Below are 57,671 nucleotides of genomic sequence, written 5' to 3'. Positions count from 1 at the left end.
GTACCTCGAAGACCAACACCGGCACGGTGGACATCAAGAGCGTCCTAGACTGGATCAAGTCGAAAGGCTACTTTGGCGACATAAAGGTTGGTAGCGTCCAATACGGTGTCGAGATTACTTCGTCACCAGGGGGAATGAACTTCAATTTCAACAACTGGACAGTGACCTCGAAGTGAAGATCCTCGGGCATCTTCGGCAGGATCAACCTCGTCCTCCAGATCGCCCGCGCCCTGAAACCAGCGCCTGATGCGGAGCTTCGTCAGATGGCGGCTAACCAGGAAGTCTGCCGAAATGCTGACAAGCGCTATATTGTTGATCAGGAGTCCGATCGCGGTTGGTGAGTAGTCGAAATATTCGGTCGCTCCCCAAATCTCGAGTCCTTTCCATTTGGGGTCTGGCGCATATCTGGCGGCGAAGAAAATTCGATCCTTGTGCGCCATTCGCTCATTGATGCAGCGATGGAAACGACACTGGTCTCTCTCGGGAGCCGCGCCGTCGGTGCGCCGGCATCCGAAAACAACATGACGTAGCGAGGAACGGGTGGAAACAAGATCGACGCCCCCGCAATTGGATGGCCGCTTCACAGTTCAAGCCCGCGGTCCCCAAGCACCTGGCGCATCAGTGCGCCCTTAATCTCGCGGGCGATCTCCTCGCGGATCTGGGCTCCGAGCTGCACCTCGGCCTCGCTGTCTCCGGTTAGGTGATGATCTGCGAGCCGTTGCTCAAGGCGGCTCGGAAACTCCTCGTCCATCGCCTCCCTGAGCCGGACCTGCATCTGTGCATGGGCTTCGGGGGCGATCCGGCTCACCACCGTCTCCCAGGGTTGCCAGTGAGTTGCCAGATAGTCGGCGAACCCCGCCTCCTCTTGATTCCGCACCTGCGTCTCGGCTGCGGTGAGATCGTGCTCAGTGACGTAGGAGACCTCGTAGAACCGCATGTCCGGCGCGATGAGCTGCAGGTCCAGCCGATCACGTAGCTTGACCTGATAGGCGAGATAGACCTCAATCTCGTCGACGAACCGGAGCGAGTTGACCTTCTGACGGGCGATCGGATCGAGCGCGTTCAGGCGGAACAGGACCCTCGCCTGCTGGATGAGTTCACCGAGCCGATCGTCATAGGCGCCATCCTCGACATCAGCCTTCAGACGTGCGGTCTGCATACCGTTCCAGGTCAGGGTGATGCGATCCTGGCAGGTCTCGCTCGCCCCGAAAGCCAGCCGAAAAAACTGCTGGCGCAATGGCGGCCTGATCGCTGCCTGCCGCAGATCCTCGGCCACCGCCTGTCGGAACTCGGGATTGTCATAATTCACAGTCTTCTGCAGCTTGTCGAGGAAGAGCGCGTATGCCGGGGCACCCGCCTCGTCGGCGAAGTTCTGCCAGGCGGCGATCGCCTCCGGCTCGCCCTTCAACCAGTCCGCTACCGCCTCGGCTAGTGGCCGTTCCTGATCCACCGCTGTTCCCCCGCCCATCGAGAAGAAGACCCGCGGGCCAGCATAGTTCGGGGCATTTAGAGCTCCCGCCAAATTCGTCCGCACCTGCTCGGGCAGCGGATTGTCATCCACATAAACCATGCACCCAGAATCTAGCCGGGTTAGCAGGGTCTCCGGCAAGCCGATCAACCGGTTGTCGCGTGCCTCGAGCACCTGGAGCTCGGCCGGGAGGGTCTCGGGCAAGCTCGTCAGCCTGTTGCCGCTGACGTGAAGTCTCTGGAGCTCGGGCGGGAGTGTCTCGGGCAGACTATTCAGGTGGTTATCGCGGGCGAAGAGCAACTGGAGCTCGGCGGGGAGAGCGTCGGGCAGGCTGGTCAGCCGGTTGCCATCGGCTTCGAGCTCTTGGAGGTCGGGCGGGAGGGTATCAGGCAGGCTGGTCAGCCGGTTGCCGCCGACGGCAAGCAACTGAAGTCCGCTCGGGAGGGCGTCGGGCAGGCTGGTCAGCAGGTTGCCGCGGACATCGAGGTCCTGGAGCCCGACCGGCAGGGTGTCGGGCAGGCTGGTCAGCCGGTTGCTGCTCACGGCGAGTGTCGAAAGACCCTCCGGGAGGGTGTCGGGCAGCCCGGTCAGCCGGTTGCTGCCGATGACGAGTGACTGGAGTCCCGTCGGGAGGGCGTCGGGCAGGCGAGTCAATTGGTTGCTGCTGGCGCCGAGCGTCCGAAGTCCAGACGGGAGAGTGTCAGGCAAGTGCACCAGCTCGTTGTCGCTCACGTTGAGCGATTGGAGCCCGGGCGGAAGGGTGTCGGGCAATGTCGTCAGGCCTAAGTATTGCAGCTCCAGCCCTGCATAGACGTCGCCAGCTTCGCCCCAGGCTCTTATTCGTCTTACCGCCTCTTGCCGATCCTCGCCTTCCGCCTGCCGCTCATCGCAGGCCCATTTGTCCAAGATCTGGTCGAGCCGCGATTCCCTGAGGACGGAGCCTTCGAAGTCCGCCGCACCGCCTGCAGGGCCAGAGGCCCGTGTGTCATGCTCCGCTTCGGTCCACTGCGCTGCGGTCGGGGTGAGCCGGCGGCCTCCTGTTGAGGTATTGCCGTGACCTGGCAGGGGCCGTCGGCCGAGGATTGCTGCCCCGAGATTTTGCTGCCAAGGATTTGCGGGGGTCGTTGCCCACTCCGGCGCCGCGTCACTGGCCTCCGCCCACGAATGCTCCTCCTGACCGACACTATGCGTCGGCCAATCGGCAGCCGCATCCATGCCGTGCCAATAATCCGGCAGACAAAAACTGCCGGCTGGCAACTGGCCACCGCGATCCGCGGCCGCAAAGAGCACATGGTGGTGATGGCCCCCTTGTTCAGAGCGGCCTGGCGGATCTGAGGCCAACTGCGAAGTGACGCGATCCTCGTGCGGCATTCCCAAAGGATCCGCATCTCTGTTCGACACAATGTCCGCGTCGCCGAGCCTATTTGAACTGGAGGGCTGGCGCCCGTGCGGATGCAACTCATTCAGGTGCTGCGGAAACCCCGCTTCGTCCGCCTGCTGCTCTTCCAGCCCATGATAGTACGCCCGATCGACATCTGGGGCCTCGAATGGGTTGAGGTTGTTGAACGGATCCATCCCATCTCCTTTGACAGATATACGCCGAAGCTGGATAAACACGTCCTCGCTACGAGGCTTAGCTTTCGAGAAGCTGACGAGGAATCAGAATGAGCGTAACTGTCCTGCGGGACGCTTAGCGCTTGATTGCCCGCGCTGGAGTTCGACATGCCGATGCCGGACCATGTCGGCACTTCGAGAAGTAGATTGGCGCACCAGAGGATGTCGGCGTCCGCCTGTTTCCTTGGACCAGGTGGGTTCGGGACTGCCAACGGAGACCGAGTTGAATGTCCTCAATCACATCGTGGAGACGGTGCTGGCTTGACGTTCGCGTCTCGAACTCGTCGGTCAGATGCCGGGCTTCCGGCCCAGGTGCTGCGAGACATGTTGAGCTTTCCACCGGAGCGCGGGAAAGGCCTCGATGCGTTTTCTCACATCGCCGTTCGCAGGAAGCCTATCGACTTCGATGCTTGCGCGGTCCTAGAGCGCGTCGAGGAAGGCCAGCTCTCCGTCATCGTGCTTGAAGAGCGGCGCCAGTTTTTCTTGACATTCCGCTAGGATTCGGTCGCACCATTTCTTCGGGCCGCCCTCCGCGTCAAACATGCCGTCCTTGACTACGGACAGCAGCTTGTTGTTCAGGTCGTTGAGATCGTATTTGTAGTCCTTCAGCGACACCGTGCGCCAATCCAGATCCCCGGAGGCGGCGCCGATCACAAGCGCTCCGACCTTAACTTGCGCCCAATCGATGTTTTCGTTCTGCAGCAGCCTCCAGGCGTCGTACAGATCGCGCGATGCCCGCCGGGCCACTAGGGCGACGATCTTGCCGGCGGCGATTTCGTGGAGGTCGACCACGCCGACGTTCTTCGCTTCGTAGTCGCCGAGCTTTGCGGAATTCATTCTGTCCTAGCCGAAGAACGGCGTCCGGAAGAGATAGTTCACGTCCACTTCCAGCGTGCCCGGGCGCTGATAGGCCGAGACGTACCTAAAGCGCCATTTGCCGCCGGCGTGTTCACCGGAAGGATCGCGGCCGATTTCGTACCCCTTGCTCTGCAGGAGCGCGGGAAGGCGCGTGTTGATGATCTTGGAATCCCGCAGCATGGCTTCCCTGTCCGCGGCGCCGACGTAGTTCAGATCGATGTCGACGGAAAGCCGTCGAGTGCGAGATAGAACAAGTTGAGCGCGGTGCCGCCTTTGAGTGCGAGCAGCTTCCCGGGCTCGCGGTCATTCGCGATCTGGTGGAGCACGTCGATCAACCGGATGACGCGCTCGACCGAGGCCGGTTGGAACGAAACGTCGGTGGCAATCTTTTCGAGGCGTTCGACTGAGATCACGGCATCATCTCCGGTGACATCCCTTCGAAGGACGGGTTGAGGAAATCCGGAGGCAGGACGACGTTCCAGCCTTCCATCGCATGGCCTCGGGCGTCGCTTCCTAACGCAGGTCTTGGTGCCGGCGGGGCGGCACGCTTCAGTTCGTCTAGTACCTGCGTGTCGACGAAGAGATCGTCTTTCCGGCTCTCAAGCCAGGCACCGCACACGCCGACGAGCGTCTGGTTGTCGCGACCGAGCGCGAACTTCGCGAATTTGCCCACGTCGAACGCTTTGACGCTGTGGAGCGCGTTTGCCAGTTCCTCGACGCCGCCGGTCAGGTCCGGGCGGTCGATGCAGTCGACGAGCGTTCGCTCGACGCCGGTCGCGATAACGTCGAGACCGCGGCGGTCCATCGTGATCGTGCCGGACATTTCCTCGGAGCGACGGCGCAGCGAGGCGGGTTGCGCGACGAACCTGACGGGACCGACAAGCGTTTTCATCTCGCCCGGGCGACCTTCGCTGAGGAGTTGGGTCTGAGAGCTTTCCGAATAGGCGAGCCCGTGCAGTTCGAGTGCGGTGTGATATGCGACCACACCATCGGCACGTATGCGCGATGCGACCAGAATCCGGTCGGGATGGAAGTTCGCCGGATCCAGGTGCGGCGGGACGGAGGCATACACACCCGGCGCGACATGGCGTATTCGTCCGGAGGCGGCGTGATACCTAAGCAAAGAGTCTGACGACGAGAGCGGCTGGCCGGGAGACACGGTTTCGCGGAACTCGGTCCGGGTGAAGACCGGGTTTGAGGATAGAAACCTTTCAACTTTCCCTTTCTGTCCAACCATCTCGATGCGCCCGTTGTAATATTATATATGCAATGGAACCAAGCTCAATTGTTTAATTTGGGGTATATTATACCCCAAAGCCTACAACGAACGAGACAACCGAGTTACGGCCGAACCGACCGGCAGCTTTCTCTCCGTTGAGCTTGGAAGCGGGCAACTGGCGCCCATCATACGCCGCGGGCATTACCCTGTGCCGCTGCTGCCGCTCAACGGTCGGCGGCACGGATGCCCCGGTACCCTCTCCGCCCAATCCGGCATGCAGATGCTGCTGCTCGGCGGCACCGGCGGCATGCCTTATCCCGACATCGGCATGATCGGCGCCGATCCGGTCACTCCGGGCCCATCACAACCAATGATACTGCGCGAGAGGAAGCCATTTCTGCCAAGGTCAACTGCCGCGGGCGCCTCGCACCTGGTCGGAGTGACAGTCAAAGTCTGCTTCATGCTGTACGTCGATCGAATCCACCTTTTCTGCGGCGTCGCCGCGGCCTTTGACGGCGACTGCGAGGGGGAAGCGGTTTTACGCCATCCGTGACCGCTTGCGCAGCGACTTCGCTGCGCGAAGGATCGATCGTTGATCGAGGCGGCTGTCTTTGATCGGCGACGGCCGTTTCGAGCACAGAGAGGAATTGTCGCCCGTCCTCCGTGATTTCCCAGCCGAGAGCATCGCGAACGACAAACTTCGCCGAAAAGATATTCAGATCCGGCGCATGTGCGGCCAACCGCTTCATGCGATCGGTCCAGTCATGGCCGCTGTTCATCAGGATCTCCACGGCGCGTCGGACTTCGGCAACGGAAGCCCGCCCGCCAGGCTGGCCGGCCAGCACTTTCAGGACGGTCAGCTGGAAGGACACCTGCCGTGTCTCCGATGGGCTGTGTGTGTGCAGTTCCCCTGCAATGGATCAAGGTCAGGGGCGCATCGTCAACAACATGGCGTCGTTAACCTCAACTAAATTGGCTAATCCCGCGCGCCGGCTCCTGGGATTTGCCCCCGCGCTCAAGCTAATGTACTACCGGTCCTCAAGGGACCACACGTCAGGACGGACCTGCAGCCACAGCGCCGCGCGCTCGTATGGTTCATAACGGACGAACTCAGCTGTGCGGGCTTCATTCGCTACAGCATCGCTCTGCGATCGGGAGCACCGGCCTGTGCATCGTGCCTTGGGGCGAGGCACGCGCAGCTTGCGCCTCTTGGCCTGTTAGGCACGAGCGTACGGTTCGAACCCTCTCGCGACGCCCCACTGCACCAGACTGGCAAAAATCTGAAACTGCTGTGACATTGGCGATCGACGGATTGAATCAAGCTTTCATGCAGTTTTGCGGCATAGCCTGAGTTGGAATACACAAACGCCCGGCGCACCGGTGACAAGGCATCGCCAGACACAGGTGCGAGAACACGCCTAGCAGGCAGAAGCTTTTCGGAGGCGAACTGGATCAGCCAACCCGAAGATCCTCGGCGGACATCTTGCCCGAACGCCCGGCCTTGAGCTGGTAACTTACCCGGGCTCCCTCTTCGAGGCTGGTGTAACCGGCCTTTTCGACGGCACTGATGTGCACGAAGACATCGGGACCTCCGTCCTCCGGCCTAATAAAGCCATAACCTTTGGTCGAATTGAACCACTTCACAATGCCCATTGCCACGGCGGCATCTCCATAAGTGAACCGTTGTGATCTAGCGAAGAGTCTCGCAGCCATCAAGGTAGGCAAAAGACGCTCGTTCGCAGCGCAGGTCACGTCCGCGACCTTTTTGTCGCACAGCTCACGCGACCGACGTTTTGCGCGGCAGCCGGCAGCAATATCCTGACGCCGAAGCCACTTCGCTTCAGGGCTTCGGGATCCGAATGACCTCTGAGCCTGCGGCTCATTCATCGCGCGTGGCCGCATTGCAGGAGAGTTGCAGAGCGGAGACCATGGCACGCTCATCCGCAGCCGAGCTGGAGCGAATGGTCCGGTCCCCCTTGCAGAACCAGGCGACCGTAAACTCCTTCGCACAGCCCGGAGCAGGATCACCAATCCGCGCCATGCCTGCACTGAAAGTACATTCGTCCTTGCCGTTACAGGCTGCTGCAAGCGCACCCGTGGCGTTGCCGCGCGCCGAGATCCAGCGGCAGTTGCCACCATACGTGGCAGAAACGACCGAAATACCTGATTGTGTGACGGCATCCCCGGCCGCATCCCGCAGCGCATACGTTGCAGCCGCACCGACGAGAGCGGCAAGGCCAGCACTTCCAAATCGTACCAGGCGCTTGCGCTGTTCCGGCGAGGCCATCTGATAGCAGCTGCGAATTCGCCTTCGGGCCGGCACCTCGACGCCGAAATGCAGCACGATCGCGACGCAGGTGGCCAGAGTGAAAGCAAGAGCGAGCGCTCCGAGATGGCCAAGCAGTTGGCTTGAGGTTTGCCAACGGACCACTGGAAAACGCTGGTAGATGATGATGTGTATAAGATAAAGCGCAAAGCTGGCCTCTCCGAGGAAGACAAGCCACCTTGCCGACAACAGCCGTCCTGCACTGCTGACGGGCTGGGCCGCCGCGACAAGGATGAGCGCAACCGGTGCCGCCAGAGCGATATTGTTGCGTGCAATATCGAACAGGCTCATGGTCGCCCCAAATGGCGCCTTGTGGGCGGTAAACCAGAACACCCAGCCTATCGCACCGACACCAACAATTGAGGCGATATCGAGCAGAGCTCGAGGCGGTCTGAAATCCTGGGCCGACCACACGTCATGGAGCTTCGCCAAGCAACAGCCGAGGACGAATTCCCATACCCTGCAAACCGGCGAAAAGTAGACGATCCAGAGGATGAGCGTGTTCTTCCAGTTCGGCAGAGCCGCATCCGTCCCATAGGCATGAAGCGCAAACAGATTGATGCGGTCCTGAAGCATGAGCACCGCAAGGTCGATGCCAAGCTCGATTGTGACTGCCCCCATCGCGCATAGGATCGCCGTAGGAGCAGTTCTGATCCGCGCAAGTAACGGGCAAACGAGCGGAAAAACGAGATAGAAGAACCATTCGGTGCTGACTGACCAGGAGACGACGCCGATCTCTTCGTACTGCCAGACGGGGGCAACACCGGCTACATTTGCGAAGAACCAGGTTTGAATCATCCCGAGTTGAAACGGGACAATGTGCCACGAAAATCCCTCGGCCGGAGCCTCAGTTCCGAGAAGCCAGGGCCAGACCATCGGTCCGGTCAAGAGTTCAACGAGAAAGAGAACAACAAACAGAGGATAGATTCGCGCTATGCGCGCCACGAAAAATTCCGGGATCGCCTTGCGCGGACTGCCGGCAATCAAGCTGCCATAGTTATATTGAATGACAAAGCCACTCAGCGTGAAGAACACGGACATTCCGAACAGGCCCAGCGTCCCGATGCTAATATCGAGTGCGAGACTGGTACCGTCCAGGAACTGGCTTCCACCGTGAGACAATGCCACTGCTGCTGCCGCGACAAACCGGATGCCGGTCAGCGCGGGTATCGGCTTAGCCATCGATATCGCTCGTCATTTGCGCGGTGGGTACAAAACCTGGCGATCGATGGCACAAGGGCAGTCTGCTGGGAGAGAACGCAATAGAAGCAAGAGGGCCGATCGCATCGCGCGAGCGTGCCATGCGATCAGCGAGACTCCTTTGGTAGCTCAAACCCTCATCAGAGCGACCGCAGCACCTTATTGGCAAGCCCGCCAACGCTGAAACTCTGCCTTCTGGTAGGGGGGCCTGGATTCGAAGCTCATACTCCGCGCTCGATCGGCTCTGGCGCAAGGCGTCCCTTGACCAGCCGCCGCCATACTCGCTGAACCCATGCACTCTCCCGGAGCGTTTTCCGAAAACGACAGGCCATTGCCAGCCCATTTGCCCGCTGCGCGAGGCGGACGGTGGGGCGCCGAAGATGCCCGATGCAAGTCCAGCTCAGAGCAGAGCAGAGCAGAGCAGAGCAAGGAACCGCATTGGCGACGCACTACCAAGCCCAGCCTCCAGTCACGGGCGAATCCAAGCGCCAGATCGGGTTCTTTGGCAGCGCCAGTCTGAGCCGCGCCTTCAATTTCTTTGACAGCGATCGTCAAGGAATCTCGCTGCGGATTCGTGCAGCAACCCATTATTCTTTTTCTGCACGACTGGCCGAGCTTGGCCCCGCGTGCCAGAGAAGGAAAGGAAACGTGATGACAAAGAAGATCGCTGAGATCAAGACCACGATCCGCACCACCACTCCGTACACGGGTACGCTCTAGAGGTTGGTTGGACGGGTGCTGCGAATGCATCCACCTGATGAGAGCATAGCGGCATCGGAGGGTGGTCCTTTCGACCACCCTCCTTTGTGACAGGTCTCGGAAGAGTAAGATGGTCGATTTGATCCAGCAGCGCATCGCTCCCGCCATATCGTCATCCGTCATGGTCAGTCCGATCACGATCTTGAAGACGGAAGCCGGCATGGCGCCAGTGCCGACAATCAACTCGGCACTGGCGAACTCTCGTTCCGACCTATCAGTCGCGGACGGCGACTGGCGGACCGGCGGCTATCTTGCAGGCCTGCAAGAGCTCATCGACGCCGAGCTGAGGTGGGCTGCTGAAATCAGGCCACAACTGGTCGAGGCGGCACAACAATCCTTGAAGCGGTTATTCCCTCTCCTGGTCAGCGATGCCTTTAGCGTGCCGAAGGATCTGACCAATACTTCGAGCAAGGAAGAGCGTACACGCTTCTATCATCATGAATATCAAAATAAGCTATTGGTTGGATTAGCCGAATTCCTGATCACGTGCGCCCGAGAGCGCAACGAGCGTCACATCATCGTTATCGATCGCGCGGCTGCCCTGTCCGCCCCGGCGAAGAACCTGATCAAGCTGCTCGTCAGGCTGGACGATGATGCGCCTCTGTTTCGCTTTGTCTTGATCGATTACGAACAACGCCTTTATTTTCAGGACGCCAGCGAAGTCCATTTCGGCAGATATAGCTTGCAGGAACTCGGGCCGATCCTGGATCGGGATCTCGCTGCGGAGAAACAGCGGCAGATCCATGAGGCAAGTGGCGGAAATCCGCTGATTGCGGAGGCCTTAAGCAAATGTGCGGCAGCCGGATTGCCGATCATCGGCTATCTCGATCCGGTCGCAATTGTGGACCTTTATCTCGCCAGCCTCAACACCGCCGAACGCCACAGTCTTCTCAAATCGTACATTGAATCCGATTGCACGACGCCTGATCTCATCGCGCAACGAAACTATGCAATCTTCGAGCAGGCGACCGCAGATCAACTGCACGAGCAGTTGCACCGCGCTTGCCTGGACCGCTATCTGGCGGGCGAGGCGCCGCTCGTCATGCTTCATGCGCTGTCGATACGGGACAAATACAAGCGTCTGGAACTGCTTGCAGAACCAAGTCAGATCCTCCAAAGCATCGGCCTGTATGATCTCTGGTTTGGCTACTTCGGGGAAATTTTCGCCGATCCTGCGCTTCGCACCTACGGCCCGGGAGATGCTCCGGTGAACGCCGCCTTCATCAACGCGGCTTTTGTGCTGTATTCGCTCGGCTGCGGGCGGGTGTCGGTTCCCTATCTGGATGAATTCTACAAGACATTCCCGAAGAGCCGTTACACGCCGACGGTTCTCTATGCCCAATCAATGACGTATGGACGCTATCAGCAGCCGGTCAACCTCACGGTGGCCGAAGAGTACGCGTTGCGCAATCTGGAGACCATCGAACGGGATTTCAAGGATCACGACAAGTACGATTATATCAAGGTGTTTGCAGAGAACGCATATGCCTACATCAAGGCCAAGCAGGAAAAGTATGACGAAGCCCTCACCCTTTGCGCGGAAGGTCATGGCAAGATGCTCAAGGCCTATGGCGAGGAGCGTTTCAAGCTTCACCAGTCGATTCTGATCTACAACACCAGTCAGGTCTATGAACTCGTCGACGATCTGCCCCGGGCTGAGCAGCAGTTGCGTGAGGCCATTGCGTACGATCCCTACTATGGAGAGTATCACAATGACCTTGGGAACCTGCTGGCGAAAGTACCCGGAAGGGAAGCTGAGGCTCTACAGGCATATGCGCGCGCCATTGAGCTGTGTCCCCCCTATTACGAAGCGCATCTGAACAGGGCCGCACTTCGCAACAGAATGCAAGATGCCGCAGGCGCCCTGGCCGATCTCGACAGAACGCTTCTCATCAAGCCAAACGAATGGCGAGCTCACTTCCAGAAAGGCAACATTTTGATGCGGCAAGACAGGCCGGAAGCCGCGCTGGAGTTCTATCTGGCGGCCGCCGATATCGATTCCAAAAATTCCGATTTACAGAGCAACCTCGGCCTTGCCTATTCCGAGCTTGGTAAGGCGGACGAGAGCATCGCGCACTATCTTCGAGCCCTTGAACTCAACCCTCGGCATGCGCTCACGCACAACAATCTCGCCATTGAGTACTTCAACGCGGGTCGGCCAGATATATCACTGAACCACGCCACGGTCGCCGTCGAGATTGGAGGAGATCCAGATTACCTCCTCACTCGTGAGCACATCCAGGCAAGTCTGCAAGCTGACCTGGCTTCGCGGCGCAGCCGAGCTTCTGCGCCTTCCGCCGAGCAGTCATGAGCTTGCGGCTGATGGCATTGCTTGCCGTCGAAGCCGACGGCGTGCGGCAGAACCGCCAGGTTCATGGTAGCTGGACCTGAAACGCTTAAGGGCAGGGTCTGGCGCATCCTGTTGCGCGACAAGTGATGCAAATTCGAAAGATCTGACCCAGGCAAGGGGAACCGCGTTGGCCAGCATTTGGTCCCGAAACACCGCCCGCCACAGACAGGCAGGCAGATATGGTGCCTTTTGACCAGCCGCGCGGTTGCGAGAGCGTCAGTCATGCCCCGTCTTTGTCATCCCATCGATGTCACGGAACGAGACCAGCGTCATCTTCGCTTCCGCATCAAGCGATATCCACGCGATGGCATGTTCGATGAGCTAGGTCACACATGACTGGTTCGAGCACACGGCAGTTCGTTTATCTGTCGCATTTGATCATTCAGATCGGCGGCTGGGCGTTCCGAATCGGCATCTTGATCGGTCTTCTTCAATCCGGCATGAGCGCCGCGGGTCTCGGCGTCGCCGTCAGTTTTGCGCCTATCATGCTTGGGAGCCTCTTCTTGTCGCCGTTGGTCGACAGACGTGATCCGATCTCCGCCATGATGATCGTCAATGCGATTCGCATCTGCGCTCTGCTCGCCATCGCCGGCGCCGACGGCGCCGATTCCTTTCCGAGCTATGCCTCAATCGCCGTCCTGAGCCTGGTCCAGCCCGTCTACCTGTCTGCCGAAGTTTCTTTCTTCCGTCGTATCACACCGGAAAACGGCATGATCTCGGTGCTGCGCAATCTTGCCAATATCGACTGGCTCACCTACCTGCTCGGAATGTTTGCAGGTGCCATGCTCTCCGACCGATTGCATTTGCCTGGCGTTTTGGCGTTCAACATGTCGGCGATCATCCTGTCCCTGATCGTGCTCCTTGGCATCAAGCAGCAGTTCAAAAGGACGCCGACAGTCCTTGAGGCGCAGCCTTCTGGAACCGTTCTGGACCTGGCACCTCTGTATCCCGCATTCCTGGCTGTCTTTCTACTTAATCTCGGCGCCGGCATCATCAATGTCTATCCTGCAATACGTGCAACGGCTGACGGGGTTCTCGATAAAAGCGTTCTATTGACGATCGTCATGACCAATGGCGTTTTGGCCCTGCTGGGAGCGCTCGCCGTCAAGCCGGTTTTCAACCTGCTCGGCGCCTTGCCAACCATCGCCGGGGCCGCAGTGCTGCTTGCGGCATGCCTTGCAATCATGTCGCTCGATGCTGGCCTGCCTGTCGTCATCGCGTCCAGTAGCGCGATGCTCGGCCTTGGCCAGATATTTGCGGCTGCCGCTCACACTCACATGGTCTCGTCAGTGGCTCCGGATCGAGCCGGCCGCCTTTCCGGATTATTTCAATGTTGTACCTATAGCGGGGTCGCGGGAAACGGTATTGCTTTGTCGTTATTGGGCGATCTACTCCCCTTCGACATGATCGTGCTGCTATGTGCGGCGAGCGCATTTGTTGCTTTCGCCGTCGCGAGCCTTGCCGTGGTCAGATCAAGAGATTCTCAAGGTTCATGTCCTGTCGATCGCTAGATCAGGGATGCACACGATGCCATGGGACCAGCTGTTCCTTCTAGAACGCCCGTTTGCAGATCCGGCCTTGCCAGGACGAGAATTCTATTGCTGGCAATGCTTGCTGTTGGACGGGATATTGTCCGCATTTCCAGGCCGCGCTGCGAGGCTCGACGTTCGCCGGATTGCCTGGGCCAGGCCACGAACCGCACTCATCGAGAGGCTTGGCCAGGATCATCAGTCCGCGCCCGTTCTCATCTTCGACAAGGAGGGCCCCGCACCGGAGAATGCGAAATCCGCGAACGGGCTCGCCTATGTCGACGAGCCATTTGCAATCCTTCATCTTTTGGCTGTGCGCCACGGATTTCCGGCCCCTTATCCGGGAAGGATGGCGCCTCACCCATGATGGTGATCAACGCCTTGACGTCAGCATTGGCCTAATGGGAAGCTTCAATTGAGCGGACCGCTCGATCTTTCGAGTTGCGACCGGCAAAGACGATAGCGGATCCTGACTGAGTATTTCCGACCTTACCCATCGTTCAAACTCGCTCACGGCCGCGATATTTCGCGCATGTTCATTGACAAACATGTAGATTGACCGATTGACCGGCACAAAGCCAAACGGAGCCACAAGCTCTCCCTTCTCGAGGTTGCTTTGGACCAGAATTTGCGAGGATATTGCGGCTCCAAGCCCACTTTTTGCCGCCTCGACAGCCAGGCAAAATGTATCGAACACGACGTGGCGCGATCCCTGCAGGCATATTGCAGCTGCGCTGGCCCATTCGTTCCAGCCGTCCAACCTGGCGGCTTCGTGAAGTAGAGGAATAGATAGAATGTCTGCCGGGCTTTTGATCGTCTCGAGCGTAGCAGGCGCGCAAACAGGACCAATCATCTCGTTCGATACGTGCACTTCACGGACGGGAAGCGGTCGCTTCAACCGGCCGGAAACGAACAATACGTCCAAGGCCCCAACGGCCAGCGCGTCCAGATCGGCATCGGTTTCAAAGACAAAATCAATGTCCTGATGGAGTTGGCGGAACCGACCGATATGGGGCAACAAGCCGTGCGACAAAAATGTGGTTGAGCACCCGACCACCACCGAACGTCCTGCATCTCGCCTTCGTAGCTCATAGCATCCCTTCTCGAGCATTGTGAACGCGCTCGCACAGCTGCGCTTGAGCTGTTCGCCGTCGGATGTCAGCCGCACGCCCGAGCTATGGCGAACGAATAGCCTTCTGCCGAACCAATCCTCAAGAAGCCGCATCTGGTAGCTGACCGCGCCGGTCGTCATGTTTAACCGCTCGGCCGCCCTTGAGAAGCTTGGAAACTCGCTGACCGCCTCAAACAGATGAAGGCTTTTCAGAATAGGTAGCTTGCGCATCTGACTTACTTCATGGCCGTCGCAAACTGCGATGAGTCATTGTTGTTGGTTATGATGTCCAGAAGGTGCAACGGAAGTTGAGATCTGGAATAGTAAGTCCTGGGTCAGTAGGTTCCGCAACACTTTGCCCGTCGACGGAAATGCCGCCGGCCCAGCCGCGCTGGTGCAAGGCGAACTGCTGGTTGACGGGCTTATGTAGCGCCTCCCGCGCTGGTGGAATTCCGTCAATCACTGTCAATATCCCGTATAGCATCCTGCCCGTCGATTGCATGGTTCGCTGCTATCGCCTCGCGTCCGCCTCGATCAATTCAGCCAGGGAACGTGGTGACGTAAAGATATGCAATGGCCTGGAGTGACCTGCTTCGATTCGAAGCTTGCGCCGAATTACTCAGAACAAAGCCGCTTCGATGCATAAGTATATTCAAGCGCTAGTCGACGCGCATGTTCGACCAGATTGGCCGCGGCGCTGTGTCCTCCGTCGATGTTCTCGTAGTAGAAGTAAGGCTGGCCGAGCGCAGCTAATCTCGCAGCAGCCTTGCGGCCGTGCGCCGGATGCACCCGGTCGTCCTTGGTGGAGGTGAGAATAAAAGGAGCGGGATAGGTCTTGCCCGATACCAGCCTCTGATAGGGCGAGTAGGCTTCGATCCATGCGCGCTGCTCGGCGATGGCAGGATCACCGTACTCGGCAATCCAGGAGGCGCCCGCGCCGAGGCTGGTGTATCGTAGCATGTCAAACAGCGGCACCTGGATGATCGCCGCGTTGAAGAGCTCGGGCCGTTGCGTGATCGCGGCGCCAACGAGTAGGCCGCCCTGGCTGCCGCCGATGACGCCCAGCCGGCGCGGACTTGTGATCTTGCGGCGGATCAGGTCCTCGGCAACGGCAATGAAATCATCCCATGTCGTCTGCTTCGTTGCCCCCTGGGCTGCTTGATGCCATTGTGGACCGAACTCGCCGCCACCGCGCAGATTCGCAACGACATAGGCATTTCCCTGCTCGAGCCAGAGCCGCCCCACCGGTCCGAGATAGGATGGCAGAAGCGAAGCCTGGAACCCACCATAGCCATAAAGCAGCGTCGGGATGGCGCCGTCAAACCTCGCGCCCTTCGGCCGCACCAGAAAATAGGGAATCGACGTGCCATCACGCGAAGTCGCTTCGAACTGTTCTACGACATGATTGGACGCATCAAAGGCAGTAGGTGTCGTCTTCAATTCCTCAAGTTTTTGGGTTTCGGCATCGAAATACCAGATTGATGTTGGTCTGAGATAGTTCGAGACGGTGAACATTGCCTGGTCCGCTTGGTCGGACGTGGCTGACACGCTGACATTTGTATGTTGCGGCAGCTGGATCGGCGTCGCCGACCAGGCTCCCTGATCGTACTTGTAAACGAACGCTTTGCTCTGAACGTTCTCAAGGATCGTCAGGATCAACAAATTCTTTGTGCGACTGAGCCCGCTCAGGGCCTGGCGAGGCCCAGGCTGGAAGACAAGCGAGGCTTTGGCGCGCAGCGGATCCTGCTTCCATTCGGCCAGGTCATACGAAACCAGCGAGCCGGCCCCAAATCTGACGTGATCGGGCTCCCATTCTTCGTCAAGTTCCACAAGCAGGCGGCCGCTCACGAGCCCGACTATTGCGGCCTTCTTCGGCAGATTGAGCTTGATTGGCCCATCTGGGCGGAAGACCACATAATCACGCTCGACAGAGCTGATGACACGGATGGCGCCGGTCGCATGGACTTGACCTTCGCTGTCTCGAAGTACCAGAGGCGCCGTCTGAACGTCGGTAGGCTCGCCGCGAAAGATCTCGCAAGCCCTACTAAGTGGCTGAGCGCGTTTGAGCTGCTTCACCACGAAGGGGTAGCCGGCCTGTGTCAAAGACCCCTCGCCCCAGTCCCGCGCAACAAGGAGTGTGTCACCATCGACCCAGCTGACGGTCTGCTTGCCTTCTGGAAGATGAAAGCCGTCCGCAACGAAGGATTTGGCCTCGTGGTCGAACTCTCGTATGCACGCAGCATCCTTGCCGCCGTCGGAAAGATGAATCAGGCAGAGGCGCTCTTCAGGCCGAAGGTAGCTGCCACCTTGAAAGACCCAGTTCCTGTTCTCGGCGGCGGCCAACGCGTCCACGTCGAGGATGGTCTCCCACTGTGGATCCTGGCTGCAATAGCTCTGCGGAGTGGTGCGCCGCCATATGCCACGCATATGATTCTCGTCTTGCCAAAAGTTTTCCAGGCCACGCGGTCCCAGCGAAACGTATGGAATCCGATCCTTGGCCTGCAGGATGGAGAGCGCCTGTTCGTAGAAGCGCCGATACCGGGGATCTGACTCGAGCACCCCGAAGGTCTTCTCGTTCTCGGCGCGAGCCCAGGCCAATGCGCCTTGTCCTTCGATGTCCTCGAGCCAGAGGAATGGATCATTCGCCGCCGCCATCGTCGTTGGCTCCTGCGAAGGCGCCGTGGATGTGGCGTGGGCAGTCGAAGGCGGCGCGGCGGAGGGGCGTGATGTGTTCATGGACTTTCTTTCGATGAAACCGGCGAGCCACGCTCGCACGCCTGGCGCGTCAAGCAGACGCGCGGCGGAAAGCACGCAACGCATGACACAGTGCAGCGATATCTTGCGGATTCATTCACTGCAAACCGCGTGCCGGCTAAAGAGGCGCAAGTTTCAGCCGCTCAGGTCAGCACGACCATGTCCGGTTACCGACATTGGTTGCCAAGCAGACACGGGCAGCGTGTCGGCGGGATCGCCCCGGGGATCGGGACCGCGACATTGTCGACGCCAATCGGGCAGACCAGCCTCGGCAATTACATCTTCGCCGGATTGCAGACGCAGAACTGGGGCTTGTGCTGTTCGGCTGCGTCACTTCAGCGCTGCTTGCGCTCGCGGTCGATCAATTTCTGGCGCTCATCGAGCGCGGCTTGCGCGAACGCAAGCGCCTTCCCACCACGTTGGGGCGCTCGGTTTCGAGAACGCCTATGCGCTCGTGATGCCGCGGCAGCGCGCCGATGCGCTGGGTATTCATTCGATCGCTGACCTCGCGGCGCACGCACCGACGCTGTCGATTGCGAGCGACTACGAATTCTTCAGAATAGCCAGGGCACAGCACCGTGGGCACGACGCGGTTGGCCTCTATCCTCCGCGCCCGCCCCCGCTTACGCACTCACGCTCCGACGTCTTGCCGCCGAAACCGCGCGTGGCCGGAGCCTCTCACCGCTCACAGTTGCGGAGAGCGGCTGGGGTTTGGGCGCTGTCCGCCGGTCCCATTGCCGATTATGCTCGCGCGCTTTGCGCCGTGTCGAGCACCATGCTTGTCTTGTTTGCTCCTTCCGCGCGCAGCAGACGTCAAGCGGCGAGCGAAGGCGATCTCCTTGATCGTCTTGCCCTTGATGAAGTGCTCGCGCCGGATCCGCGCAATCGTCTCCACGACCAGCAGCCTTGACCGCCTGTTTCATTCCAAAGCAGGCAGCGCAACAGCTGGCGCCCGCGTGGCGTTCGAATCGGCTTTATCGGCCGAACCGAGGAAAAGCGCCCAGTCGGTTGCGCAGTGCCTGCCGATTGGCGACGATGTTGCCAAGGTGCAGCGCCTCTGGCTGCTGCCCTTGCGCCAAACCGCTAACCAGCGTCCGCGTGGCGTCGAGCACGAAAACGCCGCAATCATAGCCGTTCGGCTGCTCGGGCATGGCAGCTGTCTCGAGGCGGCGCACGCCCAGCTGGGCTCCGAGCTGTTCTGCGGCGACCCGGTTCCTATCCCGGCTGGAGTCGTAGTGATAGGCGCGTATCCGTTGCGGCACGCGGCGATCAACGAGCAGCAGCGACCAATGGGTGCCTCCCCCACCAGCTCCGCCATCGCTCACCGGCAGCAACAAGAAGTTCGCTGTATCGTTACCATTGTGGTCCCGGACGACTCCCCTGAGCGTTTGTTCGACGTCGTTCGCGTCCCCCAAGCGCAACAGTTGAGCTGGCGCGGGCGGTACGAGCCGGATCTGCGCGGCCAGATCCGGATTCTCCCTCAGCAATTCCTGCTCAAGGAGCGCGTAATCCGCCGCGATATGCTCGTCGCCCAGCCATTCCTCGGCGCCGAGCATCAGACGGCCGCGCCCCTGCAGCGAGGCTGTCGGATTCAAGCCATCCGTGCGAGCACCCGACGCCTTGGTCGTGGGCAGCTGCGAATGGTGAGCCTCATCATGCAGCACATGCGATGTCGATGGCAAATCAACCGGGGCCCCAAGGCTGGCATGAGTGTCAGACGATTGAGCGCGCACAGATGATGATGAGGCGGCGGCCTGCTCCACGATCATATCCGAAGCTTCCGCCTTTTGAGAGCTTGGTGCAACGGCAAGCTCCTGAAGCGTGCCGGCCTGCCGGGCATCCTGCCCTGCGTCGCACAGATAGGCGTGCAGAGCGCTCGCGCAAGCGTCCGCATTCTTGAGATCCCGCCGGTGCTGCGGGGCGATCGTGAGATCGGCAAGCTGATAGATAGGATTGCGCATGTGCATCAGGTCGGAGATGGACCGGTCTTGGCCGACGGTTTGTATCTTCGGACGCTTGGTGTTCTGTCTCAGGTTCCGCCTGATCACGTCCTCCCTGGTATTAAGCCAGATCGAAACCCCTTTCTGGCCGATACGATGCCGGATTTCCTCGTCCATGAACGCTCCGTCGCCGGTTGCGAGCACGGCCGGGCCCTGTTCGAGCGAGTGCCTGATCTGATTTGCCTCAAGATTTCTGAAATGCGCCTCGCCATCCGCAGCGATAATTTTGGTTATGGATTTGCCGGTCTTCGCCTCGATCTCCTTATCGCAATCGACGAGCTTCAGCCCCAGTCGGCTGGCGAGTGCACGGCCAAGACTGGATTTGCCTGTGCCCATCATGCCGACGAGCACGATTGGCCGCGAGCCCAGGGCGCCAAGAATCTGTGTTGCCATCGGGGAACGCGCCGTGCGTCTTGGCGGGCCCACTTGGAATTGGCGAGCCTGGATGGCACCAGATGCACCATCCGCGTCGGCTTCCCAGTGGGGGATCTCTATGGCGCCCTCCGGTATGACAACCTTATTGCAGGCCTGCCGCACACGCTCCAGGAGTTGCTCGGCTAGGGACTGATCCAGAGGCTCCCGGCTCTCTCGCTGCAGCTCGCGCAGCTTCTGCAGCTCCTTGTACGTATCATGATTGTCGATCTTGGCCTTGTAGCTGTCTGCCGTGTGGAATTCCACCTCGAAGCGGTAGCCCGGTGGCGTGGCGAGCACGGTCTTGATGCCGACAAAGGTCGGCGATCGCGTCCTGAACCAGTTGGTGGTGCTAACTTCGGCATAGCCGCTCTCCTCGAACAGGAGAATGGCTTTCTTGAAGGCAGGTGCAAATTCTCCATCAGCGATTTCGAAGACGTGGCGTACAGCGTTGCTGATCAGCTGGGAGCCGACCTCAATCGGTGCCTGCATTCCGGTGAGCTGGTCTGTCATCGAGCCGATCGATCTCAGCGACCAACGCAAATGGCGCATCTTCACGTCGAAGCCGGCTTTCTTGAGGGCTTCAGCTACCGAGTTTGCCGTTAGGGTGATGCCCTGTTCTTCGCCTTGAGCGCGGGTTGCCTCCATCTCGGCGCGCTGTGCAGCCTGCTCGCGGGTCAATGTGATTGTCGTGGCGGAATCATCGGCAGCAAGACCTCGGCCCTTGGGCTCGGGCAGAATGCCTCGCTCGGCGACAAGTTTGATCGAGGCTTGCATGACCGAAGCCGCGAGGGTCGGATTGTCCTTGAGATCCTCCAATGCGGCGTCGACATCGAACAGTCCCTGGTTGAGGAGAGCCGCGGCGCTCTTGGTATAAGGCACCGATTTCAACCCAGGTATGCGTTGCAGCAGGCGCTGCAGGTGCCCGCTTTTGAACATAAAGGTGTAGGCGCCAGTGTCGGACTTGTAGGCGTCAGTTCCGACCTTGATGCCGAGGCTCAAAAGATTATTTGCGCTTTGTACGAGATCGTCTGGATCGTAACCATCCGGTCTTGAATCGATGCGGGACGGATCCGATCCGAGATCGATGCGCGAAGGATAGTGGTCGAGCAAGACCTGGAGGCGGTGTCGCGGCTGAAGAGTTGCAGTATAGGTCTCCGCCAGGTCGGGGAACAGCTCGCAGAGTTCTGGGCTCACCATCGGGGAGGTCTGGCTCGCGTTGACGGTATCGGCCAGCATCTGTTCGTCCAGCGTCGTCGTCCACGCGTCAAGATCGTGGACGAGCAGCTCGGCTAGTTCTTGGGCGAGCGGATGCTTGGCGACGTCGATCTCACGCCTCGCCTTCTCCAGCCTATCTTTGATATCTTGGCCAGTTATCTGCTCCTGTTTGAGCAGCTGACGGATGTCTCGCTGGAGCTCGCGGTGAATTCCCTCGTACGTGCCGAACACGGCGCGCTCGGCAAACCACTGTCGGCCTTCATGGGATTGAGCCAGAAACCCTCGCTGCAGGCCGGTATAGATTTCGAGAACATTGCGCGTAGCGGCGAGGATCTGGCTGGCACGACCGAACTTGTAGCGGCCATCCTCAATAGCTGGGGTATGTGACTTCGGCGGCTTGAGCGAGCCCAATCCGCGAAGTTGCTCGTCTTGATCGAATTGCCTGACGTGCTCGTAAAGCTGCGGCCGGTCGCCGATCAGGACGAGGCCATCCCCATCGAAGTCGCCGTCAAGCTTCTTCTGTTCGCCGGGCGGCACGGCAACCACCGAACCCGGAGCAAACAATTCTGTCGCCTGGAGGACGCCGACGCAGTCGAGGGGGGTGTCCATCTTGGCGCGGTCCTTGCCGTTGATCCAGCTCGAATGGCATTTGACGTCCTCGGCAGACATCACCAGCCCCCGGTCGGCGAAGTCGGCTGGCCACATCTCGTCCGGCACCACGATGAGAAGCCCTTTGGCAAAGAAGGTCGGATCGTCGGTCGCTAGCTCCTCGCCCGACTTCTGGGCGACATTGAAACTGTATTGCATGGTCACGCACTGATCGAGGAACGCCGCAGTCGGATCTCCATCGGCGGCCGACCTGACCTGGTCGGGGGCGAACGGGCGAAGGTTGGGCTTGTCATAGGGGGATCGCCCGATCAGCACGCCACCACCGCCCAACCTCCGGCTCTTGAGCGTCGGCACATGCAGGCAGCCATCAGCGGACGGGATGGCCACTGCACCCGGACCGGTGATGTTTGCGGCTGTCACGGTGCGAAACAGCTCCTCGGGTGTCAGCGTTTGCTCTTTGCGGCTCTCGAGCCAGCTCCTGGCCTTCTCGCGCGCCTCATCGGCCACTTGCTCGTTGCGCGGATAATGTTGCAGCGCCGAGACTGGCAGGGCTGACGTCCTTCCCTCACCATAGGCAAGCACCCGGTCAGGACCTTCCCGCTCGCCGGCGCGACGAACGGCTGGCATAAGGTTGGCCAGCGAGGCCCTGATGAAGCCGCAGCCGTCATGCGGCCGCAATGCGATTGGACCGCTCGGCCCCATCAACTTGAAGCGATGCGCCTGGTTGACAGGACGATCCGGCAGCAGCACCAATTTGAAGGTGCCTTCCAGCGCGTAGTCGTGAGGAGACAGACCTTTGATCGCCGGAGGCGCTGCAAAACCGCTGCGCTGAGTGTAGTAATAGGCCTCTTTGAAAGGCGCCCAGGCGCGCCACAGCTGCTCGAATGCCGTGCCCGGCGCGGTTTCGGCATAGGGAATCGCCAGCAGCTTTCCCCCACGATGAACTTGCTCGCCGGGAGCACGCGCCGCAATCTGGGACACGGTCAATCGCGGCGGCTTTAACTTGCTGCCGCCGAACAGGTCCATGCGGTATGGCACACCGTTGACGCTCACCGTACGTGCCAACATGAAGGCGCTCGGGGTTGCCGGCAGTTGCACTGCGATCACGGGCACGGCACCCGAGGTCAGACGATGAAAAATCGAATATCGTATCTCCGGCTCCGTGGCCAACGGCCGCCCCTGCATGTCCACCACCGGCAACCGCATCAGTCCCGCCTCACCCTGCGGAGGCCTTGGAGCGTGGTCCATGGATCGCAAGACCTGATGCACGTCGAAGACCGATGCAGGATGTTGTGCCTGGATCGCCGTCGAATCCTGCTCCATGAAGGAGTCCAGCGCATCCACTGGATTGTCCGCCTCGATCTGCGCGATCAGGTTCCAACTCATGGTGGAAAGATCGCCTTGAATCAGCTCGCGCGCGCCGGTCAGGATGCCTTTGGTCCCATCCTGCAGCTCTTGCTGTCTGCTGCGTAAATCGGGCCAGTTGCCTTCGACATACGGTGGCCTGAACAATCTCTCCAGGACCGCACGGGCTTTGAGCGCCTGATAGATCGACAAAGCCGGGCGGCGGCTCGCAAGCGGACCGCGGGTCCGCTCGGCATCACTTGCGTTCAGATGCGCCGCGATCTTGTGCTCGACGACTTCCTGCAGGTCATTGAGCAGGTTGAGCGCCTGCCTACGGTGCCAGCGCAGCGGCTTCTGTGGGCTGCGCGCGAGCGGCAGCACGGCAGCACACAGATTACCCATGGTTTCCAGATCGTTCTCGGTGGCAAAATCAGGTGCTTGACGCAATTGCGACAGCCGATTCAGGCCTAGCGGTGCGAGCAAACCGAGGTCATCAGACAGTCTTGCCTTACCCAGCGCCTTGAAAATGGTTGTTATGTGCAGAACGCCGGCCTGTCTCAGGCGATCATTGTCATAGTGCAGATGGTGGGCCAGCTTGTGCAGCCGGTCCTTCGGCAGAGCGGCCTCCGTAATCTCCCCACTATCCTCTGCCCTCATGATCATTCGCGACAGAGCATTGGCGAGCGTACTCAGCTCAGGCGTGGTGAACACACCGAAGCGTTGTCCTCGAGCACAAAATGCGCGCGCGATGTCCATCGTGGACTGCCGGCACGCCGCCTCGTCCGGCCACTTGCTGAAGCCGTTCATCAAGCTCGCCAGATGCTGCGGAACGAAATCAGAGAGCTGGCGCTGACGGACTTCCCCGGCAATTGCGATCGCGGCTTTGCGGCAGTCCTCCCCGTCCGGCCATTTGCCGAAGCCGTTCACCAGGTTCGCCAGTCCCTGCGCCGCGAAACCAGAGAGTTCGGCGCAGCGAAGAACCTCACCCGCGATCGCAAATGTGGCGTCGCGACAGACCGGCGATTCGGGCCACTTGCTGAAGCCGTTCACGAGGTTCGCGAGTTGCTGCGGGGTAAAATCAGAAAGTTCGGCGCGGCGAAGGAGCTCATGCGCGATCGCGACCGTGGCATCGCGAGCCTCCTGCCCTTCCGGCCACTTGCTGAAACCGTTCGCCAGACTGGCCAGCTCCTGGTGAGCAAAGCCCGACAGAAAGGAGGCGCGGCGAAGGACCTCGTGCGCGATCGCGGCCGTGGCTTGCCGAGGCGAGGCCTGATCTGGCCATTTGCTGAAACCGTTGACCAAATTTGCCAGCTCCTGCGAAGTAAAGTCACAGAGCCAGATGTTGCGGCCAAGAACCTCAGTTGCGATCGCGACGCTGGCGTCCCGACACTCGGGCACGTCTGGCCATTTGCTGTAGCCGTTGACCAGATTGGCCAAGTGCTGATGGGTAAACTCAGAGAGCTGGGGCGCGCGGCGACGGACCTCGTTGGCAATTACCACTGCGGCTTGGCGAGACGCCTCCTCGTCCGGCCATTTGCTGAAACCGTTCACCAGGTTTGCCAAGCCCTGCGGAGCACACTCAAAGAGCGGGCGGCAACAGACCTCCCGTGCGATTGCGAGCGTCGCGTCCCGGCAGTCCGCCCCGTCGGGCCGCTTGCTGAAACCGTTAGCCAAATTCGCCAGGTCCTGGTGATTAAAGTCGGAAAGCGGGGCGCGGCGGCGCAGGACCTCATGCGCGATCGCGTCCGTGGCTTGCTGACATGCTGCGGCTTGCGGCCACTTGCTGAAGCCGTTGACCAACCTAGCCAGGTCGCGTGGAGCACAATCGAAGAGCTCGCGGCGACCGATCTCCTGCGCGATTGCGACTGTCGCCTGCGAGCAATCCGCCCCGTGCGGCCACTTGCTGAACCCGTTCACGAGATTGGCCAAGTGCTGATGAGTAAAGTCACAGAGCCGGCTGCCGCGCCGACGGATCTCATGGGCGATACTGCCTGTGGCTTGCTGACACCTCGCCTCTTGCGGCCACTTGCTGAAACCATTCACCAAGTCGACCAAGTCCAGGTGGTTGAAATCAGACAGTCCGAACTCGCCGTGCGCGGCACGGCGACAGATTTCTCCGGCGATCGCCGCTGTGACTTGGCGAGATGTGGCCTGTTCCGGCCACTTGCTGAACCCATCCACCAATGTCGTCAGCCCCTGCTGGGTGAGCTGCGAGAGCTGGTCCTCGCGGCGAAGGACCTCACCGGCGATCGCGGCCGCGGCATGGCGACAGTCCGCCCCGTCCGGCCACTTGCTGAAGCCATTCACCAGATTAGCCAGGTGCTGGTGAGTAAACTCAAAGAGTCGGACACTACGGCGAAGGACCTCGCTGGCGATGACGCCGCTGGCTCCGCGAGCCCATTGCTTGTCCGGCCACTTGCTGAAGCCGTTCACCAGGTTTGCCAGTTCATGGGGAGCAAAATCAGAAAGTTCAGCGCGGCGAAGCATCTCGCCGGCTATCAAGGCTGTGACTTGCTGAGAGGCTGGCTCCTCCGGCCACTTGCTGAGGCCGTTCACCAACGTCGCCAAGTCCTGGTGATTCAAATCAAACAGCCAGAAGTCGCTACGAGCCCGGATAATGACCTCACTGGCGAGCGCCACCGCGGCTTGGCGGCACGCTGCCTCTTCCCGCCACTTGCTGAACCCGTTTACCAACGTCGCCAGTGTCCGCCGATCGAGTTGGGAGAACTGGTTGGCGCGGCGAATGACCTCACCGGCGATCACCAGTGTCGCTTCCCGACAGTGCGCTTGTTGTGGCCACTTGCTGAAACCATTCACCAGGCCCATCAGGTCGCGGTGACTAAATTCCAAGAGTTGGCCGCCGCGGCGAATGACTTCACCGGCGATCGCGATCGTGGCTTGCTGGTAATCCGCATCGTCCGGGCATTTGCTAAATCCGTTCGCCAGATTCGCCAGCTCCTGCGGAGCGAAATGCGGCAGCCCATGCTCGCGGGCGCGGCGAGTGAGTTCTCTGGCGATTTCGGCTGTGGCTTGGCGATAGACCGCCTCCTGCGGCCATTTGCTAAAACCGTTCACCAGGTTCGCCAGGTCCTGGTGATTAAAATCGGAAAGCCCCACACGGTCGTGGACGGCGCGGCGAGCGACCTCTGCGGCAATCGCTCCGGTGGCTTGGCGAGACCACGCTTGCTCTGGCCATTTGATGAAGCCGTTCACAAGGTTCGCCAGGCTCTGCTGATTAAATTCGGAGAACCGGGCCCGGCGGTCACGACGGAGGACCTCAGCCGCCATTGCACCTGCGGCTTCGCGAGCCGCCGTCTCTTCCTTCCATTTGCCAAATCCCTGCACCAGGTTCGCCAGTTCCTGGTGAGTGAATTCAGAGAGCCGGTCACGGCGGCTACGGCGGAGGACCTCGCCCGCGATCCTGACCGTGGCTTGGCAAAAGACCTCCTCTTCCGGGCATTTCTCAAAACCGTTCACCAGGTTCGCCAAGGCCTGGTGATCAAAGACAGAGAGCCCGAAGTCACGGCTAGCGCGGCGAACGACCTCATCAGCCACAGTGACCATAGCGTCGCGACAATTGGCTGCGTGCGGCCACTTGCTGAAACCGTTGACGAGGTTCGCCAAGTTCTGCTGATCAAAATCGGAGAGGTGCATACGGCGGCCGGCGCGATGACGGACCTCACGGGCGACGGCTTCCGTGCCTTGGCGCATTTCAGCTCGCTGCGGCCATTTGCTGAAACCGTTCACCAGCAACGATAGACTTTGACTATTCAGCGCCCCAAGTGTCCCGCCGTGATCCCGGCAAAATTCGGCGATTGTGATCGTTCCATTACGGCACGTTCTGGACTGCGGATGGCGACCAAAAGATGTCGCGAACAGCGAGAGAGCCTTCGGATCGACTTCGCGCAGCAACGCACCGGAAAGCCCCGTCAGGCGAGTTGCCATCGCCTTGCAAGCTTCAAGACCTTCCTGACCTCCGGCCTCGCGAGTTACCGCATTGCATGCCGTGGCGTAGCCCCATGATTTCCCGCGGCGGATATCGTCCTCGAAGCGTGTAACAAATTGAGTTCTGAACTGGACCGCCGCCTTTTGCATGAACGCTGCATGACCCCCCCCGCCCGCCGCCTGCAGCTGTCTGTTATAGTTCACCACTGCACGCGAGAATCCAACGATGTCACGAGCGAAATAAATCGCGTGCAGAGCTTCGTTTGATTGTTGTTCCAAGATCGCACTTCGCGTGCTCTGCGTGGCGACATCATCCACGCGCCGCCTTTTTGGTGCGTGCTCCAGGTCAGATACGGATTGTCTGCGCGAGGAGAGGATCGTTTGTCGTGAACTCCTGGAGCGATCCGCGCCGGAGCGCTCGCCAGCGGAATGCGATGAACTTTCCTGCCGATTTGAGGCACCGCCATGCGGCAAATGGCGATAGCCGAGCGGGCGCTCGCGCCTATCAACGGGGGGATCGACTGGCGTGCGACGCCGGACCTCGCCGGCCGAAGGTGGTGTTTGAGCGGACGAGGCGCCAAAATCTCGATCTTCAGAGCGCAAGGACTGCACGACAGAGCTGAATGTCGAGGCATCGTTTCCTTCGCCAGGATCCGATTCAGCACGGGACCAGCGCGTCTCTGGTCCGCTGGGCAGATTTCCACGCCGGTCAACCCCCGTCAAACTCCACCTCCCATGTAAGTGAAACTGTACCGATTACGACGTTTTTTCACACACCGCGTATCCCCTCTGACCTCGGTATTTCGTCAGGTCATATGTCCACCTCTGTCGATGAAGTGGTTCGCCCTACACTGTGTCTTTGAGGTTACTCGGGCGGCCCGAGCCGACGAGCCGTGGCAGATCTTAGGGATGCATTTTTGTGAATCGACGTCGCGATATTGAGAAACGCCATCGCGGTTGCACAAGCTCGCCGATCGGCGCTTCGACGATCAGCACGTTGCGATTCTTGAGCAAATAGCCGGTCTGTTGAATCACGTGCATTTCTGTTGGGAGGCCACTTTCGTCGAAGTACGGATCTTTTGAACAGACGCGCGAAGCTCGAAGCGGAATGGCCGATGATCCGCCGATACCTGCGTGTCGTTTTGGTCATGGTCTCAAGGTTACGATCTCACGCCACGTCAGATTCAAGCGGTTTTTGACGATCTGGCAGACCTCAATCCATTCCGCCGGACGCCAAGCGCACGTCCGCGCACGCTTGAGTCTGGCTTCCCGGGCGCGAACACAGGCTCCAATTGCCCTGATTCCACCCATCTGATTCACCCGATGCAGCAGATCCGACCGAACCGCGATCTACTGTCTTGCGACAGCGCTTTATTGCGATGATCTTCGAGAGTGTGAAAAACACCTGCAATGCCGCCGCGACCGACGCGTTGCACTTGGTTCGCCGGGGGACGATGCGCTCGGGCACGTCCGCCAGCTCGCTCTGCGGGCCGAGCTCAGGAAGCCTTGCCGTGCTCACGGGCGGAGCTCGGATCGCCCAGTTCTCGGCCTCGCCTTCGCTTGCCCGAGCAAGAATTCGGTCTTCTCATCGCAATCGGTCGCATGGTAGCGTTCGGTCGTATTGCTGTCGACCTCGACACGGTCGTCACGGAGAAACAGGATCGCCTCATCCTCTGCGATTGAGCACACACAGTGATTGGCATCATTTGGCGTTGCAGTGTTCTTCGGCGGCGACGATCCGAGACTGGAACCCGATGGCCCGTGCATTAAGGAATGCGGATCAGCCAGACATCGCATGTCGCGCTGCCCGAGCGGGCGGTAAAATATTCGTTTATCCTGTGGGTATTGAGGATGGCGGGAAGCTTTCGGCCCGGAAGCGCCGCCGTGACGCGCCAGGGCCGCTAACGCTAAATCCGTCCGTGCCTTAACCCGAAACATCGTATTGGTCGGATAGCATCCTGTCCAACGCCGTGCGAATCTTGGTTGCCCTCGACGTCTCGATAGATGCGCTGTATTTGCGGGAGTCTCGCTGGACAGCAAAGGCATCGAGGCGCTCGGCCAGCGACTCCGTTTTCGGATCGCGTCTGCTGTTGCTTACATCTTGGTCTTTGATAGCAGGTTGGTAGCGTGCGACCTCCTCGATGACTCTTCTCGAGTGGGAGTGCTTGTAAAACGACGCTGGAAGGAACTTTTCCCCGTGAAACAAGCTTATGTCGGCGTATTCCAGTATGGCGTCGGGCGAGGCAATGTAGTTGCTGGAATCATCGCCTTCATCGGCAATCGTTCCATGCCGATGAAGATTGTCATGCCAGCCATCGAAGGTGGACGACTCTTGGTGGGCTGCCAGCGCGAATTGGATGCCGAACATCAGGCAATCACCGGACGATTTTTGCGCGCCAACTCCAATGAAGGCCCACTGCGGCTCCGGTCCCAGCTGCTGCAGCGCTTCCCGTCGGAATCTGGAGTACGGGGTCACGAAGGTGTAGAGGTCGGCGGGCTCCATCACGATAACCGTCGGCGGTGCTCCGGCGCGGATGCGCACATCAGCAGCAAAGTGGTGCATCTCGCCGTCCGCCAACCGCACGACAGCACGCCAGGCACTATCCGACGACCGGTCCGCCAACGCCTCAAGAAACTCTGCGGGCGAGTCCATAGATTTAAGATTAAGGTCCGGGTAGCGCCTGTTATAGCTGTCTGCCAGGCGATGAAGATTGGCGATATCAAGGGACAACAATTCCTGGTCGGGCTGCATGTCGGCAGACATGTAGCGAACGACCTGCTGACCATATTTCATCAGATCGGACGAAATTCCCGCCTGGCCGGCGCGCTCGAGCGTTTGCCCAAGCGACAGGAGCTTCTCATTGATGCGAGCCGGACGAATACCGTAAGACGTGGTTCCGCGATCGGCCTCGCGAGATGATCCGGGCGCGTTCTGCGCTTCAATACTGGATCGAGGCGGGCTCGATTGCACCAAATCCAGCTGAGTCGCGAACTCCGCCTCCAGGGCGCGTCCGTCGTCCCGAGAGGCTTCGCTCCGTACGCTCAGTCGTGAAATGCAGCCGCCCATATCTATGCTCCTGTCAGAAGGATCACCCGACCAAGGACTGAAGTCGCGATGCCGCATTGCGCGCGGTCTTCGTGATCTGCGCAACCAATCACGAGCTGCTGAAGTCGACGTAGGTAGGCAGGCAAGCGCGCCGCGCCGCTTGGTGATAATCGAAAAACGAAGTCAGCGCTAGAGACTGTGATGTCATGCGGCATCCTCACCACTTGCTGATATGTGCGAGATTGCGCGAGTGCTCGAGCCGGCGTCGCTCGGTCCATCCGATCTTCAGCGGGAGCCGATCGGTTCGGGCGTTCGGCCAACATATGGCGAACGCAGCCATTGCCGACTTGATGCTGCCGCGCCTTACTTGATGCTGCCGCGCCTTGGGGGTCTCTCCGGTCGATTGCTGGCCCGGCGTCAGGCGGGACAACTCTTGAGTTGACGCAGATAGTAGTCCCTGTTGACGGTGGCACGCAGCGTCTCTGCTCGGATCTGGGCGAGATCGCGCATCGCCTCGTGGCTTCTATCAGGAATCTCGCATCAGCTCGCGGGTTGCAGCCGGGCGAAAGAAACTGCATCCCGGCGGTTCTGCTTCTTACCCTATGACCCAGCTTTGTTTGGGAACGGCGACGTCGTTCGCGTTGACGGGCGCCCGCTTCCGACATGCGGGTGCCAAGGGGGCGGTTACGTGAGCGTGAAGTCGTTGGCGAAAAGGACGCCTCCAAGCGCTCGAAGCTGCAGCGCTCGTCAGCTTCCCGAAAGCTCGTTTCACTATCAACGAGCCCTTAGCTCAGGGTGGGAGACGAAATGAATAACAACTCGTGGAATGCCGCTATCTTGGCCCGACAGCGACCGGGCGAGATGAGCGCACAAACCAGTTCATCAGCATACCGGTCGCCGCATCAAACGAACTTTGATCAGCAGCTAAGTGAGTTGCGGCCAGTCCATCAAACGGTGCATTCCGTCCTGACACACACCTCAAGGGAGAATTTCCTTCAACTGCAATAAAGGTCAATGCGCAAGCACGCTATCGCCGGAAGGCGAACGATGCACCGTGGCAGCTTTCGTCAGGGCCGTGCCGAGCTTGCCGCATCGCTCGCCGGAGCGAACCTTGAGGCACTCAGAAACGAGATCAGGCTGGCTGAGCAGCGAACAGCAAAGTGGTCAACAGCGGCTGAGTCTTCGGCTGCCAGCGTCGATGGCAGAGTGTTCTCAATAACGTCTTGGCATCGTCCCATTTGCAACTGCACCGTTTTCAGAACAAAGCTACCCACTGAAAGCCGCGTATCGAGCGCGATGTGAGGGCAATGGATCATGTGCGTTCCATGGCGAATTTGCGTTGTCACACCAGCTCGCATGTTGTTGAGGCGTTCTGCAACGACGACATGGACGAAATCGATATGGCACGCATGGCTGCGATGCACACGTCAGGTCATGCCAAATCGTCGTCTTTTGTGTCATTGGTCCAGGACCCCTCACGACTGCTTCTTTCGGATGACCATGCTGGCGCGAAGGCAACCGCAGAGAAAGCCAAGGAGTTGCACAACTACACAGTACCGAGGGTTGCAGCCTGGCCGACCGGTCGAATCGACGGCGTTCTGGCGCGCGCAAGCGACCGCGAAGATCCGAAATTGCGAAATTGGGTGAATGGAGTACCGACGCAAGAGACCGAGGTCTTGTTTCTGGGCGGCAACCTGGATGATTATCGGACGGCCAGCCAGCAGAATCCTCACAGGAGGTATCGTCGAGGCGACAATCAAGAGGCCTTTCAATGACATGCTTCTTGATCCGGGTTGAGGCCTCCATGGCCGAAGACCTGCCCGCGAGGGGCGTTGCGAGACGCCATCATGTTCTAGGTGCGGTCGGTGCAGGCTGATGGCTGTGCACCTGTGCAGTTGAACACCGAATAGCCAGGCGCGACGAACGGCGCTCATCTTATGACGCATTTGGCTTTTTCATCGCTCTCGGGGCGATCGAATCCGGCCGACTTCCAGAGGACGATCGTCGTGCCGCGCTCGCCTTCGAACTTGCGCGTCGAGACTTTGGCATTGACGGTAAGTGCGCCGGATGCCCGTCGGATGAACGGCGTTCCGCGGCGCAACCTATAGAGCGAGGATATTCACACCACGACAGGTTTTGCTGAACGAGACATTGACGGCATCTCGACCATTTCGACCCTAACATGTCGTGCGGCGGAGCGACGGTGAATGCGAGTGTCCGACGCCATATTGCATTGGCCCGGCCGTCCGGGTCTGTCGGACTTTGCCGATACAAGCGCGCTCAGCATGGCCATCGCGGGTGAGGCGCTCGATCACCGGCTCTATCACGTCCGGCTGGCGTTCTTTGGCTACGAGCATGCCCACCTCGTGCTCGGCGGCGAAAGCTTCGTCCCTTTGGCCGAGGGCTTGGAGAACGCCCTGTGGGCGTATGGCGGCGCGCCGCTAGATCCGAGCAGCGAAAGTGTGTCGGCAGAGTTCCGGAATCTGCAGCCGGCGCGCGGGAGCATCTGACACAGCGCTACGCCGCGCCGTATCAGACGTTGTCAGAAGTCCGACATAGGAACGCTTTCTAAGGTGGACAACAGCAGCTGCCCGTCAGCTCGCCATCAGCTTGTCTACGTATCCTCACAGCAGGGCTTAGGCAGCCCGAATAGACGCGTAGAGACTGGCGCAGCACAGAAAGGTGAATCGTCATGCATGATCGAATCAGTGGCTCATCTACACACATTAGCCAAGTTGACGAACCGATTCAGTCGGTGGATAGCGGCAGCTTTACCGCAGCGCTTGCTCGTCTTGTGCCTCAGTGGAGCTCACAACCGGGGGAGTTGCCTGACAAGATGGGGGCCTGCTGCAGCAAGCCACATACCTCGGATGCAAACATTCAGACTTCTAGCGCTTCCGACCCCAGCACATCCTCTCCGGAGAGTCCGGCCACCTCCTTGTTTGAATACAGAACGGCCGACCTGCGTGATGCGAATGTGGACGGCATCTGCGTTGGGCTGACTGCGGAGTGGTTCCGCAATCTTAACAACAGCCCATCAACCCGAATGAGGGTGCTCACACCCGGATCGCAAACCCACGCCTTGGCGGCTGAACGGCAGCAGCAATATCAAAATCTCAAGGATGAGTTGCGACGCAGAGGAGCAGGATCTTCTCAGGCCGACCTTCAGGCACAAAATACCATTTTGGAGCAAGCAGACTTGGAACCGGCTGGAGAGGAGAAGAGATTCGCATTTGGCAAGTCTTCGAACGTCAAGCGCATGGTGAACGAAATCAACGAAGACGAATCGAACCATTTGCTCAGCTTGTATTTCGCCGAAGGCGGCGCACACACAGTGGCGACGTCCGCCTCGAATGGAATGACCACGCTTTTCGACCCTAACTATGGAGAATTCACTGTTCGACCGGATCAGATGACTTCATTGTTAGAAAGCCTCGCCAATCGTTACAGGAATCCCAACGGGCAGCATTTATCGACAATCACGACGCAAAGGATGCGGTGAATTAGGCCTTCAGGCCTGCCGTGATTGACGGCTTCTGTGAAGGCGCAGATGCGTCGGCCGGCGCTTGCGTTCGGTCGCGTCGGGTGGCCAGATCTGCACCGGATAGCCGGCTGCAAGCCGGTTGGCGAGTGTGCCGGCATCGAACGCGAGGGCGCCGGCACCCCCGCTAGCCATGACGGGTCGCACAAACTGCAATTCTGTTTCAGAATGACCGCCTGCGGCTTCTCTCAACTGACGTCGCCAGGAAATTACTGCGGCGTGGAAATTAAAGATGGAGTAGTACGACCATCGAAGCTGTTCCGCGGCCTGCATGCGGGACGGTTGGACAGGACAGCAACCCGGCGCTGCTTCGTGCGATCGCATTGAGCTGCAGCCGCAGCCATCGTTTATGATCACCCAACCACTGCGAAGGCTCTCGACACCTTGGCCAACAGCTACGAGGAAGACGCGCGCCGCTGGGATGAACACGCCTAAGCGGCTCGACTGGGAACCGTAGAACGCCGAAAGCTGCACCGGGCTGGGGACAACAGCGGGTGGTAACGTTCGAGCACAACGTCAACCACTGCCTCAAGTAGCGGATGCCCTGGGGCAACAAGTTCAATCTGTGGCTGACCTATCAACGCACCTGAAGTTATTTCTTCAAACCCTAGTAGCTTTGCGGAAGCAAAGGCACGTTCAGATTTCGCGCCTGACAAGATCAGCCGCGACCGAGCTGGCTGGCGCGCGCGATGTCGAGGCCTGCGACGAGCCTTCGGATTTGCTCGAGCGCGGCGCGACGGCAAGGCTCGTCAATCATTTGACGCGTGTCGGAATGGGTCATCGCGCGAAAGCGCAATTCGGCGACCTCTGGGGCTGGTCGGAAGCGAGCGCAAGCCTCGCTGCAAGCCGTTCCGCAATGGTGGCTGTTGCGCTCCTCGGCAAGCGCCCCATTTTCGGCGCGAAAGGACAACGGGCAGCATCGCGCCAACTGATGCTGCGGCCACGCACATCAGCGTCGTTTATCGGTAGCGACAATAAGTTGGCCGTATCGCTCCCGTTCTGGTCGTGGACCGCTCGCATGATGGTTTGACGCAGCTCATTAACATCCCCGTCATCATCCGGGGCCGCGCGGTCCGCAAGAACCGCGTCAGCGCCCCGGATGTGGATTGTTCCATAGAGGTCTTGCTACAGAAGCGTATAGTCTGCGGTGCTATCTTTCCGCCCGATCACTGCTCGCCGGCTCCGGACTCTTGTTCGGGAATACAACTAGGCGAAGCTGTCCGGTGCCGGCAGGACCCAGAGTCTGTCCTGTGTATGCATCAGTGGAGCCGCTAGCGCCTCAAAACTTGACTTAACACCTGCATAGGCAGGCTCTTTCAAGGCGGCATCCGCTGGGCCGATCTCGTTGTAGGCGGACAGGGCCTCGGCATGATCCTGGTACAGTGGCAATTGAGCCTCGTTGGTCCAGCCAAGACCGAGATGGTAGAACTGATCAGCGGGAACAGTGACTCGGCTTTTGTCCAGCTCTCGAACATAATCCGCCGACCAGTCGTGGATGGTATAGGATTCGATCTTGTCCATCATCGAGCGCCAGCGGGTGACACGCTCCTCAAGCGGCATGTGGGTCGCCTTCGAAATAGCGGCTGCGATCTCTTCAGGGTGGTTCGGATCCACCAGAAGCGCTTCGTTCTCGTTGAAATCTTCGGCCGCGCCCGCAAACTTGGATAGGACCAGCACGCCCGGATCCTTCGGGTCCTGTGCGGCGACATACTCTTTCGCCACCAGATTCATGCCGTCGCGCAACGGTGTTACGACACCTACATCCGCCGCGCGATAAAGACGCGCGAGCGCAGCCTGGCTGAACGAGTCGTTCTTGTAGTGGATCGGCCGCCACTCCTCGGTGCCATGCTCGTTATTGACGTCGTTGATCGCTCTCTCCAGGTCGTCTTTATATTTCTTGTATTCTTCGACGTCAGCGCGTGAAGAGGGCGCGATCTGCAACAGCGAGATGCTGCGCGGCGGCTCGGCCGCCAACACCTGATTGAATGCTTCGACCCGTTTATCGATACCCTTCGTGTAGTCGAGCCGGTCGACGCCGATCGCAAACTTCGCGCCCTCGAAGTCTTGCAATAATGACGAGACTTTTTCTTGCTCTGCGGGAGAGAGGTCTGCCGCAAGATACGCTGCGAACTGCGTGGGATCGATACCGATTGGGAACTTTTGAAGTCGCGTCTGCCCGCGCTGCGTGGTCACGATGCCATCCTTGCTCTCCAGTCCAAAATGGGTTTGCAGGCCGGACAGGAAGTTGTTCAGGTCTCGGTTCGTCTGGAACCCGAGCAGGTCGTATTTGAGCATCGACTTCATCAGCTCGCGATGATTGGGTACGCGCTCGATCATGTCGGGCGAGGGCCACGGCGTGTGAAGGAAGAAGCCGGTTGGCCGCTCAATTCCGAGCTCATGCAGATTGGCCCCGAGCGGGAGCAGATGATAATCATGGACCCAGAATACGTCCCGATCTCGTAAGTCGAAGACGGCACGCGCAATAAACCCGTTGGTCCTCTGATAGCTGCCATAATCCTCGTCCGAGCCCGACATGCGGTCCGGCAGGGAGTGCAATGCCGGCCACAGTGTCGAATTCGAAAAACCTCGATAGTAGCCAGGATAGTCCGCGGCCGGCAGATCGAGCCTGGCGACCTGGCCTGTACCCGTCGGCACCAGTGGCAGGGGCTGCTCGGTCCCGTCGCCGCGGTTCTCCGAAGAGCCCACCCAGACCGCGCCGGAACGCTCCACGACCGGCTCGAGGGCAGCGGCTAGTCCCTCCGGTCTGGGGTTTGTTGGGGTCGAAGGTGCAATGCGGTTCGAAATGACGACAAGCTTCAAATCAGGTTGCTGGTTGACCACATCAGCCACCTCGTCCGAGGCAATAGAATGGGCAGGACCTGCGCCGCTTGGTTCATCCAGCTCCGGCGATATCTCGTCCAGCTGCTGGTCAAAGGCGTGCTGGTTTATGGTTTCATCTTGTTGCGCAGCGCCTGATGTAGTGCCGTAAGCCAACGTTGCCGCGTCGAGAGCATCATGAATTCGAACCATCTCAAAACTCCGTTTGACGATGTTTGCGTTTGATTCAGTCGCAGATCAGCTCCGAGCGATACCCCCACGACGCCAGGGTGGCAGAGCTAGCTTTCGGGAAGCTGACCACTCAGCCAGCCAAACGGGCGCATTGATTCACCCATCCAGGACTGCGGCGCGATTGTGCCGGATGAGGCGCCGCATGTCGGACTTGAAGGCTCGATCTTCATCGCCTTAACGAGTGCACGCAAGGCGTAGCCGTCATAGGCGGTCTCGGCGAGGACATGATGAGCCTCGACGCAGAGAGTTCGCTGACAAAGTGGTCCTCGCTTTGATGGGCGTGAAGGCCGACTATCTCGCGGCTTCTGGCGGCGATCGATCGCACCACGCGCTATAGGAAGGACAACATCCAGTTGCGTCACTGCGAACATTGGCCAGTGCTGACGTTCCGGCCCGGGGCGCCCGCGCTTGGCTACAGTCAGTATTGATTTTCGGCTTTAGGTATAATGCGGTGAAGGAATTTATTGCGCTCGCTCAAGCCCACGGTTTTCGTGGGCTCCAGCCGGAAATGGGCCCCTACCTCGTGGCAGACTCTCCGCCGTGCGACTTACAGAACAGCATTCGGTGCCGAGCCTTCCATTCGACAGCACGTCATGCTGCGGCGCAAATCCCCGCCCTTGGTACGGACGTGCAGCATAGAAAGTTATGATGCCTAGAACGATTGCGAGGCCGCAGAGAATGACCAGCAATGAACCCGAGGTGAACATTTTGGGGGGGGGAGCGGGTAAGCACTGCTCTCCGGGCTATCGATCGATAAGACCCATGCGGATTGCTCTGGCGCGCGTGGCTACTTCCGTGTAGCGCTTCGCCGCCTTGATCGCATGACGCCGGTCCGGGTCGTTCGTTTCAATGTCCGGATCGGTGATGAGCCGCTGAAGCCGAGCGCGGCGCCATGCCTGCACCTTGCGCAGTCGAGCAAGCAGCGGCTTCTCATCCGGGCGCCGCAAGGCCCTCTCATTCTGTCCGGACATGGCCTTTCCCTCTGGGGGTTGAGACCGTAGCCGATTTCGCCCCAATTGTCCTCTAGCCGTTTCTTCATCGGCCCCGCCGGCGCTCGCGTTCTGGTCGTTTGCGCGAGCTTCGTTCGCCCAAGAGCCGCCGCGCCGATCTCAGCCAGCAGCGGCGGCTCGAGCATTGCGCCGCCCCAAGATTGCACGGCAAGAGCCGCTAAGCTGTTGATTTGTCGTGCTTCGTAAGCTGTAGCGCTCGTTTTGTTCGCGGTGATCTCACCCAATTCGTTGCTATTTCGCTGCGTCCTCAAGATGATGTAAGCTTGGGCCATTCGCCGGCATTTCGGCTTACGTTTCTGACCAAGTTGTCAGGAGATGAATATGTCCGACCGCCCCCCAAGCGCCGGCGCCTCACACGCTGAGTTCATGCGAGCCACCAATGACGAGCTTGCCAAGTTCGAGCGTCGCGAGCGGGAGTTTCGAAAGAAAGACCGCGACGAACGAGCCAAAAGATTGCAGCTGCCGGTAGAAACGTACGACGCAGAAGATTGGCGCAGGCGGACACCATCAAGCCCGCTTCATCGAACGTGAGGCCGCGCTTGCCGGCAGGTGACACGAATCAAGATGTCCGATCAAGAGGCTTTGGGTCCATGCATGTGCTCATGAGCATCAAGCTCCGATTCGTCTTTTTCCCCGATAACACCACACGCTGTTGGCAGTTCGTTTAGAGAGCTCAAGACCCGAGATTCGGTGTCCTGGCTCCTAGGTTCGTCGAACCGCTTTCGTTTTGAGGGAAACGAGTACCAAAGCGCTCTGGACTAACGGGCTTCACCGCTGGGCTTTGGTGTGCTCGGTCGAAGACCACCTTCCCCGCTAGAGAAGCCGTAATTCAGAAGGCTTTGGCGATGTAGTCTAGCCTCAAGTCGCTCAAATTGGCGTGCTAGTCCCTCAAAATTAGGCGCGCATCACGGCCGAAAACCGCCAGCATGCCTCTGTAACGACGCTGCCGGTTGTCGGATCTTCGACGTGCCGCTTTCAATCGGACTTGGCTCTGATTCTATAGCACCGACCTGGCCGCGGCTGGTTCGAGGCACGCTCGATGAAGTGCACGCGGCGCGCTGACCACACACCTATTCGGATTTTTGCGAAGGAAGGGTGCCGGTGCGAAGTGCTGCGAGCAGCGAACCGTCGTCGGCGAACAGATCCCAGATCATGATTCCGGCGAGTGCGCGCGCACGCGCGTACATCGCCTTGCGTGCGATGGAGAGCGGATCGTCGTAGCTGATCCATATGCGCCGCTCGGCGTCATAGAGCCAAGGCACCTGGGCTTCGTCGCTCCAATACCGGCGAAAGCCCTGCTCGACCGGCAGCCGGGCCACGAGATCCCGATAGTCGATACCATCGCTGCCTCCCCACTCTGCGCTGGCTGTCGTTCCCTTCTGGAAGAGCCCATTGTTCTCAGGCGGGACGTCAGCAACGGCCCGGCCATAGAAGGCCACCCCGAGCGTCACCTTGGCGGGCGCCACCCCGGCCCGGATCAAGGCGTTCACGCTCGCATCGACATTGAGATCGGGACTTGGATCGCCGACGCAAGCGAACAGTGGAGCATTGAAGCCGGCAACGGCCGAGCCCGCGTGATAGTCATAGGCCATCAGATTGATCCGGTCGACCAGCCGGGCCAGAGCGGCCGCCTCCAGATTGACGATCTTGTCGGGGACGGCTGACACGGCAATGGTAAGCTCCAGCTCCCGGCGCTCCAATGCCGAGAACTCAGACAGTCTTCGGCGGAGCTCCGCAATCAGGAGCGTGAAATTGCTCCGGTCTTCAGGGCGCTCGAGATTCCCTGGACGCCCTCCCGAGACGGGAAACTCCCAGTCGACATCCACGCCATCGAACAGACCCGGATACGCCCGAAAGAACCCGTCGATGACGGATTGCGCGAACCGCGCGCGGGAAATCGGCGTGGCAGCGGCGCCCGAGAAATATTTCGATCCGGTCCAACCGCCCAACGAAATCAGGATCCGAAGCCGAGGATTGATCCGCTTCAGTTCGGCGAGTTGGGCAAAATTGCCGCCGAACGGACTGGGGGGCGCAGCTCCGTCGCAGGCTCCTGCGTCGAGGCAACGATCCGCAAGTTCGGCCAGTCCTTCTGCCGAGATGACACCGAACGCGTACATCAAGTGGGTCAGCTCGCGAACCGGGATCGTCCGGATGCTTGCGCCGCCCGTCCGGACCTTCCATGGGGCGACGTAGCCGGCGATCACGGGACGCCAAGCCGGCGCGGCTCGCCCCCGCTGCATCAGCGCGTATCCGCACAGGGTGGAAAACCCGCCTGCGGCGAATGTTCGACGATTAACCACCACTGCTCACGACCTTTGGCTCTCCGCCGGCCTGCCGCATCGTCCCAACCGACGACATCTTGATCGCCTCAACGATATCGCCGCCGTCACAACCGCATCCATGAGCCGCACACTAACCGACCCCGGCGAACAGCTAGCCGATCGGCGAAGAACTCAGGAAGTGTCGTCCTTACCCTTGTCCTTTTGACGGAGCAAGTCACGATAGCCGCCCCGCATGAAACGCAGCCCCATCTTGACCAAGCGAATGGTTCGGCTGCGTAGATCGTGCGTTTTCCACGCTCGATCGGGAACGCGAAGCGCGCCAAACAGGCCTTGCGCGATTTGGCGATAGCTATTTCCTTCCAACCACCCATCCAGTGCACGTAGAGAAAGGATGTGCCGGTGCCGGGTCGCAATCGATTGCGCGAGAGGGGGCGATCCAATCGGGCGTTGTTCGAGCGCTCGCCAAAATCGATGTGCTGCCTGCAAACGGATGTCGAAGTTGCGGTCGAGTGGCAGATCGACCGCCACCAATGAGCCGCTCGATGGGATTTCTCTTAGCCAAAGGCGATGCTTCGCTCCTCCGAGCGGCACGATGGCATGCCATCCATCTGGTGCCTCGCGAAAGTTGCTGCCCGCCAGATTGACGAGATCAAGCTCATACGGTCCGGACGTTGTCGAGCCGATCGCCGCGCTAACGGCTAGCACGGTCGATAGCACCTCTGGGGCCCAGAAAATGGCTTGTTTGTCGAACGTCGATTGTGGATCAGCCGGGAAACGTCAGCCCCCACTTCCTTCGCAAGTGATCCGTCGCGCTGGATGTTTTGCTGCTGAGGAGCGCCCTAAAGTCCTCGTGATATTCGCAGTCGCGGCGAAGCCATTCCCAGGCGATGTCGACAGTTTCTGCTTTCTTGACCTCGTGATACGCACTCTCTGATTTCCAATCGGCACCTGGCATAGTACTATTTTCCCCGCATTTCCGAATGCAAATGCAAGGAAACTGCAGCCTTGTGACGATTTCTGGTTGCGGTCATGCAACTATTCCATGTTCGATGCGCTCGTGCGATGGAACGATCAACTTTTGCGATTGAATGAAGCCATGTGCGCCTCAGATGGCGTCACACCCAACTTTACACACCTCGGCGCAGGGGATCGCGATGGCCCGCCATGCCGCCTCGACGCTCAATGGTTCTGGATGAGCCATAGGTCGAATCCTGTCCCGCCGAATACAAGGAAGTGAGACCCCACAGGACAATCGGACATTGGGCGCCAATGGTCTTTGGTCCAAGCGCTTCGATCAACCGTCCAGGCCCAGTTGAGCCGAGAGACTCGCAGCCGACAGGCGCAGAACTTTGGTTCGCGACAGTTCAAACTTCCGGTCTCGTTGCAGCCCGCACCGCCCAGCATCTTGGGCGAGCCAAGAGACCAGATAAGCCTGTGCGAAGGGGATCGCCGCGGCTCCAGCGAAGATGGGTGCCATTGTCCTGACAAACGAAGACGGACCGCCCTGACGGAGAAACCGGCTCGGACCGGCAGGTGACGCAGCAGCTCATCCCGCATGAAGCGCGCAGCTCGCCGACTTCTCCCGAAGACATGCCCAGCCAAGGCGTTCAGCTACATGCCGAAGCGCTCGGGGAGCTTCACGCTGTTCGTTCAGGACGGGCGAGTGTGTCCCTGAAAGAATGGATTGCCACATCATACTGGTCAAACGGTCCATAAAGGCAGCGCGCTCGCCATCGGCGTGGGATAGCGCGACATTCGGTGTTGCTGTTTGAGCAACATCAGCCCGACGATATGTGTTCCGCCACTGCGCCTCCCGCCCACTCGGCGGCTCGGACCGCTTCGGCCGCACGCTGGGTTGCGGTGGCCAGCTCTAGGGTGGCTTGTTCGTGATACGATTGCAGCGCCCGGAGCAAACCCTCCAAAGCGAGCCGCCCGCTTTCCAGTTTCCAGCCGAGTTGGCGAGCGAGATCATCAAGCGCATCGTAGGCAGCGACCACCGCCAAAGAGTCGGCCGCGGTCGGCGCAATCCCAGCCACGGCCGGCCTAAGGCGACCAACGAGCCAATCGAGTGCTCTGCCCCGAGCACCTTTCTGCTTCAACGGCGGAAATAGCCTCTCCCAATGCGCCTCCACCATGGAGCGCAAGACGCCGAAGCCAACAGCAAGACCCTCATACCCCTCGACCCGAAACAAACCATAGGTCATCCAAGAGGCGACCAGAATGTCTTTTGACTGCTCCGCCAAGATATTAAGCGACAGCCTACTGACTTTGCTCCAATCGACCGCAGTCGGTCCGCAGGCATCCATCCGGCGAACCTCGGCCTCGATCCATTTGAATTCGGCTGCTTCACGAACATCGATGCCGGCAGGTACAGGACCCGGCACGGGCGCAGCGCCACGGCGCGAGCGCGCATCGATGTTGTCGCGAACCACAATCCAATAGTCAATCATGCCGACACTACCACATGCGCATCGCGAGGCCTTGCGTCATTGGAACGGCCAATTTCGTCCTCATCCTAGACGATCCGCTGAGAGCGATGCTCTTGCAACCACTGTCGCTCCTCGGGCAAGCGCTGCTACTTACAAGCCTCAATCAAACCTTATGCCAATCGCATTGCTTGGTTTGTAAACGCTATTTGCTCGATCGGATGTGTCATGGGAGCGACAGAACGTTGCATAGCTGACATCAGAGCCCTCAGGTCGGCTCAATCATTAGCCCGCTGGCGCCTCAAGTTCAGACACCCCCTCGTGCGTCCCCGAACGTTAATGAGGATCGCGGAATGCCGGTAAATTAGCCGGTGCGCGCACGGGTGGTCTCAAGAACCGCAGGCGCACTGAAAGATCCGCAGCTTTCGCCAGAAACGATTGATCATCTCGTGATGGTCTGGCCTTAGCCGGAGTTCCTGCGCCTCTACAGCGAGCCTCCACAGTTTGAGATCTAGTCAACTACCAACCCGCGCAATTGATCTAGATGACAGACACATGTCACGTTCGCCGACGATCGCCGGCCGGCCAAGTGCACGAGGGATAGGTATGCAAGATCAATCACCATCTGTCCTCGCCAACGGCTCCGTTCAATCGGGTGATTCGTCACTTGCCGAAATGCTGCGCGCTCAGGTCTGCTGCAGCCGCGAACTTTCGTTCCTCATGGAAGCGCATGACGGGCTCTCCGCCGCGATCGCCAAGCGCGCAGGTTTCACCGGCCTCTGGGCATCGGGCCTGTCGATAGCCTCCTCTTTGGGCTACCGGGACGCGAGTGAAGGATCGTGGAGTCAGCTCGTCGAAGTCGTAGAGCGGATCGTGGATTCGAGCCAACTGCCGGTTCTCGTCGACGGGGACGGTGGGTTCGGCAACTTTAACAACGCTCGCCTGCTGGCGCGCAAACTGCACCAGCGGGGCGCTGCCGGGGTCGCGCTGGAAGACAGCGCTTTTCCGAAGACGAACTCGTTCGTTGGTGATCGGCATCCGCTCGCCGACATCGACGAATTCTCTGGCCGCCTGCGTGCGGTGAAGGATACAGTCGCGGAAGACTTCGTCCTTGTGGCCCGGATAGAAGCGCTGATCGGTGGTCACGGGATGGACGAAGCGATTTCGCGCGCCGGCGCTTACGCCGATGCGGGAGCCGACGCGATCCTCATTCATTCGCGAAAGAGCGCCGCGGACGAGGTGTTTGCCTTCATGCGCGCCTGGCAGAACAGGCTGCCGGTGGTGATTGTTCCAACAAAATACTATCGAACGCCAGTCTCCGCTTATCGCAAAGCCCGGTTTTCCACGGTGATCTGGGCAAACCATTCCATGCGAGCTTCTGTAGCGGCAATGCGGCAGGTCTGCGGTCGTATCTTCGCCGAGGAGAGCCCTGCGAGCATTGAGCCCAATATTGCGACGCTCGACGAGCTCTTCGAACTGCTAGAGTACAACGAGCTCGCCCACGCGGAAGCACGATATCTGCCTCAGCCCCTTGATCCAAGACAATAGATTTTCATCCGCGCAGCAGCCCTGCTCGTTCGCGACGAACCGTCATCCTGCACGTCTTCGCTTGCAGCCAGGTTGGACTGCAACCTTAACCGACTCACGTCATACCGGAGATATCCTCAAATGGCGAGACAGCTCTCACGCGGCCCAAAGCCTTGCCGTCTCGCGGCGCGGCATGTTGATGGCAGATAGCGAAGAACAGCGAGGACCATTCGTCTGCTTTGACGCGCAGGCTCAATTTTGGCTGGCTGCCGCAGACTTTATGCCACTGCGAATGCGACCGCCTGAGGCACGCGTCGGCGTTTTCAGCGCCTGGGAACGGCAGATCGCAATGCGCGCTGCAACGAAAGGGACAAATGGCAACCCGTGCTCCCAAGACCGCCATCATTCTCGCCGCCGGCCGTGGCTCCCGCCTGCGTCCTCTGACAGATCTGCGGCCGAAGCCGCTGGTCGAAGTCAACGGCACTGCGATCCTTCACAACGCTCTGCGCAATCTGCAATCCGTCGGCGTACAAGAAGTAACCGTCGTCGTGGGTTACCGGAAAGATGCCATTCAATATGCCTGCGGCAGCCGTTTTGGCGAGCTCGAAATCAAGTATATCGAATCGACGGTGTTCGATCGTACCGGAAGCGCTTATTCCCTCTGGCTGGCGCGCGACACACTTCTGTCCGGGGATTGTTTTCTTCTCGAAGGCGACGTGTTCTTCGAAGAGGATACGTTACGTCACCTCGTGGACAGCCAAGCAACCGACGTGGCCGCAGTCGCTCCCTTCAACGAATTGATGGAAGGTTCGGCAGTTTTGTTGTCGGATGCCGGCCTGATCACTTGTTTCCGCATGAAGCAGACCGCAGCAAACCTCGTCGCGGGTGGCCCAAGGCTCTTCAAGACAATGAACCTGCTACGATTTTCAGCGACGACGCTGAGGACAACGATCGTTCCAGCGCTGAACGATATCATCGGGTCCGGAGCCACGCAGGCCTACATCGAAGAGCTTCTTGCCTATCTCGTGGAACGGCGCGGCCTACAACTCACAGCGGCGCGCTGCGACGATCTCAGGTGGTACGAAATCGACAGCATCGAAGACCTGCGCGTCGCGGAGCGCATTTTTGTATAGACGAACGCCCCCAGTGCGCCACATAAACTGGAAAATGACGTGAATATCCAATGCTACGGTACCTGGCTGCGGCGACGCCCGCTTTCGTTTATCTTCAAATCGCGCCGTCCCAAATTCCTGTGGCAACGATCAAGCATATCATGCAGGCCCAGCAGGCGCATGGTTCAAGTCGCGATCAACCACCGAGAATTGTAGTTGATCTAGATGCCAGAAGAATGTTCACCTGCCGTTGATGAACCGTCGGGCCAGACAAGTGCAGATGCAAGAAGTTCGCATGCAAGATCCACCACAACCTGTTCTCGCCAACGGCCCTGATCGATGCTCCATTTCCTCAGTTTCAGCAATGACGCGCGCTGGGATCTGCTCCACCCCCGACCTGTCCTTCCTGATAGAAGCACACCGTACGTTCTCCGGCGAGATCGTCGAGCGCGCTCGGGTTGAAAATCACGATGTTGCCGGCGCCGATGAACTTTTCAGCTTCATCGGCTGCGATGAGCTTGCCCACGAGGTATCGAAACAGATCGCCTAACGGCGGTCACGCGCTTCGGATCAGCTTCACAAGCTCGATAACCAGCTCAGAAGGAGCGCACATGTTGGCACAGCGGATTTCTTTGCTTTCGGGTTCGGGCACCGCCGCCGCCCGCGAGGCAGCCCAGGAAGCTGCCGCGGCCGGTCGTCAAATCATCGATCTGGCGGCGGGCGAAGTCATCACCGAGCCACCATCATCCGTGCGCGAAGGAGCGATTGCCGCCATCAAGGCCGGTACAAACCGCTATACCGATTCCATCGGGCTGTCACCGCTTCGCGCAGCCGTCGCCGAAAAGCTGTCGGCGGAAACAGGCGTCGGCTGGAATACCGAGGACATCGCAATCACTGCGGGCGCAAAGCAAGGACTCCTCGACGCCGCGCTGGCCGTGCTCGATCCGGGCGACGAAGTTATCATCATTCGCCCCTGTTGGCCGACATTCCCGTCCCAAGTCGTTCTCGCCGGCGCAAGGCCGGTATTCGTTGATGCTTGCCCGCCGACATATATTCCGGATATCGGCACTATCCGCGCCGCAGTCGCGCCGCGCACCAAAGCGATTATCGTCAATTCGCCGAACAATCCTACCGGTGCCGTTTATGATCGAACAATTCTCCAGGCTATCGGCGATCTCGCAATTAACTACAAATTGTGGATCATTTCCGACGAATGCTACTCGAGCTTTGTATTCACCGGTTCCCGCCATGAGTCGATTGTCATGGCGCATCCGGGCGTACGTTCGCGGACGATCCTCGTGAACGCGTTTTCCAAGGAGCTGGCGATCACCGGTTGGCGCCTGGGTTATTTCGCGGCCCCCCGGGAGATCATTTCCGCGGCCAAAAAACTGCAGACCCATACCACCTCGAACGCCAATGTGATCGCTCAGCACGCGATCCTGCACCACCTCAGGGTCGCAGACGGCAGGTTTGAACGACAGCTGCATCAGCGCCTGTCCGCGGCCCGCAATGCAGGCCTTCGCATCCTGGCGGGTCTGCAGGGCGTGAGTCCGCCGGCTGCAGATGGCACATTCTTCTTCTATCTCGATCTGAGTAGGCTTGTCTCCGCCCTGCCGGCTGGATTTCCCATCCGATCCACCGATGATATCGCACGATTGCTCCTGAACGAAGCCGGTGTGGGATCCGTTGCTGGCAGCACGTTTGGCGACGTGAACGGCCTTCGCCTCTCCTTCGGCGCTCCACCAGACTTGTTGGAGTCAGGACTGAAACGCGTCGTCGAGACTCTGACCAGCCTGAAGACCAGGACAGCCGCGGCCTGAAGCTTCACCAGACAGAGGTATTGAAATGCTCAATGGTACAAGGGCCGTTATCCTTGCGGTGGGATCAGCTTTGAGATCGGCCCCCTACCCAGGATACGTTCCTGGATCATTTAGGGAGCCGGACAGGCTTCCGATGCTGCACCGGCTTTGCGTACCGAACGCGCAAAGCAACCTTCGTCGTGAGCTACCGGCAACGAAACATCAGACGGTCCGGCGCTCACCTGTTCCGGGATCTGGATGCCGACTATGTCCACAATCCCTTTATCGATCGGAGCGGCAGCTCCTGTTCACAACGGCTCGCCCGAAACATAATGCTTGCGGGCAACATTCTCGAAAGCAACGTGTTGTTCGAGCGCGATATTCTCGGAAGGACACTTCGAACCGTCTCATCTACCAAGCAGAGCGTCGCTGTTGCGGCGTTCAGCCCATAGATCAGCGCTTCGGCGGTCGATCTGGCTCGCGACGGATCTGTCTTCGTTCTACGTCGAGCGCTTCCCCGCGCTCCGCCTCGAGTTTGGCCAGCCATCGTAACCGATGCTGCGATATTCCATGGTTCGAGATCGATCGTGAAGATGATCTGCCCTTGGCGCTTGATGCTGTCGCACTGCCAATGTGCTGCGCCGCTCCCACGGTCAGCTTGATTTCGCTGGCAGCAGGACCCCGACGATGATCGGGTATTTGCGAGACTATGCAAACGCCATTACGGCCTTCGGCTATCTATTTGCCGTCATCGGCCTCTTCCTGATCCTCAATGGCAAGATAGAGCTTGGCGTTGCGGCAATGCTCTGGACTTGGTTTCTTGATCATTGGGACGGGCATGTTGCTCGCAAGACCATCCATCTTCGCCGCCCAGTCGTGGCGAACTTCGGAAAGAGCTTTGATGGCTTTGGCGACCTTATCCACGGCGTCGTCCTCCCCGCTACGATCATTATCCTTATTGGCAAAGGCACGGCACTGTCGCTCGTCGCGAGCTTGGTTCTGGTATTGGCGGGCGCAATCAGGCTCAGCTATTTCGAGAATATCGGGCTCACCGAGGATGCGAAGTTTACCGGTATTCCGGTTTCATACAACACACCGTTAGCTGCTGTCCTGCTGCTCGCCCGCCCGTTGTTGCCGGATAATAGCTTTCCGACGATTATTGCTGCAGCCTTCATCATCCTCGCGCCGTTGCATGTGACAACGGCAATCCGCGTCCCGGCCATTCGGGGAGCCGGGGTTCCGATCGCGACCGGCTTTGCCATAGCCGGCTCTATCGCATTGGCCTTGGCTTCGGGGATAGGTCATCTTTAGCAACTATCCCAAACCCGCCTAACAGGATGGTACAATGAGTGGGCTATCAAAGGTTGCGAACAGCGGCGCATCATCCTCAGTTACTTCTGCGATCTCTATAGATTTTGCACGAAATTTTCCGCCGCCTAGCCCACTTATCGGAGACCGACTTGCCCTCGCTTTTGACGAGCTGGAGGGTATCGATATTGCCGGAGCTATTCGGTTTCCCCGCTTTACCGGCACGGCGCGAGATCGAGCCGCCGCAGCAGGTTGGGTTGCAAGACGCCTTGGGGGCGCTCCTGATCCGGATCGGATCGTTATATCCAACGGCACGCAGAGCACCCTGCTGATGCTCTTGGCCTCGTTTGTTCAGCCCGGCAACATCCTACTGACGGAGGAGCTAACATACGCGGCGATGAAGCCAATCAGCTCACTGCTCGGCATAAAGCTCGTTCCAATCAAGATGGATGACGAAGGTATCATTCCGGACGCGCTCGGCGACGCCTGCATCAGACTTCGCAGTGAGGCACGGGCTCTCTACTGCATGCCGACGCTCCACAACCCCACCGCCGCAACCATGTCGGCTGAACGTCGCGCCGCGGTCGCTGAAGTAGCCAGGCGGAACAACCTTTGGATATTCGAAGACGACATCTATGGAGTTTTGCCTGAGACTGCTCCGCCACCGCTCCAAACATTCGCGCCCGAACGCACATGGTACATCCTTGGGCTTAGCAAATCGTTGGCTGCGCAATTGCGCATCGCATACACCGTCGCCCCAAGCGAGACAATAGCACGCGAAGTGTTCTGGCCTGGCGTTAAGACAACCAACTGGATGGTCGCCCCGCTGATTGCTGAGATTGCGACGCTGTGGATCGAGCAGGATACCGCTGAAGCGATCCTGGAATCGGTTCGCGCGGATACAAACGCCCGGCAAGAAATCCTCCAGAGTTCGCTTGCTTCCTGGGCGATAAGCGTCCCTCCCTTCTGCTACCATGTTTGGCTTGATTTGCCTCCAGGGTGCTCCGCCAAGGATTTCGAACATGCGGCGCGAACGAAAGGTGTATTGATTGCGCCGGGCGGCTCTTTCTCACCAACTTCCGACGAAAGTGCTGCCCGGTTTCGAATTGGAATCGGCGTGCCCTCTGATCATCAGACGTTACGGACAGGATTGGATATTCTGAACGACACTCGCAACGAAGTTGCGCCGAGTTACACAAAAGCGAGGAAGGGCTGATGGCGGATTCCCGGCTTCACTGCGCGGCGGACTCTCTCCACAGCACGGGACACATTTCCCGGGTGCCTGGTTTTCTGCTCGCCGACCAAACACTTCACATCGGGACCGTGAAGGAAGCCGATTGTTACGAGCTACGAAAAATAGGACTTCAACCGGCCGAGGCAAAGGCTGTACCGGCCTATGCGTATGCAAAAGAGCAATTCCATTTGGCCGCATTTGTCGGATTCAGGCTCGTATCGGTGGCAACTTTCCTACTGGAGGACCAGTCGGACGATGGCGCCTATTCCGCAATCGGCTTTTCGTGGCGCCTGAGGGGAATGGCAACTCATCCTCGGCATCGCAATTGCGGCTACGCGGCCGCCGTGCTTGAGCACGGAGCTAGACTCCTTCGGCGTCGACAGGCGTCAGTTCTCTGGGCCAACGGACGCAGCTCGGCGATCAGATTCTATCTTAACCACGGCTTTGCCCGTATTAGCGATGAGCGACTCATGCCGGGAGTTCAGCCCCATTTTCGCATTGAACGGCGACTGTAACCGTCGTCGCTGTCTTGGCTCAGCCTAACAACTAACGTGAAGGTATTCATGGCATCTTCGGCAATTTCAACTCTCGGGGACTTTACCAACTCCGCCTCTTATTACGGCGACCGACCGCGATACGATGCATGCGTCATGGATATTCTATCGTTGCTGATCCGAAATTCCTTTCCGAATCCGGCGGTCGCCGATGTTGGCGCAGGCACAGGTCTCCTGACGCGCGAACTCGCGGCGCGGGCATTCGTTGGCGCCGCGATCGAGCCCAATGACACGATGCGCGAAGAAGGGAGACGGCACTTCGAGCCCGATTTCCCTTTCCGGTGGCTCAAGGGCAGCGGCGAGGCGACCGGTCTCGCCGACCAAAGTACGGACTGGCTCCTGATGGGGAATGCGTTCCACTGGACAGAAACGGAAGCTGCTCTCCGAGAATTCAGGCGCGTATTAAGACCGGGCGGCTATTTCACGCCGATCTGGGTGATGCTCGACACCGATTGCGACACGGCGGTCCAGGCTATTGATCGACTTTTAGCCGAAGCGGTCCCCTCCTTCTCGCGCCATTCGGACGTGGTTCTCGAATTTATCCAATGCCTCGGCACAGCCACGAGCGACTTCTTTGATCATCGCATCTTTCTGGACTCTCATCATTCGGAAGTTATGTCCAAAGACCGATATCTAAATATGTGGCGATCAAGGAACGATCTCCAGAGTGCACTGAACGCACAGGAGTGGGACGCTGTTATCAAACGGATCGGTGGTCTCTTGGCAGAAGAGTCGGTTGTATTGAAGTTGCGTACTTACGCTTGGATTCTTGGACAAGAGGCGCCCAACGAAAGAGCATGATTTCGAGCGTCTCCGCCAGGCACGATGGATTTGCGATTTTTTTGCAAGCAACGGGATATTGGAATGAGCGGCAAGAACGAAGCCACGACGGACATACCAAATGTAAGGCTAATTGGCGTCGACTTCGACCGAGAAGGCAAGAGTCACGGGTACATCGGAATTCAGCATTCCACCACCCGCTCATGCTATTATTGGTTGCCGGTACCTATCACATGCATAAAGAATCGTTCCGGTCCAACCGTACTTCTGATCTCAGGCATTCATGGCGACGAGTATGAAGGTCAGTTAGCTCTCTCCAAGCTCGCTGCGGACCTTCAGCCGGTCGATGTTACCGGGCGCGTTCTTATTGTTCCGATGGCCAATTTTCCCGCGGCAAAGGCCGGCACGAGAACTTCACCGATTGACGGCGGAGATTTGAACAGGCTCTTTCCAGGTGAGGCGAATGGCAGCGTTACCCAACAAATCGCTGCCTACATCGAACACGCATTAATGGCCATTGCCGATTTCGTGATCGATCTCCATTCCGGCGGTTCGTCAATCATGCACGTGGCCGCTGCCATCGTGGTTGCCGAAGGAGATGCTCTTCGCTTTCAGCGGCAGATGGCGCTGGCCCAGGCGTTTGGGGCGCCATACACGATCGTTTATGCTTCACGATCTCAACCACATTTTGGGAAAATCGCGCTAGCTGCGAGCGCACGCCAGGGAGCGATAGCGATAGGTGCCGAGCTCGGGGGGGCCGGATCGGTGACCTCCCATTCCCTCGCTTTAACAGAGCAAGGATTAGTTCGGGTTCTGCACAAGGTCGGCGTTCTAGCTAAGATCAGTGATGCTTCGTCGCCGATGAAAACGCGCGTTCTCTCATCTGACCGGCCAGACACCATGATTTGGGCAATGGAAGCGGGCCTCTTCGAACCCGCTGTGATCGTGGGCAATGAAGTTCGACGCGGAGATCTAGCCGGAAGGATACATGTTGTTGACAGTCCCGGCCGCTCGTCGAGCGAATATCGTTTCGACGAGGACGGTGTTGTCACCGTTGCACGATTCATGACGCAAGTGGAGCGCGGCGATTGTCTCTATCGGATCGCGTTCGGGGCTGAACACGCGCCGGGATTCGTATGAATGATATCCCGCGCTACCCCCCCCACCAGCGTGATCAAAGTACGAACCTTGATGTCAGGTAATGCGACGTTCCGCTCCAAGACGTAAGGTGATCGAATCCATTCACTTTGCACGAGATTTGCCGTGTCTGGCCATATATGATCGAGAGCAAACCGAGGGTTGTCGGGCAATTTTAACCCTGTCGCTCTGTCAATGGTTTCCTAATAGAAACTGCGCCGTCAGCTGAGAAGAAAAGTGCGTAAACGTCCGAGGATATTCAACACGTCGTGGGCCGAATTTACCGGCGAGGGCCAAAACTATGACCGTTCCCAGCCCAGCTATCCATCTGACGTCGCAAAATTGATATCGCTGCACATTCAACGCTTAAGGCTCGCTGGAAGTATCGCGGATGTCGGGAGCGGAACTGGTATCTTCACTCGGGTCTTGGCGAAAGAGGTCAAGGGCACGGTTCCGATAATCGGGGTCGAGCCCAATCTCGACATGATTCAGGTGGCAATGGAGGCCATGCCACCTGATCTGCAGGTGAGCTTTCGAAATGCTCCCGCGGAACAATTGCCTTTCCCGCGGGCCTCGTTATCAGCAATTGTATCCGCTACGGCGGCGCATAGATTCGATCGAAAGAAATTCTTCGGGGAGGTCGTGCGAACAGTTCAGCCCGGCGGTATGCTGGCGCTCGTTCACAATCGACATCGATACTGGGATAGCGAAGCACTAACTGAGTTTCACCGTTATATCGAGAGTTGTGTCCCGGAATATCGCCGCGGCACCTTTACCAACAAGGACGGAGGTTACTCCAACGTCCACTTTCGATCCGAGCTGCTGGAAGATCATCGTTTTTCGGATGTAAGAGTACAGTCGTGGGAATGGGACTTTGAGACAAACCTGGAGAACTTCCTCATCGCGGGGCTTTCAACAAGCATTGTTCAGCGGTCTGCCGATGTAGTCGGCCGCAGCAAGGTGGTCGAGTTTCTACGCGATCTTTTTCGCCGTTACTCCATCGACGGCTCATTGGAGCAGCCGTATGTGACCGAGGTAACTTACGCAATGGTGTCCGCACGCTAGTTGGTCGTCCGTTAGGAAGCCCATCTGAATGCCGGCGCGAGGGCGAATGCTCGGCATAGGGCGAGCAGGATGAGGCGCAACAGAGGCTTCAGCCAGGCGAGGACGAGGCGGAGTGTGGCCGACGGCGGAGAGGACGACGTTGGCCGCATCGCCCTCGCGGCCCTTGAGGTGACAGCGGCCGAGGCGTCAGTCAGTCTTCAGGTGTCCGATCACGGGCTCAATGGCTGAGCGGCGCCTGAGCTCGCGTTTGATCACCCCGAAGACGTCACGCTTCTGACCGGAGATAAAGACGCGGCGCGGGTTTTCCGTTTTGTGGCCGCGATAGCCCTTGTCGACATAGTCGGCGCTCTATCAGCCGGTGACCATTTCGGTACGGTTGATGACGTCGCCGAGCGTGTGGCCGTCATACGGATTGCCCGGCAGCGCCTTGGCATGCAGCACGAACTGGCCGCCCGGGGGCCGGCCGTTGGTAGTGACGATCGAGGCTTTGACGCCGAACTCGTAAGGCGCTGAGGCCTTGCCCTCGGTTGGGCGGTGCGAGCAACGGGTGTTGGCGCGGAGCCTTCGTCGTAGCTCAGCGCCAAGTCCCATCGCAAATGGTGATGGCTCAGAGCTTGGTTGTTGCCTTGAGCAGCTCTTGCCTGTTCTGGTGATCGGCTGCGATCGCATCCTTGCGTCTGCGGCTTTCGGCAACGATCTCGTTGTAGAATTCAACGGCGTCAGGATCAAAATCCCAGCGCGGACGTGGCTCGGCGATGAAGTTTTGATACTTGTCGGTTCCGCGTACTAGTGTTGCGCTGTCCCTAAAGCCACTCGTCTGGCTGACGTGCGCAGCGACGTATCTAATGGTGATCCCCAGGCGGCGCGTGTCGGAGAAATTCGGCTTTGAGCCATGAATGAGCATGGTATGGTGAAGAGATACCTGGCCGGGACGAAGCTCCAAATCGACAGCCTGATCTTCATCGACATCGACCTCGACATCCTGCCCTCGGCTCAATAAATTGTTTTTATTGTCGGTGTCTCTATGCGGCAGTTGGCCCTTGTGATGGCTGCCGGGAATCACTCTCATGCATCCGTTCTCGCGGTTGCTGGGCGTCAATGCCACCCAGGCCGTCACAACGCTTGGCTCGGAAAGACCCCAATATGTCCCATCTTGATGCCACGTTACAAAGCTCGGATCGTGAGGCTTCTTGTCAAAGTGTCCGGTCGCCCAGGCCATGATATCTGGCCCAAGCACGTCCTCGATTGCATCCAAAATGTTCGAATTCCTCATTAGATCGTTGAGCCACAGCATCAGCAGATGCGGCTTGATCTTGGACCGCACCCAAAGGTCAGGCTCTCGATTTTCGAGATCCTCCATGCGCGCGAGAAATTCAGCAGCCTCTTCGACTGAAAGAGCATCAAGTGGGCAAACGAACCCTTCTGAACGATACTGTTCAACCTGGGCTTCACTCAACATTTTCGGCATTTTTCTCTCCTTGATAGCCAGTCGACGTTTTGACTTGAACGAAGAAAGCGTTTGGGACGGTACTGGCATTGGCAAGACCTTGCCCGCTACAAAGGATCACCACATCGCCAGGTTGCTTGAGTTCGCCGGAGTACCGCGGCTGACCGGACAGTTCTTGGATGGTCCATAGCGCCGAAGCGCGAACATTCCGGCCTCCAAACACGAAAGCGGAAGGTCAATTGGCCCAACCACCCGAAAGGTAGCAGGCGCTGTCCACATGGACGCGGCGCAGCGTCTGCGTGTAGGCGTCAAGACTCGCGTCAAAGACGTCTTCGCGAATTGAAGGGCCATCTTTGGATGATGGCGCGATCAGCTCACGGAGTACCCGCCCGGTCATGCTCTGCGGCACGGCCACGCCGAGCAGCTGGAGGATCGTCGGGGCAAGGTCGCAAATTCCCGACGGCACCGATGAGAGGCACGCTGCCGCGGGAAAGAGCGAGCCGGCGATGATGCCCAAGGCGGCGAGTTCCTTGGAGTGCAGCCCTCCATGAAGGCCGAGGCCGGCGCGGCGGTCGTTGTCGTAAAACGTGCCGCCGACCAGGCCGAATGGATCGAGGCTGTCGTCGGCGCGAAAGGAAAAGGCGACGTCCGGCGCGCGACCATGATCCGCTAAGACGAGGCGATTTGAAAGGCTCCCCGGGGCGATGCCGTTGATCTCGTCCTTGGCGCGCGTAAACACTGGCCCGCACCATGGCTGGGAGGTAATGGTCGCGACCAACCGGGCAATCTTCGCCTCATCCGGATCGGCAAGATAGAGCGCGCCGACCTGGCCCGGCACGACTACGACGTCCACCTCGGAAGCGGGCGCGACGCCCGGCTTGAAGCCCGCCGCACGCAGGCCATCGGCCACCGAAATGCGCGTATGGCCAGTGATGTGGCCGTGGTCCGAGATGGCGATGATCTGCACTCCGGCCTGCCGGCCCTCGACCTCCCACCAGTCGAGCACGCGACCAAACTGGCGATCGCAATGGCTAATGATGGACCGAGTGGCCTCAGCTCCCGTACCGTAAAAGTGAGAGGTGACGTCCGGCTCGCCATAGGAAAGGATGGTGACATCGGGCCGATATCTCGGCCAGATAACGTCGAGGAAGGCCGAAGTGATCCAGTCTTGTCCGATACTGTCCGGCTCCGTCTTGGGGGGGACCGGCGTCAATGGACTGATACGTGCTTCAATCTCGGCAAGGACATCGTCCGGCGTACAAGCCTCGCGGAAGTGACCGGAGAGGCGAATGTGACCAAAATCGTCGGCCTTGTGGTGGAACAACCGCGTCGTACCCGCGGTATTGGTGGCGAGCACGGCGAGGCTGCGCCCGTGAGCGGCCAATATCTCGCCCAGCGAGGGAACCGAATAGAGCCTGCCTCCGCTTGCCAGATCAAGATTGCGAAGGAGAGTGGCGTCCGCCGTGTCGATGTAACGCGGCGGTACGACCTCGCGGTCGACATACTTGTTGCCAACCATGCCGTGGCGGCCCGGCACGGCGCCGGTGACGAGGCTAGGAAATGCCGAGCGCGTCTCACTTGGATACACTGTTCGGTGATTTCCGAGCGTGATGCCTGCATTTGCCAAACGCGCCAGGTTCGGCGTTAGCTCCGAACTGACAAGATCCGGTCGCAGTCCGTCGAAACTCACGACTAGAAAATGTCGCATAAACTGAGGCAACGGCTACTCCTGCTCTATTTTCACTGCTTCGCTCGGTGGGCGCGATACTTCGGATCTTCCAGTTCAGGACACCAGCCAGGCGTTCCATCACGAAGACAGACTGGGCTCCAACACACGTCGATACGCATCTCGCACCACCTCTAGGCCCCGCGAAAGCTGATCACGCGTTAGAACGGTGCCCAACCCTATTCTGAGCGCCTCCGGAGGAAGGCGATCCCCAACAACGAATGCATCGCCGATACCCACGATGACATTCCTGCTTTGCGCCAGTCTCGCTATTTCAAAGCGCGCCCCGGATTTTGCCATTCTGACCCAGAGATTCAGCGCACCGGGATGGGTCGCAACCGGAATCCCGTGCAGGATTTCTTCCGCGAGTTGATGCCGGCACCCCATCTCGAGACGGACAGCATCGACGACTTCGTTGGCATGCCCCGAGAGGACAAGGTTAGCAGTCACCTCCGCGTTCAATGGTGCAGCCATCCAGTATGTTGACTTGACACCGGGCCAGAATGCACGGCCTGCGGCCGCGCCGTTGGGTGCCACGACATAAGCCACCTTCAGCCCTGGCGATAATGACTTCGCCGTCCCAAGAATATACCAAGAGATTTCCGGAGCGAGTGTCGCATATGGAGGTGGCGCGTCCACTGGAAGCATGCTGTAGATATCGTCTTCAATGAACTGAACGTTATTCAAGCGCGCGATGTCGGCAACTGCTCTCCGGCGATCAAGCGTTGTTGTCGCCGTCGTTGGATTATGCAATGTCGGCAAGGTGTAAAATGCACTCGGCCTCTCTCGCCTGCAGACATCCAAAAAGCTGTCGGGCACCAGCCCGTCGTCGTCGATGCGCACTGGACAAAGCCTGATGCCGAGTCGTGCGGCTATCGGTTTGATCGCCGGATAAGTTAGTTCCTCCACAGCTATCACGCCGCCTCGACCGGCAATGCTGTCGAACAACCGGTCAATCGCGCTCTGGGTCCCATTCGTAACAACAATCCTGTCGACGTCCGGAGCAGAGCCAAGTCGCAGTGAGACAAACACCGAGCCCGCCCTGCGGTCTGTCTCAGTCCCCATGAATCGATGGGAACCGACCAGGGTGCTAAGTTGCTCCTCCGTCATGACTTTCGAAAGGGCGCATCTGTATCGTTGTTCAAAAATACCGGCGACGATCGGCGGCAGATTGCCACTGAGATTTAGTGAGCCGTCAGACAATGTCGGGTCGGTCTGGCGGATGACTTCCCGCGCTCCCCTTACGTCGCTCATGCCTCATTCTCCCACCGCTTCGGTGTGCCACTTCTCGAAACGCATCAGAACAATCCCGCGGTCATTCGTCGACATCCTGGTTGACGTCTCACTTCTCTTTCTTGCCGGCTGCATGAGCCATTGTCCTCTCGTGTCCGCTCCGCGATCCCTTGAATCCCCAACAACGCCGATGAGCATCCCTTATGAGCACGTCATGGGCCCGCTTGTTGGCAGCCCGAGTTCGCGACGAATGATGTCGGCGCCTTTGACGAGCGACCGAATCTTCCCGAAAGCGACCTCGCGCGGTAGATGCCACATCCCGCAATCGGAACTCGGATGAAGCCTCTCCGGAGGCACGACCTTCAGCGCGTCTCGGATCCTCGACGCAATATGTTCCGGCGTTTCAATATTGGTTGTCCCGAGATCAAGCAGTCCAAGAACGACATGTTTATCGCCGCAATGGCGGAGCAACTCCGGCTGATGGCGTGGCTGCTCATATTCGATGCTCATCGCTGTCAGAGATTTAACGCTTGCAAGTAGTTCTAACAGCTCGGGATAAGTCGGGCTTGGCGCCTTGCTCTCCTTCGAATACGCGTAGCCATAGCAAACATGCACCGTTGTTGGCCTGGTCAGGCCTTCGATCATCCGTTCGATTGGAGC

General features: G+C 59.2%; 42 protein-coding genes and 3 pseudogenes (2 of these 45 cut by a window edge). 21 read left to right on the top strand and 24 right to left on the bottom strand.

From position 1 onward, the window contains the following. Positions 1–176, top strand: partial view of a glycosyl hydrolase gene (locus XH93_RS10540; RefSeq protein WP_246799561.1) — the 3' portion only. The gene continues 532 nt to the left of window position 1, outside the view; only the last 176 of its 708 coding nucleotides appear in the window; its start codon lies beyond the left edge, outside the window; the stop codon is at positions 174–176. Here the strand turns inward: XH93_RS10540 and XH93_RS10535 are convergent. From XH93_RS10535 to XH93_RS10520, 6 genes are all read right to left on the bottom strand, one after another. After that, positions 123–440, bottom strand: a complete 318-nt coding sequence (locus XH93_RS10535; protein WP_194473427.1) for a hypothetical protein — start codon at positions 438–440, stop codon at positions 123–125. The two genes, XH93_RS10540 and XH93_RS10535, sit on opposite strands and share 54 nt — an antisense overlap. A 140-nt stretch (positions 441–580) precedes the next feature. Then, positions 581–3,043: an NEL-type E3 ubiquitin ligase domain-containing protein gene (locus tag XH93_RS10530; RefSeq protein WP_246799560.1), complete on the bottom strand. Its 2,463-nt coding sequence runs from the start codon at positions 3,041–3,043 to the stop codon at positions 581–583. 459 nt (positions 3,044–3,502) lie between these two features. Further along, positions 3,503–3,919 (bottom strand): nucleotidyl transferase AbiEii/AbiGii toxin family protein, encoded by a 417-nt coding sequence (locus tag XH93_RS43065; RefSeq protein WP_371814973.1) that lies wholly within the window; start codon positions 3,917–3,919, stop codon positions 3,503–3,505. A 6-nt stretch (positions 3,920–3,925) separates the two neighbouring features. Further along, positions 3,926–4,120 (bottom strand): hypothetical protein, encoded by a 195-nt coding sequence (locus tag XH93_RS43060; RefSeq protein ID WP_371814972.1) that lies wholly within the window; start codon positions 4,118–4,120, stop codon positions 3,926–3,928. 29 nt (positions 4,121–4,149) lie between these two features. Beyond that, a complete protein-coding gene (locus XH93_RS42220) occupies positions 4,150–4,353 on the bottom strand; it encodes a hypothetical protein (protein ID WP_246799559.1) in 204 nt (67 codons plus the stop codon). Then, positions 4,350–5,177, bottom strand: a complete 828-nt coding sequence (locus XH93_RS10520; protein WP_194473426.1) for a transcriptional regulator — start codon at positions 5,175–5,177, stop codon at positions 4,350–4,352. The genes XH93_RS42220 and XH93_RS10520 overlap by 4 nt, the downstream gene beginning before the upstream one ends. Before the next feature lie 256 nt (positions 5,178–5,433). Between XH93_RS10520 and XH93_RS10515 the strand changes: the two genes are divergently transcribed. Next, positions 5,434–5,712 (top strand): hypothetical protein, encoded by a 279-nt coding sequence (locus tag XH93_RS10515; protein WP_194473425.1) that lies wholly within the window; start codon positions 5,434–5,436, stop codon positions 5,710–5,712. 899 nt (positions 5,713–6,611) lie between these two features. Here the strand turns inward: XH93_RS10515 and XH93_RS10510 are convergent. After that, positions 6,612–6,818, bottom strand: coding sequence for a cold-shock protein (locus XH93_RS10510; protein WP_210340470.1), 207 nt, complete (start codon positions 6,816–6,818; stop codon positions 6,612–6,614). A 220-nt stretch (positions 6,819–7,038) separates the two neighbouring features. After that, positions 7,039–8,667, bottom strand: a complete 1,629-nt coding sequence (locus XH93_RS10505; RefSeq protein WP_194473424.1) for an acyltransferase family protein — start codon at positions 8,665–8,667, stop codon at positions 7,039–7,041. A gap of 405 nt (positions 8,668–9,072) precedes the next feature. Between XH93_RS10505 and XH93_RS10500 the strand changes: the two genes are divergently transcribed. The 4 genes from XH93_RS10500 (at position 9,073) to XH93_RS10485 (ending at position 13,690) form a co-directional block, all read left to right on the top strand. Beyond that, positions 9,073–9,405, top strand: a complete 333-nt coding sequence (locus XH93_RS10500; protein WP_194473423.1) for a hypothetical protein — start codon at positions 9,073–9,075, stop codon at positions 9,403–9,405. 109 nt (positions 9,406–9,514) lie between these two features. Beyond that, on the top strand, positions 9,515–11,755 hold the full coding sequence (locus XH93_RS10495) for a tetratricopeptide repeat protein (protein WP_194473422.1): 2,241 nt from the start codon (positions 9,515–9,517) through the stop codon (positions 11,753–11,755). A gap of 371 nt (positions 11,756–12,126) precedes the next feature. Beyond that, entirely contained in the window at positions 12,127–13,305 is a 1,179-nt protein-coding gene (locus XH93_RS10490) for an MFS transporter (RefSeq protein WP_194473421.1), read from the top strand. Positions 13,306–13,312: 7 nt separating this feature from the next. Continuing rightward, positions 13,313–13,690, top strand: coding sequence for a DUF3088 domain-containing protein (locus tag XH93_RS10485; protein ID WP_371814971.1), 378 nt, complete (start codon positions 13,313–13,315; stop codon positions 13,688–13,690). Between the two features lie 6 nt (positions 13,691–13,696). Here XH93_RS10485 and XH93_RS10480 read toward each other — a convergent pair whose 3' ends face one another. Together XH93_RS10480 and XH93_RS10475 are read right to left on the bottom strand one after the other, a co-directional pair. Next, entirely contained in the window at positions 13,697–14,665 is a 969-nt protein-coding gene (locus XH93_RS10480) for a LysR substrate-binding domain-containing protein (RefSeq protein ID WP_194473419.1), read from the bottom strand. Positions 14,666–15,049: 384 nt separating this feature from the next. Continuing rightward, on the bottom strand, positions 15,050–17,089 hold the full coding sequence (locus XH93_RS10475; protein ID WP_246799558.1) for a prolyl oligopeptidase family protein: 2,040 nt from the start codon (positions 17,087–17,089) through the stop codon (positions 15,050–15,052). Between the two features lie 324 nt (positions 17,090–17,413). Between XH93_RS10475 and XH93_RS10470 the strand changes: the two are divergent. After that, positions 17,414–17,744: pseudogene (locus XH93_RS10470) on the top strand (glycine betaine ABC transporter substrate-binding protein); the annotation flags it as partial. Positions 17,745–18,162: 418 nt separating this feature from the next. On the opposite strand, the gene xopAD reads toward XH93_RS10470, so the two are convergent. Then, a complete protein-coding gene (gene xopAD / locus XH93_RS10465; protein WP_194473417.1) occupies positions 18,163–27,033 on the bottom strand; it encodes a XopAD/skwp family type III secretion system effector in 8,871 nt (2,956 codons plus the stop codon). A gap of 1,606 nt (positions 27,034–28,639) precedes the next feature. Then, on the bottom strand, positions 28,640–29,782 hold the full coding sequence (locus XH93_RS42840; protein WP_305825963.1) for a YopJ family acetyltransferase: 1,143 nt from the start codon (positions 29,780–29,782) through the stop codon (positions 28,640–28,642). A 1,286-nt stretch (positions 29,783–31,068) separates the two neighbouring features. Between XH93_RS42840 and XH93_RS10455 the strand changes: the two genes are divergently transcribed. The 4 genes and pseudogenes from XH93_RS10455 to XH93_RS10440 all read left to right on the top strand — a co-directional run bounded on the left by XH93_RS10455 (position 31,069) and on the right by XH93_RS10440 (position 34,332). Next, complete coding sequence (locus XH93_RS10455) at positions 31,069–31,536, top strand: hypothetical protein (protein ID WP_194473416.1); 468 nt, start codon at positions 31,069–31,071, stop codon at positions 31,534–31,536. 456 nt (positions 31,537–31,992) lie between these two features. Then, positions 31,993–32,282 (top strand): annotated as a pseudogene (locus XH93_RS10450) (IS21 family transposase); the annotation flags it as partial. Between the two features lie 171 nt (positions 32,283–32,453). Beyond that, the gene (locus XH93_RS10445; RefSeq protein WP_194473414.1) at positions 32,454–33,263 is read left to right on the top strand and encodes a YopT-type cysteine protease domain-containing protein; all 810 of its coding nucleotides are present in this window, start codon (positions 32,454–32,456) and stop codon (positions 33,261–33,263) included. A 604-nt stretch (positions 33,264–33,867) separates the two neighbouring features. Further along, positions 33,868–34,332: a hypothetical protein gene (locus XH93_RS10440; RefSeq protein WP_194473413.1), complete on the top strand. Its 465-nt coding sequence runs from the start codon at positions 33,868–33,870 to the stop codon at positions 34,330–34,332. Between the two features lie 176 nt (positions 34,333–34,508). On the opposite strand, the gene XH93_RS10435 is transcribed toward XH93_RS10440, so the two are convergent. Beyond that, positions 34,509–36,332 carry a trehalose-6-phosphate synthase gene (locus XH93_RS10435; RefSeq protein WP_194473412.1) on the bottom strand — a complete coding sequence of 608 codons (1,824 nt, stop codon included), beginning with the start codon at positions 36,330–36,332 and terminating at the stop codon, positions 34,509–34,511. Between the two features lie 782 nt (positions 36,333–37,114). Further along, complete coding sequence (locus tag XH93_RS10430; protein ID WP_194473411.1) at positions 37,115–37,342, bottom strand: hypothetical protein; 228 nt, start codon at positions 37,340–37,342, stop codon at positions 37,115–37,117. Between the two features lie 360 nt (positions 37,343–37,702). Between XH93_RS10430 and XH93_RS10425 the strand changes: the two genes are divergently transcribed. Further along, positions 37,703–37,912, top strand: a complete 210-nt coding sequence (locus tag XH93_RS10425) for a hypothetical protein (protein WP_194473410.1) — start codon at positions 37,703–37,705, stop codon at positions 37,910–37,912. Positions 37,913–38,451: 539 nt separating this feature from the next. On the opposite strand, the gene XH93_RS10420 is transcribed toward XH93_RS10425, so the two are convergent. The 4 genes from XH93_RS10420 to XH93_RS10410 form a co-directional block, all read right to left on the bottom strand. After that, positions 38,452–39,681 (bottom strand): glycoside hydrolase family 18 protein, encoded by a 1,230-nt coding sequence (locus tag XH93_RS10420; RefSeq protein ID WP_194473409.1) that lies wholly within the window; start codon positions 39,679–39,681, stop codon positions 38,452–38,454. 153 nt (positions 39,682–39,834) lie between these two features. Beyond that, positions 39,835–40,368: a DUF2285 domain-containing protein gene (locus XH93_RS10415; RefSeq protein WP_246799557.1), complete on the bottom strand. Its 534-nt coding sequence runs from the start codon at positions 40,366–40,368 to the stop codon at positions 39,835–39,837. Between the two features lie 58 nt (positions 40,369–40,426). Next, positions 40,427–40,618 (bottom strand): transcriptional regulator domain-containing protein, encoded by a 192-nt coding sequence (locus XH93_RS43055; RefSeq protein WP_371814969.1) that lies wholly within the window; start codon positions 40,616–40,618, stop codon positions 40,427–40,429. A gap of 823 nt (positions 40,619–41,441) precedes the next feature. After that, entirely contained in the window at positions 41,442–42,113 is a 672-nt protein-coding gene (locus tag XH93_RS10410; RefSeq protein WP_194473408.1) for a type VI secretion system ImpA family N-terminal domain-containing protein, read from the bottom strand. Between the two features lie 651 nt (positions 42,114–42,764). On the opposite strand from XH93_RS10410, the gene aepX reads away from it, so the two are divergent. Beyond that, complete coding sequence (aepX, locus tag XH93_RS10405) at positions 42,765–43,637, top strand: phosphoenolpyruvate mutase (RefSeq protein WP_194475087.1); 873 nt, start codon at positions 42,765–42,767, stop codon at positions 43,635–43,637. Positions 43,638–43,990: 353 nt separating this feature from the next. Continuing rightward, complete coding sequence (locus XH93_RS10400; RefSeq protein ID WP_194473407.1) at positions 43,991–44,749, top strand: phosphocholine cytidylyltransferase family protein; 759 nt, start codon at positions 43,991–43,993, stop codon at positions 44,747–44,749. A 337-nt stretch (positions 44,750–45,086) separates the two neighbouring features. Here the strand turns inward: XH93_RS10400 and XH93_RS10395 are convergent, their stop codons facing one another. Then, positions 45,087–45,254, bottom strand: a complete 168-nt coding sequence (locus tag XH93_RS10395) for a hypothetical protein (protein ID WP_194473406.1) — start codon at positions 45,252–45,254, stop codon at positions 45,087–45,089. A gap of 85 nt (positions 45,255–45,339) precedes the next feature. On the opposite strand from XH93_RS10395, the gene XH93_RS10390 reads away from it, so the two are divergent. The 7 genes from XH93_RS10390 to XH93_RS10360 all read left to right on the top strand — a co-directional run bounded on the left by XH93_RS10390 (position 45,340) and on the right by XH93_RS10360 (position 52,605). Further along, positions 45,340–46,548, top strand: coding sequence for a pyridoxal phosphate-dependent aminotransferase (locus tag XH93_RS10390; RefSeq protein ID WP_194473405.1), 1,209 nt, complete (start codon positions 45,340–45,342; stop codon positions 46,546–46,548). Between the two features lie 666 nt (positions 46,549–47,214). Next, the gene (locus XH93_RS10385) at positions 47,215–47,838 is read left to right on the top strand and encodes a CDP-alcohol phosphatidyltransferase family protein (protein ID WP_194473404.1); all 624 of its coding nucleotides are present in this window, start codon (positions 47,215–47,217) and stop codon (positions 47,836–47,838) included. Between the two features lie 34 nt (positions 47,839–47,872). Next, positions 47,873–49,051, top strand: coding sequence for a PLP-dependent aminotransferase family protein (locus tag XH93_RS10380; protein ID WP_194473403.1), 1,179 nt, complete (start codon positions 47,873–47,875; stop codon positions 49,049–49,051). Beyond that, positions 49,051–49,584, top strand: coding sequence for a GNAT family N-acetyltransferase (locus tag XH93_RS43050; RefSeq protein WP_194473402.1), 534 nt, complete (start codon positions 49,051–49,053; stop codon positions 49,582–49,584). The genes XH93_RS10380 and XH93_RS43050 overlap by 1 nt, the downstream gene beginning before the upstream one ends. Positions 49,585–49,719: 135 nt before the next feature. Further along, complete coding sequence (locus XH93_RS10370; protein WP_194473401.1) at positions 49,720–50,424, top strand: class I SAM-dependent methyltransferase; 705 nt, start codon at positions 49,720–49,722, stop codon at positions 50,422–50,424. A 63-nt stretch (positions 50,425–50,487) separates the two neighbouring features. Continuing rightward, positions 50,488–51,543: a succinylglutamate desuccinylase/aspartoacylase family protein gene (locus XH93_RS10365; RefSeq protein WP_194473400.1), complete on the top strand. Its 1,056-nt coding sequence runs from the start codon at positions 50,488–50,490 to the stop codon at positions 51,541–51,543. A 234-nt stretch (positions 51,544–51,777) separates the two neighbouring features. After that, on the top strand, positions 51,778–52,605 hold the full coding sequence (locus tag XH93_RS10360) for a class I SAM-dependent methyltransferase (RefSeq protein WP_194473399.1): 828 nt from the start codon (positions 51,778–51,780) through the stop codon (positions 52,603–52,605). A gap of 11 nt (positions 52,606–52,616) precedes the next feature. Here the strand turns inward: XH93_RS10360 and XH93_RS10355 are convergent. The 5 genes and pseudogenes from XH93_RS10355 to XH93_RS10335 all read right to left on the bottom strand — a co-directional run. Beyond that, a pseudogene (locus XH93_RS10355) lies at positions 52,617–53,130 on the bottom strand (IS5/IS1182 family transposase); the annotation flags it as partial. Positions 53,131–53,212: 82 nt separating this feature from the next. After that, a complete protein-coding gene (locus XH93_RS10350; protein WP_194473398.1) occupies positions 53,213–54,073 on the bottom strand; it encodes a phytanoyl-CoA dioxygenase family protein in 861 nt (286 codons plus the stop codon). Positions 54,074–54,287: 214 nt separating this feature from the next. Further along, the gene (locus XH93_RS10345; RefSeq protein WP_246799556.1) at positions 54,288–55,772 is read right to left on the bottom strand and encodes an alkaline phosphatase family protein; all 1,485 of its coding nucleotides are present in this window, start codon (positions 55,770–55,772) and stop codon (positions 54,288–54,290) included. 87 nt (positions 55,773–55,859) lie between these two features. Next, positions 55,860–57,032 carry a PLP-dependent aminotransferase family protein gene (locus XH93_RS10340; RefSeq protein ID WP_194473397.1) on the bottom strand — a complete coding sequence of 391 codons (1,173 nt, stop codon included), beginning with the start codon at positions 57,030–57,032 and terminating at the stop codon, positions 55,860–55,862. Between the two features lie 180 nt (positions 57,033–57,212). Further along, positions 57,213–57,671 carry the 3' portion of a hypothetical protein gene (locus XH93_RS10335; protein ID WP_194473396.1) on the bottom strand. 642 nt of this gene lie beyond the right edge of the window, so 459 of the gene's 1,101 nt are visible here — the last part of the coding sequence; the start codon falls outside the window, past its right edge; its stop codon occupies positions 57,213–57,215.

Origin of the sequence: Bradyrhizobium sp. CCBAU 51753 (assembly GCF_015291565.1) — a bacterium.
Lineage (GTDB): Bacteria > Pseudomonadota > Alphaproteobacteria > Rhizobiales > Xanthobacteraceae > Bradyrhizobium > Bradyrhizobium ivorense.
This window is presented reverse-complemented; position numbering and strand designations above follow the sequence as displayed.

Excerpts from the sequence above, each read along its gene's own strand:
- XH93_RS43060 (WP_371814972.1), bottom strand. The coding sequence starts at position 4,120 with ATGCTGCGGGATTCCAAGATCATCAACACGCGCCTTCCCGCGCTCCTG.
- XH93_RS10515 (WP_194473425.1), top strand. The coding sequence starts at position 5,434 with ATGCAGATGCTGCTGCTCGGCGGCACCGGCGGCATGCCTTATCCCGAC.
- XH93_RS10425 (WP_194473410.1), top strand. The coding sequence starts at position 37,703 with ATGTCCGACCGCCCCCCAAGCGCCGGCGCCTCACACGCTGAGTTCATG.
- XH93_RS43050 (WP_194473402.1), top strand. The coding sequence starts at position 49,051 with ATGGCGGATTCCCGGCTTCACTGCGCGGCGGACTCTCTCCACAGCACG.
- XH93_RS10430 (WP_194473411.1), bottom strand. The coding sequence starts at position 37,342 with ATGTCCGGACAGAATGAGAGGGCCTTGCGGCGCCCGGATGAGAAGCCG.
- XH93_RS10505 (WP_194473424.1), bottom strand. The coding sequence starts at position 8,667 with ATGGCTAAGCCGATACCCGCGCTGACCGGCATCCGGTTTGTCGCGGCA.
- XH93_RS10410 (WP_194473408.1), bottom strand. The coding sequence starts at position 42,113 with ATGATTGACTATTGGATTGTGGTTCGCGACAACATCGATGCGCGCTCG.
- XH93_RS10445 (WP_194473414.1), top strand. The coding sequence starts at position 32,454 with ATGCATGATCGAATCAGTGGCTCATCTACACACATTAGCCAAGTTGAC.
- XH93_RS10490 (WP_194473421.1), top strand. The coding sequence starts at position 12,127 with ATGACTGGTTCGAGCACACGGCAGTTCGTTTATCTGTCGCATTTGATC.
- XH93_RS10480 (WP_194473419.1), bottom strand. The coding sequence starts at position 14,665 with ATGCGCAAGCTACCTATTCTGAAAAGCCTTCATCTGTTTGAGGCGGTC.
- XH93_RS10520 (WP_194473426.1), bottom strand. The coding sequence starts at position 5,177 with ATGGTTGGACAGAAAGGGAAAGTTGAAAGGTTTCTATCCTCAAACCCG.
- XH93_RS10390 (WP_194473405.1), top strand. The coding sequence starts at position 45,340 with ATGTTGGCACAGCGGATTTCTTTGCTTTCGGGTTCGGGCACCGCCGCC.
- aepX (WP_194475087.1), top strand. The coding sequence starts at position 42,765 with ATGCTGCGCGCTCAGGTCTGCTGCAGCCGCGAACTTTCGTTCCTCATG.
- XH93_RS10400 (WP_194473407.1), top strand. The coding sequence starts at position 43,991 with ATGGCAACCCGTGCTCCCAAGACCGCCATCATTCTCGCCGCCGGCCGT.
- XH93_RS10350 (WP_194473398.1), bottom strand. The coding sequence starts at position 54,073 with ATGCCGAAAATGTTGAGTGAAGCCCAGGTTGAACAGTATCGTTCAGAA.
- XH93_RS10455 (WP_194473416.1), top strand. The coding sequence starts at position 31,069 with ATGGATCATGTGCGTTCCATGGCGAATTTGCGTTGTCACACCAGCTCG.
- XH93_RS43065 (WP_371814973.1), bottom strand. The coding sequence starts at position 3,919 with ATGAATTCCGCAAAGCTCGGCGACTACGAAGCGAAGAACGTCGGCGTG.
- XH93_RS43055 (WP_371814969.1), bottom strand. The coding sequence starts at position 40,618 with ATGCCAGGTGCCGATTGGAAATCAGAGAGTGCGTATCACGAGGTCAAG.
- XH93_RS42840 (WP_305825963.1), bottom strand. The coding sequence starts at position 29,782 with ATGGGCGGCTGCATTTCACGACTGAGCGTACGGAGCGAAGCCTCTCGG.
- XH93_RS10370 (WP_194473401.1), top strand. The coding sequence starts at position 49,720 with ATGGATATTCTATCGTTGCTGATCCGAAATTCCTTTCCGAATCCGGCG.
- XH93_RS10535 (WP_194473427.1), bottom strand. The coding sequence starts at position 440 with ATGGCGCACAAGGATCGAATTTTCTTCGCCGCCAGATATGCGCCAGAC.
- XH93_RS10495 (WP_194473422.1), top strand. The coding sequence starts at position 9,515 with ATGGTCGATTTGATCCAGCAGCGCATCGCTCCCGCCATATCGTCATCC.
- XH93_RS10365 (WP_194473400.1), top strand. The coding sequence starts at position 50,488 with ATGAGCGGCAAGAACGAAGCCACGACGGACATACCAAATGTAAGGCTA.
- XH93_RS10435 (WP_194473412.1), bottom strand. The coding sequence starts at position 36,332 with ATGGTTCGAATTCATGATGCTCTCGACGCGGCAACGTTGGCTTACGGC.
- XH93_RS10500 (WP_194473423.1), top strand. The coding sequence starts at position 9,073 with ATGCAAGTCCAGCTCAGAGCAGAGCAGAGCAGAGCAGAGCAAGGAACC.
- XH93_RS10340 (WP_194473397.1), bottom strand. The coding sequence starts at position 57,032 with ATGAGCGACGTAAGGGGAGCGCGGGAAGTCATCCGCCAGACCGACCCG.
- XH93_RS10380 (WP_194473403.1), top strand. The coding sequence starts at position 47,873 with ATGAGTGGGCTATCAAAGGTTGCGAACAGCGGCGCATCATCCTCAGTT.
- XH93_RS10385 (WP_194473404.1), top strand. The coding sequence starts at position 47,215 with ATGATCGGGTATTTGCGAGACTATGCAAACGCCATTACGGCCTTCGGC.
- XH93_RS10530 (WP_246799560.1), bottom strand. The coding sequence starts at position 3,043 with ATGGATCCGTTCAACAACCTCAACCCATTCGAGGCCCCAGATGTCGAT.
- XH93_RS10475 (WP_246799558.1), bottom strand. The coding sequence starts at position 17,089 with ATGGCGGCGGCGAATGATCCATTCCTCTGGCTCGAGGACATCGAAGGA.
- XH93_RS10485 (WP_371814971.1), top strand. The coding sequence starts at position 13,313 with ATGCACACGATGCCATGGGACCAGCTGTTCCTTCTAGAACGCCCGTTT.